Annotated in this window: 54 protein-coding genes and 1 riboswitch (2 of these 55 cut by a window edge); of the genes, 40 read left to right on the top strand and 14 right to left on the bottom strand. The window is 73.7% G+C overall.

The window, feature by feature from the left end; translation table 11 throughout:
* On the bottom strand, window positions 1-867 hold the 5' portion of the coding sequence (locus tag AC1UE5_RS18915; protein ID WP_482926386.1) for an Acg family FMN-binding oxidoreductase. The gene continues 183 nt to the left of window position 1, outside the view; the window shows 867 of its 1,050 coding nt (coding positions 1-867); the start codon lies at window positions 865-867; its stop codon lies off the left edge, out of view.
* Window positions 868-1,183: 316 nt separating this feature from the next.
* Between AC1UE5_RS18915 and aroF the strand changes: the two genes are divergently transcribed.
* Genes aroF through aroA form a run of 3 tightly spaced genes read left to right on the top strand, consistent with a single transcriptional unit; the run spans window position 1,184 to window position 4,623 of the window.
* The gene (aroF, locus tag AC1UE5_RS18910; protein WP_482926384.1) at window positions 1,184-2,212 is read left to right on the top strand and encodes a 3-deoxy-7-phosphoheptulonate synthase; all 1,029 of its coding nucleotides are present in this window, start codon (window positions 1,184-1,186) and stop codon (window positions 2,210-2,212) included.
* A gap of 51 nt (window positions 2,213-2,263) precedes the next feature.
* Complete coding sequence (locus AC1UE5_RS18905) at window positions 2,264-3,322, top strand: prephenate dehydrogenase/arogenate dehydrogenase family protein (RefSeq protein WP_482926382.1); 1,059 nt, start codon at window positions 2,264-2,266, stop codon at window positions 3,320-3,322.
* 17 nt (window positions 3,323-3,339) lie between these two features.
* Window positions 3,340-4,623 (top strand): 3-phosphoshikimate 1-carboxyvinyltransferase, encoded by a 1,284-nt coding sequence (aroA, locus tag AC1UE5_RS18900; RefSeq protein ID WP_482926380.1) that lies wholly within the window; start codon window positions 3,340-3,342, stop codon window positions 4,621-4,623.
* Window positions 4,624-4,740: 117 nt separating this feature from the next.
* On the opposite strand, the gene AC1UE5_RS18895 is transcribed toward aroA, so the two are convergent.
* Window positions 4,741-6,594 (bottom strand): peptidoglycan DD-metalloendopeptidase family protein, encoded by a 1,854-nt coding sequence (locus AC1UE5_RS18895; RefSeq protein WP_482926378.1) that lies wholly within the window; start codon window positions 6,592-6,594, stop codon window positions 4,741-4,743.
* Window positions 6,595-6,608: 14 nt separating this feature from the next.
* A riboswitch (cyclic di-AMP (ydaO/yuaA leader) is annotated at window positions 6,609-6,778 on the bottom strand.
* A gap of 75 nt (window positions 6,779-6,853) precedes the next feature.
* On the opposite strand from AC1UE5_RS18895, the gene cmk reads away from it, so the two are divergent.
* Genes cmk through metK form a run of 4 tightly spaced genes read left to right on the top strand, consistent with a single transcriptional unit; the run spans window position 6,854 to window position 11,599 of the window.
* Entirely contained in the window at window positions 6,854-7,465 is a 612-nt protein-coding gene (gene cmk / locus AC1UE5_RS18890) for a (d)CMP kinase (RefSeq protein WP_482926376.1), read from the top strand.
* A complete protein-coding gene (gene der, locus AC1UE5_RS18885; protein ID WP_482926374.1) occupies window positions 7,462-8,793 on the top strand; it encodes a ribosome biogenesis GTPase Der in 1,332 nt (443 codons plus the stop codon). Before cmk ends, der begins: the two co-directional genes overlap by 4 nt.
* Entirely contained in the window at window positions 8,790-10,370 is a 1,581-nt protein-coding gene (locus tag AC1UE5_RS18880) for a DUF3352 domain-containing protein (protein ID WP_482926372.1), read from the top strand. Before der ends, AC1UE5_RS18880 begins: the two co-directional genes overlap by 4 nt.
* Window positions 10,367-11,599, top strand: coding sequence for a methionine adenosyltransferase (metK, locus tag AC1UE5_RS18875; RefSeq protein ID WP_482926370.1), 1,233 nt, complete (start codon window positions 10,367-10,369; stop codon window positions 11,597-11,599). Before AC1UE5_RS18880 ends, metK begins: the two co-directional genes overlap by 4 nt.
* Window positions 11,600-11,775: 176 nt before the next feature.
* Here the strand turns inward: metK and AC1UE5_RS18870 are convergent, their stop codons facing one another.
* Genes AC1UE5_RS18870 through AC1UE5_RS18855 form a run of 4 tightly spaced genes read right to left on the bottom strand, consistent with a single transcriptional unit; the run spans window position 11,776 to window position 14,017 of the window.
* Window positions 11,776-12,528, bottom strand: coding sequence for a DeoR/GlpR family DNA-binding transcription regulator (locus tag AC1UE5_RS18870; protein WP_482926368.1), 753 nt, complete (start codon window positions 12,526-12,528; stop codon window positions 11,776-11,778).
* On the bottom strand, window positions 12,522-13,118 hold the full coding sequence (locus AC1UE5_RS18865) for an NUDIX domain-containing protein (protein WP_482926366.1): 597 nt from the start codon (window positions 13,116-13,118) through the stop codon (window positions 12,522-12,524). Before AC1UE5_RS18865 ends, AC1UE5_RS18870 begins: the two co-directional genes overlap by 7 nt.
* Window positions 13,115-13,486, bottom strand: coding sequence for a DUF4406 domain-containing protein (locus AC1UE5_RS18860; RefSeq protein WP_482926364.1), 372 nt, complete (start codon window positions 13,484-13,486; stop codon window positions 13,115-13,117). Before AC1UE5_RS18860 ends, AC1UE5_RS18865 begins: the two co-directional genes overlap by 4 nt.
* Window positions 13,487-13,543: 57 nt before the next feature.
* Window positions 13,544-14,017 (bottom strand): hypothetical protein, encoded by a 474-nt coding sequence (locus tag AC1UE5_RS18855; RefSeq protein ID WP_482926362.1) that lies wholly within the window; start codon window positions 14,015-14,017, stop codon window positions 13,544-13,546.
* A 116-nt stretch (window positions 14,018-14,133) separates the two neighbouring features.
* On the opposite strand from AC1UE5_RS18855, the gene AC1UE5_RS18850 reads away from it, so the two are divergent.
* From AC1UE5_RS18850 to AC1UE5_RS18815, 8 genes are read left to right on the top strand one after another with little or no spacing between them, the layout of a single operon-like run.
* Window positions 14,134-14,763 carry an MOSC domain-containing protein gene (locus tag AC1UE5_RS18850; protein WP_482926360.1) on the top strand — a complete coding sequence of 210 codons (630 nt, stop codon included), beginning with the start codon at window positions 14,134-14,136 and terminating at the stop codon, window positions 14,761-14,763.
* Entirely contained in the window at window positions 14,764-16,857 is a 2,094-nt protein-coding gene (priA, locus tag AC1UE5_RS18845) for a replication restart helicase PriA (RefSeq protein WP_482926358.1), read from the top strand.
* Between the two features lie 45 nt (window positions 16,858-16,902).
* A complete protein-coding gene (locus tag AC1UE5_RS18840; protein ID WP_482926357.1) occupies window positions 16,903-17,607 on the top strand; it encodes a response regulator transcription factor in 705 nt (234 codons plus the stop codon).
* Window positions 17,604-18,932: a sensor histidine kinase gene (locus AC1UE5_RS18835; RefSeq protein WP_482926355.1), complete on the top strand. Its 1,329-nt coding sequence runs from the start codon at window positions 17,604-17,606 to the stop codon at window positions 18,930-18,932. Before AC1UE5_RS18840 ends, AC1UE5_RS18835 begins: the two co-directional genes overlap by 4 nt.
* Window positions 18,933-18,977: 45 nt before the next feature.
* On the top strand, window positions 18,978-19,529 hold the full coding sequence (locus tag AC1UE5_RS18830; protein WP_482926353.1) for a hypothetical protein: 552 nt from the start codon (window positions 18,978-18,980) through the stop codon (window positions 19,527-19,529).
* A 29-nt stretch (window positions 19,530-19,558) separates the two neighbouring features.
* The gene (locus tag AC1UE5_RS18825; RefSeq protein WP_482926351.1) at window positions 19,559-20,629 is read left to right on the top strand and encodes a peptidoglycan-binding protein; all 1,071 of its coding nucleotides are present in this window, start codon (window positions 19,559-19,561) and stop codon (window positions 20,627-20,629) included.
* Window positions 20,626-21,300, top strand: a complete 675-nt coding sequence (locus AC1UE5_RS18820; RefSeq protein WP_482926349.1) for an ABC transporter ATP-binding protein — start codon at window positions 20,626-20,628, stop codon at window positions 21,298-21,300. The genes AC1UE5_RS18825 and AC1UE5_RS18820 overlap by 4 nt, the downstream gene beginning before the upstream one ends.
* The gene (locus AC1UE5_RS18815; protein WP_482926347.1) at window positions 21,297-22,478 is read left to right on the top strand and encodes an ABC transporter permease; all 1,182 of its coding nucleotides are present in this window, start codon (window positions 21,297-21,299) and stop codon (window positions 22,476-22,478) included. The genes AC1UE5_RS18820 and AC1UE5_RS18815 overlap by 4 nt, the downstream gene beginning before the upstream one ends.
* On the opposite strand, the gene AC1UE5_RS18810 is transcribed toward AC1UE5_RS18815, so the two are convergent.
* Window positions 22,464-22,793, bottom strand: coding sequence for a hypothetical protein (locus AC1UE5_RS18810; RefSeq protein ID WP_482926345.1), 330 nt, complete (start codon window positions 22,791-22,793; stop codon window positions 22,464-22,466). The two genes, AC1UE5_RS18815 and AC1UE5_RS18810, sit on opposite strands and share 15 nt — an antisense overlap.
* Window positions 22,794-22,829: 36 nt before the next feature.
* Here AC1UE5_RS18810 and def point away from each other — a divergent pair, with 36 nt between their 5' ends.
* From def to ligD, 3 genes are read left to right on the top strand one after another with little or no spacing between them, the layout of a single operon-like run.
* The gene (def, locus tag AC1UE5_RS18805; protein WP_482926343.1) at window positions 22,830-23,426 is read left to right on the top strand and encodes a peptide deformylase; all 597 of its coding nucleotides are present in this window, start codon (window positions 22,830-22,832) and stop codon (window positions 23,424-23,426) included.
* 1 nt (window position 23,427) lies between these two features.
* Window positions 23,428-24,315 (top strand): methionyl-tRNA formyltransferase, encoded by an 888-nt coding sequence (gene fmt / locus AC1UE5_RS18800; RefSeq protein ID WP_482926341.1) that lies wholly within the window; start codon window positions 23,428-23,430, stop codon window positions 24,313-24,315.
* Window positions 24,312-25,187 (top strand): non-homologous end-joining DNA ligase, encoded by an 876-nt coding sequence (gene ligD / locus AC1UE5_RS18795; protein ID WP_482926339.1) that lies wholly within the window; start codon window positions 24,312-24,314, stop codon window positions 25,185-25,187. Before fmt ends, ligD begins: the two co-directional genes overlap by 4 nt.
* Before the next feature lie 68 nt (window positions 25,188-25,255).
* On the opposite strand, the gene AC1UE5_RS18790 is transcribed toward ligD, so the two are convergent.
* On the bottom strand, window positions 25,256-25,783 hold the full coding sequence (locus AC1UE5_RS18790) for a hypothetical protein (RefSeq protein WP_482926337.1): 528 nt from the start codon (window positions 25,781-25,783) through the stop codon (window positions 25,256-25,258).
* A gap of 47 nt (window positions 25,784-25,830) precedes the next feature.
* On the opposite strand from AC1UE5_RS18790, the gene rsmB reads away from it, so the two are divergent.
* The 12 genes from rsmB (at window position 25,831) to AC1UE5_RS18730 (ending at window position 38,812) form a co-directional block, all read left to right on the top strand.
* Entirely contained in the window at window positions 25,831-27,060 is a 1,230-nt protein-coding gene (gene rsmB / locus AC1UE5_RS18785; RefSeq protein ID WP_482926335.1) for a 16S rRNA (cytosine(967)-C(5))-methyltransferase RsmB, read from the top strand.
* A gap of 12 nt (window positions 27,061-27,072) precedes the next feature.
* Entirely contained in the window at window positions 27,073-27,297 is a 225-nt protein-coding gene (locus tag AC1UE5_RS18780; RefSeq protein WP_482926333.1) for a zinc-ribbon domain-containing protein, read from the top strand.
* Complete coding sequence (rpe, locus tag AC1UE5_RS18775; protein ID WP_482926331.1) at window positions 27,285-27,932, top strand: ribulose-phosphate 3-epimerase; 648 nt, start codon at window positions 27,285-27,287, stop codon at window positions 27,930-27,932. Before AC1UE5_RS18780 ends, rpe begins: the two co-directional genes overlap by 13 nt.
* 43 nt (window positions 27,933-27,975) lie before the next feature.
* Entirely contained in the window at window positions 27,976-28,323 is a 348-nt protein-coding gene (locus tag AC1UE5_RS18770) for a response regulator (protein ID WP_482926329.1), read from the top strand.
* A complete protein-coding gene (locus AC1UE5_RS18765) occupies window positions 28,320-30,077 on the top strand; it encodes a sensor histidine kinase (RefSeq protein ID WP_482926327.1) in 1,758 nt (585 codons plus the stop codon). The genes AC1UE5_RS18770 and AC1UE5_RS18765 overlap by 4 nt, the downstream gene beginning before the upstream one ends.
* Window positions 30,068-30,736 carry a response regulator transcription factor gene (locus AC1UE5_RS18760; protein ID WP_482926325.1) on the top strand — a complete coding sequence of 223 codons (669 nt, stop codon included), beginning with the start codon at window positions 30,068-30,070 and terminating at the stop codon, window positions 30,734-30,736. Before AC1UE5_RS18765 ends, AC1UE5_RS18760 begins: the two co-directional genes overlap by 10 nt.
* Before the next feature lie 85 nt (window positions 30,737-30,821).
* On the top strand, window positions 30,822-31,520 hold the full coding sequence (locus tag AC1UE5_RS18755; protein ID WP_482926323.1) for an ABC transporter ATP-binding protein: 699 nt from the start codon (window positions 30,822-30,824) through the stop codon (window positions 31,518-31,520).
* Window positions 31,517-34,072, top strand: a complete 2,556-nt coding sequence (locus AC1UE5_RS18750) for an ABC transporter permease (protein WP_482926321.1) — start codon at window positions 31,517-31,519, stop codon at window positions 34,070-34,072. The genes AC1UE5_RS18755 and AC1UE5_RS18750 overlap by 4 nt, the downstream gene beginning before the upstream one ends.
* A 26-nt stretch (window positions 34,073-34,098) precedes the next feature.
* Entirely contained in the window at window positions 34,099-35,283 is a 1,185-nt protein-coding gene (locus AC1UE5_RS18745; RefSeq protein ID WP_482926319.1) for an AI-2E family transporter, read from the top strand.
* A 55-nt stretch (window positions 35,284-35,338) separates the two neighbouring features.
* Window positions 35,339-35,944 carry an RNA polymerase sigma factor gene (locus tag AC1UE5_RS18740; protein WP_482926317.1) on the top strand — a complete coding sequence of 202 codons (606 nt, stop codon included), beginning with the start codon at window positions 35,339-35,341 and terminating at the stop codon, window positions 35,942-35,944.
* Window positions 35,941-36,861, top strand: coding sequence for a hypothetical protein (locus tag AC1UE5_RS18735; RefSeq protein WP_482926315.1), 921 nt, complete (start codon window positions 35,941-35,943; stop codon window positions 36,859-36,861). Before AC1UE5_RS18740 ends, AC1UE5_RS18735 begins: the two co-directional genes overlap by 4 nt.
* Window positions 36,862-36,961: 100 nt before the next feature.
* Window positions 36,962-38,812, top strand: coding sequence for a protein-arginine deiminase family protein (locus tag AC1UE5_RS18730; protein ID WP_482926313.1), 1,851 nt, complete (start codon window positions 36,962-36,964; stop codon window positions 38,810-38,812).
* Between the two features lie 13 nt (window positions 38,813-38,825).
* On the opposite strand, the gene AC1UE5_RS18725 is transcribed toward AC1UE5_RS18730, so the two are convergent.
* The 3 genes from AC1UE5_RS18725 to AC1UE5_RS18715 form a co-directional block, all read right to left on the bottom strand.
* A complete protein-coding gene (locus AC1UE5_RS18725; protein ID WP_482926311.1) occupies window positions 38,826-40,061 on the bottom strand; it encodes a lipopolysaccharide biosynthesis protein in 1,236 nt (411 codons plus the stop codon).
* Between the two features lie 61 nt (window positions 40,062-40,122).
* Window positions 40,123-40,752 carry a class I SAM-dependent methyltransferase gene (locus AC1UE5_RS18720; RefSeq protein ID WP_482926309.1) on the bottom strand — a complete coding sequence of 210 codons (630 nt, stop codon included), beginning with the start codon at window positions 40,750-40,752 and terminating at the stop codon, window positions 40,123-40,125.
* Window positions 40,749-41,798, bottom strand: a complete 1,050-nt coding sequence (locus AC1UE5_RS18715) for a glycosyltransferase family 2 protein (RefSeq protein WP_482926307.1) — start codon at window positions 41,796-41,798, stop codon at window positions 40,749-40,751. The genes AC1UE5_RS18720 and AC1UE5_RS18715 overlap by 4 nt, the downstream gene beginning before the upstream one ends.
* A 29-nt stretch (window positions 41,799-41,827) precedes the next feature.
* On the opposite strand from AC1UE5_RS18715, the gene AC1UE5_RS18710 reads away from it, so the two are divergent.
* From AC1UE5_RS18710 to AC1UE5_RS18680, 7 genes are read left to right on the top strand one after another with little or no spacing between them, the layout of a single operon-like run.
* A complete protein-coding gene (locus AC1UE5_RS18710; protein WP_482926304.1) occupies window positions 41,828-43,345 on the top strand; it encodes a glycosyltransferase family protein in 1,518 nt (505 codons plus the stop codon).
* 10 nt (window positions 43,346-43,355) lie between these two features.
* Window positions 43,356-45,173 (top strand): glycosyltransferase family 39 protein, encoded by a 1,818-nt coding sequence (locus tag AC1UE5_RS18705; RefSeq protein WP_482926302.1) that lies wholly within the window; start codon window positions 43,356-43,358, stop codon window positions 45,171-45,173.
* A gap of 14 nt (window positions 45,174-45,187) precedes the next feature.
* A complete protein-coding gene (ribD, locus tag AC1UE5_RS18700; RefSeq protein ID WP_482926300.1) occupies window positions 45,188-46,315 on the top strand; it encodes a bifunctional diaminohydroxyphosphoribosylaminopyrimidine deaminase/5-amino-6-(5-phosphoribosylamino)uracil reductase RibD in 1,128 nt (375 codons plus the stop codon).
* A gap of 7 nt (window positions 46,316-46,322) precedes the next feature.
* Window positions 46,323-46,931, top strand: coding sequence for a riboflavin synthase (locus AC1UE5_RS18695; protein ID WP_482926298.1), 609 nt, complete (start codon window positions 46,323-46,325; stop codon window positions 46,929-46,931).
* Window positions 46,928-48,220 (top strand): bifunctional 3,4-dihydroxy-2-butanone-4-phosphate synthase/GTP cyclohydrolase II, encoded by a 1,293-nt coding sequence (locus AC1UE5_RS18690; RefSeq protein WP_482926296.1) that lies wholly within the window; start codon window positions 46,928-46,930, stop codon window positions 48,218-48,220. The genes AC1UE5_RS18695 and AC1UE5_RS18690 overlap by 4 nt, the downstream gene beginning before the upstream one ends.
* Complete coding sequence (gene ribH, locus AC1UE5_RS18685) at window positions 48,217-48,684, top strand: 6,7-dimethyl-8-ribityllumazine synthase (RefSeq protein ID WP_482926294.1); 468 nt, start codon at window positions 48,217-48,219, stop codon at window positions 48,682-48,684. Before AC1UE5_RS18690 ends, ribH begins: the two co-directional genes overlap by 4 nt.
* 10 nt (window positions 48,685-48,694) lie before the next feature.
* On the top strand, window positions 48,695-49,036 hold the full coding sequence (locus AC1UE5_RS18680) for a hypothetical protein (protein ID WP_482926292.1): 342 nt from the start codon (window positions 48,695-48,697) through the stop codon (window positions 49,034-49,036).
* Between the two features lie 268 nt (window positions 49,037-49,304).
* Here AC1UE5_RS18680 and AC1UE5_RS18675 read toward each other — a convergent pair whose 3' ends face one another.
* Window positions 49,305-50,960, bottom strand: a complete 1,656-nt coding sequence (locus AC1UE5_RS18675; protein ID WP_482926290.1) for a hypothetical protein — start codon at window positions 50,958-50,960, stop codon at window positions 49,305-49,307.
* 135 nt (window positions 50,961-51,095) lie between these two features.
* On the opposite strand from AC1UE5_RS18675, the gene AC1UE5_RS18670 reads away from it, so the two are divergent.
* Window positions 51,096-52,361, top strand: coding sequence for a hypothetical protein (locus AC1UE5_RS18670; protein WP_482926288.1), 1,266 nt, complete (start codon window positions 51,096-51,098; stop codon window positions 52,359-52,361).
* Between the two features lie 60 nt (window positions 52,362-52,421).
* On the opposite strand, the gene AC1UE5_RS18665 is transcribed toward AC1UE5_RS18670, so the two are convergent.
* Both AC1UE5_RS18665 and AC1UE5_RS18660 read right to left on the bottom strand, forming a co-directional pair.
* A complete protein-coding gene (locus tag AC1UE5_RS18665; protein ID WP_482926287.1) occupies window positions 52,422-52,847 on the bottom strand; it encodes a YciI family protein in 426 nt (141 codons plus the stop codon).
* A gap of 107 nt (window positions 52,848-52,954) precedes the next feature.
* Window positions 52,955-54,586, bottom strand: a complete 1,632-nt coding sequence (locus AC1UE5_RS18660; RefSeq protein ID WP_482926285.1) for a serine/threonine-protein kinase — start codon at window positions 54,584-54,586, stop codon at window positions 52,955-52,957.
* 54 nt (window positions 54,587-54,640) lie between these two features.
* Here AC1UE5_RS18660 and rpmB point away from each other — a divergent pair, with 54 nt between their 5' ends.
* Window positions 54,641-54,832 carry a 50S ribosomal protein L28 gene (gene rpmB / locus AC1UE5_RS18655; protein ID WP_482926283.1) on the top strand — a complete coding sequence of 64 codons (192 nt, stop codon included), beginning with the start codon at window positions 54,641-54,643 and terminating at the stop codon, window positions 54,830-54,832.
* Between the two features lie 21 nt (window positions 54,833-54,853).
* A protein-coding gene (locus AC1UE5_RS18650; protein ID WP_482926281.1) for a DAK2 domain-containing protein crosses the window boundary here: on the top strand, window positions 54,854-55,186 show its 5' portion. The gene runs 1,341 nt beyond the window's last position; only the first 333 of its 1,674 coding nucleotides appear in the window; its start codon is at window positions 54,854-54,856; its stop codon lies beyond the right edge, outside the window.

The raw sequence follows: 55,186 nt of genomic DNA, 5'->3' as shown, positions 1-55,186 counted from the left end.
CTCGGTGAAGCGGGGCTCCAGCCCGAGCTGCCGCTCGCGGTCGGCGCGCTCGGTCGGCTGGTTCATCGGCTGGAGCGCGAGGTGGAGCACGGTCGCGTCGAGGTGCACGCGCTCCAGCGCGCGGCCACCGCGCAGGCGGTGGCGCGGGTCCGAAGCGTCGGGCACCGAGATGACGCCGTACGCCGCGGCCGTGTGCGTGTGGACGCGGCGCGTGCGCTTCAGCCAGGTCGCGTCGGCGCGGGCACGGGAGACGGGGAGCACCTTGGCCGCCGCGCGCAGCGTCCACGGCAGGTCCTGCGCGGCGAGCGTCAGGCCCTCGGGCCCGACGAGCTTGTAGCTCGCGCGCGACTGCTCCTCGTCCTCGGCGACGGCGTGCGCGGCCTGCACGATCAGGTCGCCGAACGCCGCGCGCTCGTGCTCCTCGACGATCCACGTCAGCCGCACGCCGGGCAGCTCCTCGACGTTGCGTGCCAGCTCGACCAGCGTCTCGGCCCCGACCGGCAGGTCGCCGAACGGCGCACGGTCGGTGCGGCGGCGCGCGATCGCCTCGGCCTCCATCGACGCGACCGTCGGGCCGGGCGTGAGGCGGATCTCCGCGACCAGCTCGGGCCGGGCGGGGTCGGGCAGCAGCTCGACGTCGGCGCGCAGCCCGTGCGCGGGCGCCGCGACCGTGATGTTCTCGATCGCGCAGCCGAGCCCGATCTGCAGCTCGCGGTCGAGCGGGTCCAGCGCGCCGGTGCGCCGCTCGAGGTCGGCGACCACGTCGATCTGCGCGTCGTCGACCTCGAACCACCACGGCTGGCTGTTGTGCGGGTTGGCGGCGCGGGTCGCGGCGGCGACGAGCGCCTGGACGGTGGGGGAGGTCATGGCGGCTCACTGCCGACGCTACCTCCGCGCGGCGCCGCGCGCCATCGGGGATCGTCCGCACGCCTGCTCCGTGCTCCGCCTCACGGCGGCGGCCCTTGCCGGGCGCGGCCGGCGTGTGTCATGCTGGCCGGGTAGCCATGAGCGCCACGCCCGCGACCACGACGCAGCACCTTGCCTTCGCGGGCTATCTCGCCTCCTGGCGATTTCTCTAGGCGTTCGGCCTGCACCTTGGTCGTGCCCTGACGTGGGCGCGATTCGGCCGGACGCCGCTGGACCTCCATCCGCAGTTGTCGTTCGACCGAGAGGACCGAGAGAGATGATGATCGTGATGAAGCCCGAGGCGACGCAGGACGAGATCCGGCACGTCGTCGAGCGGGTCGAGGGTGTCGGGGCGCGGGCCCACGTCAGCGCCGGTGAAGAGGTCACCGTGGTCGGCGCGGTGGGGGACCGAGAGCACGTCCAGCGACTCGGGTTGGAGGCGAGTCCGGGCGTCGACCGGGTCGTGCCGATCCTCAAGCCGTACAAGCTCGCGTCGGCGCAGATCCGCCACGGGGCGCCGTCGGTGCTCGAGATCGGCGGGCGCCGCGTCGGCGGCGACCACTTCGCGCTGATCGCCGGGCCGTGCACGGTCGAGTCGCGCGAGCAGACGCTGGAGACGGCGCGCGTCGTCGCGGCCGCCGGGGCGACGATGTTCCGCGGCGGCGCCTACAAGCCGCGCACGTCGCCGTACGCGTTCAGCGGGCTCGGCGTCGAGGGCCTGCGGCTGCTCGCCGAGGCCAAGGAGGAGACCGGGCTGCCGGTCGTCACCGAGCTGATGGACGTGCGCGACATCGAGCCGCTCGCGGAGGTCGCCGACGTCGTGCAGATCGGCGCGCGGAACATGCAGAACTACACGCTGCTGACCGAGGTCGGCCGGTCCGGGCTGCCGGTGATGATCAAGCGCGGGCTGTCCTCGACGATCGAGGAGCTGCTGATGGCCGCCGAGTACGTCCTCAAGGAGGGCAACGAGAACGTGCTGCTGTGCGAGCGCGGCATCCGCACGTTCGAGACCGCCTACCGGTTCACGCTCGACCTCACCGCGGTGCCGGTGCTGAAGGAGCTGACGCACCTGCCGGTGATCGTCGACCCGTCCCACGCCGCGGGCCGCCGCGCGCTGGTCGAGCCGCTGTCGCTGGCGGCCGCCGCGGTGGGCGCGGACGGGATCATCGTCGAGACGCACCCGAACCCGGAGGAGGCCATCTGCGACGGGCCGCAGCAGATCGTCGCCGACGACTTCGCGCGGTACCTCGGGAAGGTCGAGGCGGCCGCCGCGGTCGCGGGGAAGTCGATCTCGGTGGCTGCTTGATCGTGCCGTTCGGCACGCCGCGCGGCCTCAGGGTCTCCTAGGCTGCGCGGCGTGCGCACAGCGGTCATCGGTGTCGGGCTCATCGGCGGGTCCGTCGGTCTCGCCGCGCGCGAGCGGCTCGACGCCGAGGTCGTCGGGTGGGATCCGTCGCCGGACGCGCTCGCGACCGCACTGCACCGCGGCGCGATCTCCCGGGCGGCGTCCTCGTTCGGCGCCGCAGTCGACGAAGCGCAGCTGGCGATCGTCGCGGCCCCCGTCGGCGTGCTGCCCGCGCTCGTCGCGGACGTCCTCGCCGCCGCGCCGGACGACTGCGTCGTGACCGACGTCGGCTCCACCAAGCGCGCCGTCGTGCTCGACGACGAGCGGTTCTGCGGCGGTCATCCGCTGGCGGGCGCGGAGACGGCCGGCGTCGAGCACGCGCGGTCGGACCTCTTCGACGGCGCCACCTGGTACCTCACGCCGGGGCCGCGCACGTCGGGCGTGCTGTTCGAGCGGCTCCACCGGTTCGTCACGGGGCTGGGCGCGCGGCCGGCCGCGATCGACGCCGAGACGCACGACCGCGTGATGGCCTCGATCTCCCACCTCCCGCACGTCGTCGCCAACGTGATGGTCGCGCAGGCGGCGGGGGCGCTCGGTGGGGAGCAGGTCCCGCCCACGGGGCCGTCGTTCCGCGACGCCACGCGAGTGGCCGGCGCGAACAGCGGCATCTGGACGGACATCTACCTCGGGAACGCGGACGCGCTCGTGGAGCGGATCGACGACACGATCGCCCGGCTCGAGGCGGTGCGCGCCGCGCTGGTCGCGCGCGACGCCGAGGCGATCACCGCCTGGAACGACGGCGCAGCGGCCGACCGGCGCGCGCTGCTCGAGGCGGGCCTGGAGGGCGGTGACGTGCACGAGCTGCGAGCATCGGTGCCGAACCGGCCCGGCGTCATCGCCGAGATCGCCCTCGCGCTCGGGCGGGCCGGCGTCAACATCGTGGACATGGCACTCAGCCCCTCGGCAGACTTCCGGCAGGGACGCGTATCGCTCTGGGTGAGCGGCGCCGATCACGCTGCGCGCGCGGAAGCGCTCATCGCCGAGCTCGACATCCCCGTCGCGCGCGCATGAACGTCCGCTTCTCACCGGTGGAACGGCTCCGCGGGTCCGTCGCGGCGGCGCCCGACAAGTCGATCTCGCACCGCGCCGCGATGTTCGGCGCGATGGCGCAGGACCCGGTGCACGTCACCGGCTACCTGATGGCGGAGGACACGATCTCGACGCTGAACGCGATGCGCGCCCTGGGCGCGCTCGTGGAGGAGCGAGGACCTGGCGAGCTGGTCATCCGCGGCGTCGGGCTGCGCGAGCCCCGCGAGGTGCCGGGCGGCATCGACGTGGGGAACGCGGGCACGCTGATGCGGCTCCTGCCCGGCTGGCTGGCGGCGCAGGAAGGGCGGTCGTGGACGTTCGACGGCGACGCGTCGATCCGCAAGCGCCCGGTGGACCGCGTGGCCGAGCCGCTGCGGCGGATGGGGGCCGTGCTGCATGCGCGCGACGATCGGTTCCCGCCGTTCGAGGTCGTCGGCTCCCGGCTGCACGGGATCACGTACGAGCTGCCGGTCGCGTCCGCGCAGGTCAAGTCCTGCGTGCTGATGGCGGGGATGCTCGCCGAGGGCGCGACCACGGTGCACGAGCCGGTGCCGTCGCGCGACCACACCGAGCGGATGCTCGCGGCGGCGGGCGTGGGCGTGCACCGCAACGGGCGGTTCGTCACGGTCGCCGCGGCGGATGAGCTGGAGCTCGACGCGCTGGTCGTGCCGGGCGATCCCTCGTCGGCCGCGTTCATGATCGCGGCCGGGGTGCTGGTGCCCAGCTCGCGGCTGGTCGTGACCGGCTGCGGCGTGAACTGGACGCGCACGGGCTTCATGCGGATCGTCCAGCGGATGGGCGGCATCGTGGTCGCCGACTTCGAGCCCGAGCCGGGGGAGTCGATCCCGACGTCCGAGCCCGTCACCGACATCGACGTGACCGCGGGGCCGCTGGTCGGGACGACGGTCGAGGCGGACGAGGTGCCGCTGGCGATCGACGAGCTGCCGCTGGTGGCGCTGCTCGGGTGCTTCGCGGAGGGCGAGACGGTCGTGCGGGGCGCGGAGGAGCTGCGCTTCAAGGAGTCCGACCGCATCGCCGCGGTCGTCGACGGTCTGCGCGGGTTGGGCGCGTCGATCGAGGCGACCCCGGACGGCTTCGTGGTGCAGGGCACCGGCGGCCTGCGCGGCGGGGTGATCGAGTCCCACGGCGACCACCGCCTGGCCATGCTCGGCGCGATCGCGGGCATGGCGTCGCTCGAGGGCGTCGAGGTCGTCGGGATGGAGGCCGCCGCGGTCTCCTACCCGCACTTCGAGGCCGACGTGGCCTCGCTCCTGTCGACCTGACCCCACCCGCGTCCGGGCGCGTCCCGGCGCGGCGGGTGGGCGGCGCGCCACGCGGGCACGACGTCACCCGCCGCGCTCGTCCCGGCGCCGGGGTGACGTCGATCCCGCGCGGGGCGGCTACGCCGCCGCGGGTGCGGCGTCCGTCGCCGGAATCGCGGCGTCCGGCGCCGTCGGCGCCGAGCCATCCGTCGCGGGCGCGGTGTCCGTCTCCGGCAGGGCGGCCGCCGCGGGCTCGGGCGCGGGCGCGGCCTGCTCCACCGGGGCGGGCGCTTCCGCCGGCGCCGTCTCCGCCACCGGGGCGGGCGCGGGCGCGGCCGGCACTGCCGCCTCGACCGGCTGCGTTGCGGGCTCCGCCGCCGGCGCGGGCGCGGCGGGCGTTGCCGCCTCGACCGCCTCCGTTGCGGGGTCCGGCGCGGGAGCTGCGGGCGCGGCGGGCGCCGCCGCCTCGACCGCCGTCGTCTCCGCCACGGGCGCCGGCTCCGGCGCGGGCGCGACCTCCGCCACGGCGGCCTCGTTCGGCGCCGCCGCGGCAGTCTCGACGGGCGCCGGTGTCGTCGTCTCGGCCGGCGCGGCGGTCGTCGTCTCCGCGACCGGTGCGGCCGGCGGCTGCGCCGTCGTGGTCTGCGCCGCCGTTACGGCAGCGGGCGCCGCCTCGTACTGCGTCGCGGCGATCTGCGCGGCGGGCGCGGCGGTCGCCCCACCGCTCACGCGCGCCGCGGACGCCTTGCGGGCCACGGCGCCGGCGGTGGCGTTCGACGACGTCGCGGTGCTCTTCCCGAGCGCGGCCTGCTGCTCGGTGGACAGCTGCGCGGTGCCGTCGAGGTACGGCTTCGGGTCGGTCGCCTTGCCGGACTCGTCGCGGACCTCGAAGTGCAGGTGCGGACCCGAGCAGCGGCCGGTGCAGCCGACGCTGCCGATGACCTGCCCCGCGCGGACGGTCTCGCCGGCGGACGTCTTGATCTCGCTGAGGTGGGCGTAGCACGACGTCTTGCCGCTGTCGTGCTCGATGCAGACGAGGTTGCCGTAGCCGCCGCTGTCGGCGCCCGCCTTGGTGACGGTGCCGCACGACGCGGCGCGCACGGCGGTGCCGGTCGGTGCGGCGATGTCCTGACCGGAGTGCGCGTGCGTGCCGCGGTCCTCGCCGTACGACCCGGTCACCGTGCCGCTCACCGGTGTCGTCGTCGAGCACCCGCCGCCGCTCGCGACCGACGGCGCGGTCGTCTCCGGCTCGGGTGTCGCGGCGTCGCCCTGCTCGAGGTCCTCCTCCAGCGCGGCGCTGTCGCTCGGCGAGGCGTCGCCCCGCGCGCTGCCGCTCCCGCCGCGCGACGCCGTCTCGTCCTGCACCGCGTCGTCGCCGGTGGTGGACACGGTCCGCACCGCGGCGCCCGGCCCGTCGTCCTGCGCGCTGACGGTCGACGCGGGCGCCTCGCGCTCGATCGCGTCCCGCACGACCGCGGGCGCGTCCTTGGCCTTCATGAAGACGACCTTGGCGTTGAAGATCGCGGACCACGTGCGCGCGTCGACGATGCCGGTCACCGACAGGCCGTGCTGCGCCTGGAAGCGCTTGACCGCGCGCTCGGTGATCGGGCCGAAGATGCCGTCGTCGTCGACCCCGAGACGGCGCTGCACCTGCGCGACCGAGTCGCCCGTGGAGCCGAACCGCAGGAGCTCCGCGGACGCCCGCCCGGACGACGCGTCGCTCGTGGCGGGTGGAGGATCGGCCTGCCCGTTCGGGGCGCTCTGGTTGTCCTGCGCCACCGCCATCGACACCATCGGCGCTGCCGGAGCGGCGGCCACCGCGCCGGTGAGCGCGACCGTCGTTGCCTTGCGTCGCCGCCGGGCGCGCGCACTCAGGGCGGCCAGCCGCCGACCCTGGTGCGCACGCTCGCGCGAGCGCTCCCAGTGCGCGGGATCGGCGAGATCGCGCTCGCCTGGGAAGCCCTTGAACAGGCCATCGTCCTCGTGCCGCATCGACGCGGTCCTCCTACGTCTCTCGATTCGGGCGCCTACGAGGTGAGCTGACGGGCTCGCGCGTCGAGTCGCGCTACGCGGCACCCTGGCCGCGATTCGCCCCAGGCGGCCGGGAGACGGCCGCCGAGTGGTTCCCCCGCCCCGGACGCCCCAGAGGGCAGGCCGGGCTCGGCATGACTTGCGCGAGCCAGGATGACATAACCGGCCGACGACCACTCCACCCGCGGCGGCGAAGGCCCACCACTACCCTCTCGACACCATGCTTGTCGCCATCGACGGCCCCGCTGGCGCGGGCAAGTCCACGGTCGCGCGCGCCGTCGCCGACGCGCTCGGCTTCACGTACCTCGACACGGGGGCGATGTACCGCGCGGTCGCGCTCGCCGCCCTGCGCGGCCACGGCCTCCCGCATCTCGCCGAGGTCGGCTTCGCCGCCGACGGGCACGTGCTGCTCGAGGGCGAGGACGTCGAGTCGCTGATCCGCACGCCCGAGGTCTCCGAGCAGGCGTCCAAGGTCGCCGCCGACCCGCAGGTGCGCCAGGCGCTCGTCGAGCAGCAGCGCCGGCTGATCGCGCAGGCCGACTGGGTGGCGGAGGGGCGCGACATCGGCACGGTCGTCGCGCCGGACGCCGAGGTCAAGGTCTTCCTCACCGCATCCGCCGAGGAGCGCGCGCACCGCCGCGCCGCGCAGCTCGGCGCCGACCCGGCCGTCGTCCTGGTCGAGCAGCGCATCCGCGACGAGCGCGACTCGACGCGCGAGGACTCGCCGCTGCGGCCCGCGGACGACGCCGTTGAGGTCGACACCACCGGGCTGGGCATCGACGAGGTCGTCCAGCGCATCGTCGCGCTGGCGGAAGGGGCGCGGACGGCATGAGGAAGGTCGCGATCGTCGGCTACCCGAACGTCGGCAAGTCGTCGCTGGTCAACCGCCTGACGAACACGCGCGAGGCCGTGGTGCACGAGCGCCCCGGCGTCACGCGCGACCGCAACGAGCTGCCGTGCGAGTGGAACGGCCGCCGTTTCACGCTGATCGACACGGGCGGCGTCGACTTCTCCGACGAGGACCCCATGGCCGGCTCGATCCGCGAGCAGGCCCAGGCCGCGCTCAACGACGCGGACGTCGCGGTCTTCATCGTCGACGCCAAGGCCGGGCTGCGGCCGGGCGACGACGAGCTGGCCGACCTGCTGCGTCGCTGGCCGAAGCCGGTCATCGTCGGCGCGAACAAGATCGACGGCCCGAAGGACCTGCTGCTCGCGCACGAGTTCCACGCGCTCGGCCTCGGGGAGCCTGTCGCGGTCTCCGCCGCGCAGGGTCTCGGCACGGGCGACCTGCTCGACGAGATCACGAAGGTGCTGCCGGAAGGCGACCTGCCGGAGGACGAGGACATCGTCCGCCTCGCGGTCATCGGCCGGCCGAACGTCGGCAAGTCCTCGCTCGTCAACAAGATCCTCGGCCAGCAGCGCGTGATCGTCTCCGACGTCGCGGGCACGACCCGCGACGCGATCGACCTGCCGTTCGAGTACGACGGGCGCCGGATCATCCTCGTCGACACCGCGGGCATGCGGCGCCAGGCGAAGGTGAGCGAGTCGGTCGAGTACTACACGGCGCTGCGCTCGCAGCGCGCGGCCGAGCGCGCCGACGTCGCGCTCGTCGTGTGCGACGCGCAGGATGGCGTCACCTCGCAGGACATGCGCATCGCCGAGCTCGCGATGAAGGCCGGCTGCGCCACGGCGCTGATCCTCAACAAGTGGGATCTGCAGGACGAGGAGGCGGGCGTCGGCTCGGACATCGAGCACGAGCGCGCACGCGTGCACCAGAAGCTGCGCCTGCGCCCGAAGGTGCTGACCGTGAGCGCGCAGACGGGCCGTCAGGTGCAACGCGTCCTCCAGGAGGCCGTCGCGCTGGCGGACAGGATGCGCACGCGCATCCCGACGTCGGACCTCAACCGCTTCCTCAGCGAGACCGTCCAGGCGCGCCAGCCGCCGGCCAAGCAGAACCACCGCCTGAAGCTGCTGTACATGGCCCAGATCGAGACTCGTCCGCCGCGGTTCGCCATCCAGGTGAACTCTCGCACCAGAGTTACGCGGGATTACGCGTACTTCATCGAGAATCGCCTGAGAGAGCGTTACGGCTTTGCGGGCGTGCCCCTGATCATCGACTTCAACGAGCGCAAGCAGCGACGCAGCGAGCGCGCGGCGTGACGCCAGCGGTGCTGCGGCGCCGCCCCGCCTTCGTCGCCCTCGCCGCACTGGCCCTCGCGGCCGCCACGGCGCTGTTCGTGTCGCTGTTCGCCTCGAGCGGCGACGATGGGCCCCCGTCGACCGACGCGGCGAAGTTCGCCCCCCGCGGCACCCTCGTCTGGGCGAACATCAGCACGAACACCGACCGCGACGCCGTCGCGCGCGCGTCAGAGGTGCTGGGGCGGTTCGGGTCGTGGGAGGCGCTGCGCGACGGGATCCTGCAACGCCTGTCGGGATCCAACGACCCGGTGTCGGTTGACGACGTCTCGGGCTGGCTGGGGGACGAGGCGGCGTTCGCGCTCGTCGACACCGGCGGCAGCACGGCGGGCTCGCTCGTCGTCGTCGCGGTCGATGACGAGGAGAAGGCGCGCGACTTCCTTGACGAAGGCTCCACGAAGAAGGCACAGAGCACGTTCAACGGGACGCAGATCGACACCTACGGTTCGGTCTCAGTGGCGATCACCGACGGACACCTGCTCATCGGCCAGGAGGCCACCGTGCGCGGCGCGCTCGAACGCGCCGCCGGCAAGGGCGACGACCTCACGGAGGACCCCGTGTACCGGCGCGCGACCGCCGGGCAACCGGACGACCGCGTCGCAGAGGCGTACGCGACGGCGGACGGGCTGCGGCGCGTCCTCGTGCCCCACGGCGGCGTCGTCGGGACGCTCGCGACGCTGCTTCAGCAGGACGGGCTCGAGGGCGTAGGGCTGGCCCTCGTGCCCGAGGAGGGGCGCGTGCGCGTCCGCGTCAGATCCGCACTGAGACCCGGCACCACGACGCCGCGGCCGTTCACCCCGGCGCTGCTCGACGCGGTGCCCGCGGACGCCATGGCCTACCTCGGCTCACGTGGGTTCGGTGACGCGCTCGGCAACCTGCTGCTGTCTGCGGTGGGCGGGACGCAGGCGGACGGGCTCGGGAACGTGCTGACGCGGTTGCGAGACGCGCTCGGCAAGGAGACCAGCGGGGCGCTCCAGCGTGACCTGCTCGGGGTGCTCGACGGGGAGGTCGCCGTGGTCGCGCTCAAGGGGGCGCCCGGGGCGCAGCTGGCGCTCGTCGCGGAGGTCGACGACGCGACGCGGACGGGCGGCGCGCTGCGGCGCCTGCAGGAGCCGCTGGCGAAGCTCCTCACGGTCGAGGGCGAGGCGGCGCCGACGTGGCGGACGCAGGAGCTCGGGGACCGCGTGACGGCGACGACGCTGGCGTTCCCGAACGGCGTCACGCTGAGCTACGCCATCGTCCGCGGCAGGCTCATCGTGGCCACCGGCGTCGACGCGCTCCGGAAGGTGGCGCGAACGGAGGGTGGGCTGGCCGAGAGCGAACGCCTCGGCGAAATGGGCGAAAGTCGACCGGGAGTGGTGACATCGCTAGGCTTGCTCGACTTCAGCCAGCTCCTCGAGCTCGGCGAGCAGACCGGCCTCAACGAGAGCCGCGCCTACCTGGCCGCCCGTGACGACCTTCGGAAGATCCGCTCGGTCGGGGTCCGCTCGCACGGTGACGAGGGGGAGACGACAGCGGAGATCCTCCTTTCGATCCCATGACCCAGCAGCTTTCCGACAACGAGTACCTGTTCACCTCTGAGTCCGTGACCGAGGGTCACCCGGACAAGGTCGCGGACCAGATCTCCGACGGCGTGCTCGACGCCGTGCTCAAGGACGATCCGTACGGCCGCGTCGCCTGCGAGACCCTGGTGAACACGGGCCTCGTCGTCGTCTCTGGCGAGATCTCGACCTCGACCTACGTCGACATCCAGGAGATCGCGCGCGAGACGATCCGCAAGATCGGCTACGTCGACGCGGACCTGGGCTTCAGCGCCGACTCCTGCGCCGTCATCAACGCGCTCGACAAGCAGTCCCCGGACATCGCCCAGGGCGTCGACCAGGCGTTCGAGACCCGCACCGACCCGTCCGACGACGATGCTCTCGACATCGCCGGCGCGGGCGACCAGGGGATGATGTTCGGCTACGCGTCGAACGAGACCGAGGAGCTCATGCCGCTCCCGATCTCCCTCGCCCACAAGCTGGCCAAGCGGCTGGCCGACGTGCGCAAGGCCGAGGTCGTCAACTACCTGCGCCCTGACGGCAAGACGCAGGTCTCGGTCCGCTACCGCGACGGCAAGCCGGTGGAGATCGAGAAGCTCCTCATCTCCACGCAGCACAAGGAGGGCGCCGAGAACCTGATCCCGGACGACCTCTGGGAGCACGTGGTCGAGCCGATCCTCCCGAAGGAGCTCTACGACGAGAAGAAGCTCCGCAAGAACTTCCTCGTCAACCCGACGGGCCGGTTCGTCATCGGCGGCCCGGTGGGCGACGCGGGCCTGACCGGCCGCAAGATCATCGTCGACACGTACGGCGGCATGGCCCGCCACGGCGGTGGCGCGTTCTCCGGCAAGGACCCGTCGAAGGTCGACCGCTCGGCCGCGTACGCCGCGCGCTACGTCGCCAAGAACCTCGTCGCCGCCGGCCTGGCCGACCGCGCTGAGGTCCAGGTCGCGTACGCCATCGGCGTCGCGCACCCGGTCTCGGTCATGGTCGAGACGTTCGGCACCGAGAAGATCGGCCGCGCGAGGATCGCCGAGCTCGTCAACGAGCACTTCGACCTCCGCCCGGGCGCCTTCCGCGAGGAGCTCAAGCTCCACCGCCCGATCTACCAGAAGACCGCTGCCTACGGCCACTTCGGCCGTGAGGACCACGACTTCACGTGGGAGCGGACGGACAAGGCCGCCACGCTGCGTGCCGCCGCGGGCCTGGAGGCCGGCGCCGCGGCGTAGCCCGCCGCCTGACGCCCGCGCCGCCGCCCGCCGCGCGGCGCGGTGCACCTGCTTGACGACGACGGCCCGCTCTCGGAGCGGGCCGTCGTCGTTCTGTGGGCGATGCGGTGGCGCCGAGACAGACGCGGGGGTGCGGTGGCGCCGGTCCGGCGCGGCGACGTCGCAGCGCGGTGGGGTCAGCGGACGACGTGGAGCCCGAGGTCGGTGAAGGGGGAGAGGGCGTCCTCCGGGGTGTCGGGTTCGGTGGCGAGGTGGGTCAGGGCGGTGGCCGGCGCGATCGTGAAGGGCGCGACCGTGCCGAGCTTCTCGCGCGAGCACAGGCCGACGACGCGGTCCGCGCGCGCGACCATCACGCGGCGCACCTCGGCCTCCTCGAAGTAGCCCTCGCTGATCCCGTGCTCGGCGTGCAGCGACCACACGCCGAGGAAGCAGACGTCCGCGGTGATCCGGCGGAGCGCCTCGACGGTCTGGCCGCCGACGCACACCATCGCGCGCGAGTCGAGCGTGCCGCCGACGAGGATCACCTCGATGCCCGGGCGGCCACCGAGGGCCGTGGCGACCGGGGGCGCGTGCGTGACGAACGTGCCGGTGAAGCCCGGCGGGATGGCGTCGACCAGGTGCAGCGCCGTCGAGCCCCCGTCGAGCAGCACGACCTGCCCCGGCTCGAGCAGCGACGCCGCCGCGCGCGCGGTCGCGATCTTCCCCGGCACCGCCTGCTCGGCGCGCCCCTCGTACGTGACCGGCACCCCCGACCGCGCGATCGCGCCCCCGTGCACCCGCTGCAGCGACCGGTCGTCCGCGAGCTCGTCGAGGTCGCGGCGGATCGTGTACGCCGACACCCCGAGCAGCTGCTGCAGCTCCGCCGCGACGACGCGCCCCTCCGCCGCGAGGATCTCGAGGATGCGGCGCTGGCGCTCCTCCTTCAACATGGCTGAGCGGGGGCGAGGACGCCGGCGCGGTCGGCCCACTGCAGGAGCATCACCGTCTTGCCGTCGACGATCTCGCCGCGCTCGACCATCGCGAGCGCCTCGGGCAGCGTGGGTTCGAGGAGCTCGATCCGCTCCCCCTCCGCGGCCACGCCGGCCTCGGCGACCGTGCGGGCGGCGGCGGAGTAGGGCGCGGCGAAGAAGGTCACGCGCTCGGTGACCGAGCCGGGCGACATGAAGACCTCGAACAGGCGCTCGACCTCACCGATCTCGACGCCCGTCTCCTCGGCGGTCTCGCGGCGGATCGCGGCCTCGGCGTCCTCGTCGTCGAGGAGGCCCGCGGGCGTCTCGATCAGCATCCCGTCCGGGTGGCCGTTGACGAAGGCCGGCATCCGGAACTGGCGGGTCAGCAGGACGGTGCCGCGCGCGGGGTCGTAGAGGAGGATCGTCGCGCCGTTCCCGCGGTCGTACGCCTCGCGCGACTGCCGCGTCCACGCGCCGTCGCGGCCGCGGAAGTCGAACGTCACCTTCCGCAGCGTGTACCAGTCGTCGGAGAGGACCTCGGTCGCGACGTTGCGGACGTCCGGGTTCACGACGCCACCGCCGGAAGCTCGTCGGCGGCGCGGAACACGCGGCCGCCCGCGCCCGTCACCAGCTCCACCATCTCGTCCGCGCCCGCCGACGGCCCGCCGATCCGCAACACCGCGTCGCAGCGCACCGCGAGGCGCCGCGCGACGGGGTGGAAGATCCGGTCGAACGTCGGGTCGCCGTGCGCGCCGCCCGCCGTCTCGATCAGCGGGAGCGCGAGCGCCTCGCCCGTGACCGGCAGGTGGCCGGCGTCGAAGACCGCCAGCGCGGCCGCGTTCATCGCGTCGACGTTGGCCTGCAGCTTCGCCGGGTCGTCGCCGGTTCCCGACCGGTACGGCCCGGCGACGAGCACCATGAGCGGAGTTGCGTTCATGCGCGTATGGTGCACAAACGCGCAGAGAAGCGCAACCAACCGCGCAGAAGCGGGCGCTCACGCGTGGTGCGCGTCGAGCCACTCCGTGATGCGGAGCACCGCGGTCCGGCGGCGGCGGAAGTACGTCGCGCGGCTGATGTGCAGGCCCCAGTGGACGCTCTCGTGCGCGCGCCCCTCGAAGTACGACCGCTGCACGATCAGCCGCAGGAGCTCCTCGTCGTCGTCCTCGCCGAACGCCTGCGCGACCGCGTCCTCCAGCAGCGCGCGCACGGCGATGGCGCGCTCGGCGGGCGGGAGGTCGACGGGCGCGAGCGCGTTGCCCGCGAGGCGCGACGGCCGGTTGAAGTCCCGCAGCGCGTCCTGGACGTCGTCGAGCCGCACGGCCGGGGCGGGCGTGGGCGCCGGCGTGAAGATCAACTGCGCGCCGGTCGGACGTGTCGCGGTGCGGCGGTGGTCGTCGGCGAGCGGGAGGCGGCCCACGAACCAGACGGCGGCGGGGGCGGTGGGGGCGGCGGGAGAGAGCGTCAGCATGGCGATGATCCTGCGCTCGCCGCGACACCCCGACAACAGGGCACGACCCTGAACCGAACCCTGGTGTTGCGGGCGCCGCGAGGCCCGCCGGAGCGGGTGCGACACTGGATCGCCTCATGGCCTCGGTCCTCAGCGTCAACGTCGGCACCCCCAAGGACGTCAACACCGGCAGGCGCATCGTGCGCACCGCGATCTGGAAGACCCCGGTCGAGGGGCGCGTCGCCGCGCGCGGCGTCAACCTCGAGGGCGACGACCAGGCCGACCGGCGCGTGCACGGCGGGCCGCACAAGGCGGTGTACGCCTACGCGATCGAGGACACGCGGTGGTGGGAGCAGGAGCTCGGCCGCGAGCTCGGCCCCGGCGCGTTCGGCGAGAACCTCACCCTGAGCGGCGTCGACTGCACGAACGCGCGCGTGGGGGAGCGGTGGCAGATCGGCTCGGCGCTGTTCGAGGTCGTGCAGCCGCGGCTGCCCTGCTTCAAGCTCGGCGTGCGCCTCGACGACCCCCGCATGCTCAAGCGGTTCGCGCAGGCGAGCCGGCCCGGCGCGTACCTGACGATCGTCACCGAGGGCGACGTCGGCGCGGGCGACGCGGTCACGATCGCCGCACGCCCCGAGCACGATGGGACCATGCGGCTCATCAGCGACGCGCTCCTGCTCGACGAGGGCCTGCGCGCGAAGGCGGCGGAGACCCCCGGGCTGATCCCGGATCTCCAGCGCTGGCTGGCCGAGACGCCCGTGGCCTGAGTGGGCGCGCGGATCGCGAAGGTCGAGCCGCTGACGACGGCGCGCGCGCTGCGTGGGCCGTTCGACTACTGGCTGCCCGACGGCGCGGGGAAGGGCTCGCTCCTCGCCGTCCCGTTCGGACACCGCGACGTGACCGGCGTCGTGGTCGACGTCGCGGACACGAGCGAGGTCGCGCCCGACAAGCTCGTCCACCCGCGCCGCGTGCTGCCGGAGGACCTCCCGCCCGACCTCGTCGACCTCGCGCGCTGGATGGCCGCCGAGTACGCCTCGACGTTCGCCCGCGCGCTCCAGCTCGTCCTCCCGCCCAGCGGCGCCCGCGCGAAGACCGCGCTGTGGGCCGAGCGGACCGCCGCGGGCGACGCGGCGCTGCGGGGCGAGGCGGACGGTCGTGCGCCGACCGAGACCCAACGCGCGCTGCTCGAGAGCCTGCCGCGCTGGACCGGCGCGGACACCGCGGCGCTGCGGCGCATGGAACAGCGGGGGTGGGTCAGCGTCGGGTCGCGACCGCGCCGGAGGGTGGTCGACCACGCGCAGGTCGGCGCGCGCGGCGCCCGGCCGACCCTGACGGACGCCCAGCGCGCGGCGCTCACGGAGATCGAGGCGGCGCTCGCCCGTGGCGAGGTCGAGCAGCTCCTCCTGCACGGCGTCACGGGCAGCGGCAAGACGGAGGTCTACCTCGGCGCGGTCGAGGCGGCGCTGCTCGCGGGCCAGGGCGCGATCGTGCTCGTCCCCGAGATCGCGCTCACGCCGCAGATCGTCAGCCGCTTCGTCGCGCGGTTCGGCGACACGGTCGCGGTGCTGCACTCCAAGCTCTCCAAGGGCGAGCGCTACGACGAGTGGCAGCGGCTCAGGACCGGCGAGGCGCGCGTCGCGGTCGGCCCCCGCTCCGCCGTGTTCGCCCCCATCGAGGAGCTCGGGCTCATCATCGTCGACGAGGAGCACGACCCCAGCTACAAGCACGAGGGCGACCCGCGCTACGACGCGCGGCACGTCGCGACCAGGCGCGGAGCCGTGGTCGTGGCGGGCTCGGCGACGCCGCGGCCGGAGTCCGCCCACGCGCTGCGGACGCTCAAGCTCCCCGACCGCGTCGACGGCGCGCACCTCCCGCCGGTCACGCTCCTCGACATGCGCGGCGTGAGCAGCGCGCTGCACCCCGACACCGTCGACGCGCTCCACACCTCGGACAAGTCGATCGTGCTGCTGAACCGGCGCGGGTGGTCGAACTTCCTCACCTGCGGCTCGTGCAGCCACGTGTGGATGTGCCCGGAGTGCGACGTCTCGCTCGTCCTGCACCGCGCGCAGGGGTTCCTGGCCTGCCACCACTGCGGCCACCGCGCGCGCATCCCCACGAAGTGCACCGAGTGCGGGAGCGTGAGCGTCGCCCGCCACGGCGCCGGCACCGAGCGGCTGGAGCACGAGCTGCACGAGGCGGGGCTCACCGTCTTCCGCCTCGACGCCGACGTGCAGCGCCCGCAGGAGATCCTCGCGCGGTTCGAGCAGGCGCCGCGCGCCGTCCTCGTCGGCACGCAGATGGTCGCCAAGGGCCACGACTTCCCCGACGTGACGCTCGGCGTCGTGCTCGACGCGGACGCGACCCTGCGGTTCCCCGACTTCCGCGCCGAGGAGCGCACGTTCGCCCTCGTCGCCCAGCTCGCCGGCCGGGCCGGGCGGGGCAGCGCGGCGGGCCGCGTGCTCGTGCAGGCGATGGACCCGCACGCGGAGGTGCTGATCCACGCCGCGCACCACGACGCGGAGAGCTTCCTCGACGGCGAGCTGCAGCGGCGGAAGGCCCTTCGCTACCCGCCGTTCTCCACGCTCGTCCGCATCACGACCGCGAGCGTCGGGCTCGCGGACGCGCAGCGCGCCGCGGACGCGATCGCCGCCGGCATCCGGTTCGACCTGCCGCCCGGCTCCATGCTGGGCCCCGCGCCGCTGTTCCGCCTGCGCGGCAAGGAGCGGTTCGTGCTGCTGCTGAAGGTGCCGGTCGAGCAGCGCGCGCAGACGGTGGCGGTGATCGCGGCGGCCGTCGAGGCGGTCGCGAAGGACCGCGCGCACAAGGACGTCGCGTTCTCGGTCGACGTCGACCCGCAGTAGCGATTCAGCCAACGTTCAGATTCGTCGAAGAGACTCGGCCGCATCATGCGCGTGCTGGTGGTGGACGACGAGCCTGCGGTGCGCGACGCGCTCGGCCGGGCGCTCGCCGTGGAGGGGCTGGAGGCCAGGCCGGTCCACGACGGGACGCAGGCGCTGACCGCGCACGCGTCCGAGCCGGCCGACCTCATCCTGCTGGACGTCCTCATGCCCGGGATCGACGGGCTGGAGGTGTGCCGGCGGCTGCGCCGGGTGGGCGACCGGACGCCGGTCCTGATGCTCACCGCGCGGGACGAGGTGAGCGACCGGGTCGCGGGTCTGGAGGCCGGCGCCGACGACTACCTCGTCAAGCCGTTCGCGGTCGAGGAGCTGCTGGCCCGCATCCGCGCGCTGCTGCGCCGCTCGGCCTGGGAGGGCGGCGAGGACGAGCCCGAGGACGCCCCGCTGCCCGAGCTGCTGCGCTTCGACGACCTCACGCTCGACCCGGTCGCGTACGAGGTCCACCGCGGCCGCCGGCTGATCGAGCTCACCCGCACCGAGTACCTGCTGCTGGAGCTGTTCCTCCGCCACCCGCGCCAGGTCCTCACCCGCGCCCAGATCTTCGACCGCGTCTGGGGCTACGACTTCGGCCCCGCCTCCAACTCGCTGGAGGTCTACGTCGGCTACCTGCGCCGCAAGACCGAGGCGGAGGGGGAGCCGCGGCTCCTCCACACCGTGCGCGGCGTCGGCTACGTCCTGAGGAGCGCCCAATGAGGCACCGCACCGTCCTGCTCACCGGCGCCGGCGTCGCGACGGCGATCGTCCTCGCGGCCGTCGGGACGTGGCTGATCGTCCGCGATCAGCTCCGCGGCCAGGTCGACCGGGCGCTGGCTGCCCAGGTCGGCCAGGTGCGCGCCGTCGACCCGCGCGGGGACGTGCTGGCGATCGGCACCCGCGAGGCCCGCCCGCTGGGGCCGGCGGTGAAGGTGCTGCGGCGCGAGCCGGCCGCGCCGGGCGGACCCGGGTCCGGCGACGCGGTCTTTCGCGCGGCCGTGCCCCCGGATCCGCTCGGCGGCGCGACCGCGTCGGTGCAGGTCGTCACCGCCGGCGGCGGCGAGCTGCCGCCGATCGGCGGCTCGCTCCTGCCGGTCACCGACGCGGTCCGCGCGGTGGCGAGCGGCCGGCGCGGCGACTACTTCGAGGACGCGCACGTCGGCGACACGCACGTCCGCGTCCTGGTCGCGCAGGCGCCCGGCGGCGGCACGGCGCTGATGCTCATGCGGCCGCTGAACGAGGTCGACAGCACCCTGCGCTCGCTCGCGTTCCTGCTCGCCGTCATCGGCCTGCTCGGGGTCGGCGGGGCGATCGGCCTCGCGCTCGTGGTCGCGGGGGCGTTCGAGACCGTGCTCGCGAAGCTGCGCCGCTCCCAGGACGCCCAGCGCCAGCTCGTCGCCGACGCCTCGCACGAGCTGCGCACCCCGCTCACCAGCGTCCGCACGAACGTCGAGCTGCTCGGCCGCCACCCGGCGCTCCCGCCCGAGGAGCAGGCGCGCGCGATCGCCTCGGCGCGCGACCAGCTGGAGGAGCTGACCGTCCTCGTCGGTGACCTGATCGACACCGCCCGCGACGGCCCGGTGCCGGACGCCGAGCTGGAGGAGCTGCGCCTCGACGTGCTCGTGGAGGAGGCGGTGGAGCGGGCGCGCCGCATCGCGCCCGACCGCGTCTTCAGCCTCCACCGCGAGCCCGTGCTGGTCACCGGCTCGCGCCGCCGGCTCCACCGAGCCGTGACGAACCTCCTGGACAACGCGATCAAGTTCGGGCCGCCAGGACGTGAGGTGGAGGTCAGCGTGGACCACTCGGGGGTCGCGGTGCGCGATCACGGCCCCGGGTTCGACGCGGCCGACCTGCCGCACGTCTTCGACCGCTTCTACCGCGCCGACGGCGCCCGCGGCGTGCCCGGCTCGGGGCTGGGCCTCGCGATCGTCCGCCACGCGGCCGAGGCCCACGGCGGAGCCGTCCTCGCGGAGAACGCGGCGGGCGGCGGCGCGCGGCTGACGCTCGCCCTGAGCGGCGGCGTCGCCGCTTCAGCGACCTCCTAGCCCGCGTTCAGCCGCTTCTCAGCCGCGCGGCGTGAGCTGCGCGGCATGAGACGAGCACTGACGGTCCTCACGGTCTGCGCGGCGGCGGCGACGTTCGCGGCGTGCGGCGACGACGGCGACGACGGCTCCACCGCGAACGCGAGCGGCGGCGGCACCAACTCGAGCGAGGAGGTCAGCCCCCAGGACGCGGCGCTCGACTTCGCCCGCTGCATGCGCGAGAACGGCGTCGACATGCCCGACCCGCAGGTCACCGAGGACGGCGGCATGATCATGATCCGGCCCGGGAAGGGCGCGAAGCTCGACGAGGGCGAGGGGCCGAACCCGACGCGCGAGAAGGCGCAGAAGGCGTGCGAGAAGCACCTCAAGGCGATGCGCCGCGAGGTCACGCCCGAGAAGCGCGAGGAGATGGAGGACAAGATGCTCGCGCTCGCCAAGTGCATGCGCGGCGAGGGCGTCGACTTCCCCGACCCGCAGCCGGGCCGCGGCCTGAACATCGACCGCAAGATGGCCCAGCAGCCCGGCTTCCAGCAGGCGCACGAGAAGTGCCACGAGCAGGTCGGCCTGCCGTCGCCGGGCTCCCCGGAGGGTGACCAGTGACGACGGCGGCGCAGCGGGTCCCGCCGGACATGGCCACCGGCCCCCGCAACCGCGCCCGTACGGCCGTCGTCCTCGCGGTGGGCGTCACCGCCGGCGCGGCGCTGTGGGGCCTCGCGACCCAGGGCGACGGGAGCGATCCGGCGCCCCAGGCGGAGGTCGCGACCGGCGTGGCGGCGGTCGAGACGCGCGAGCTGGTCGACCGCGAGGACGTCGACGGGACGCTCGGCTTCGCGGGCAAGCGCACGGTCGCCGCGACCACCGGCGGCACGCTCACGCGGGTCGCGGAGGAGGGGCGCACGGTGACGCGCGGGCACTCGCTCTTCGCGATCGACGACACGAGCACCGCGTACGTGATGTACGGCGAGACGCCGGCGTGGCGCGCGCTGTCGACGAGCGTCACCGACGGCCCGGACGTCGAGCAGCTCGAGCGCAACCTGCGCCGTCTGGGCTACGACCCCGACCACGACATGACGCTCGACGAGGACTTCGACTGGGCGACCGCCGCCGCCGTCCGGCGCTGGCAGGACGCGCGCGGCGTCACGGAGACCGGGACGGTGCCGCTCGGCGACGTCGTCTTCGTGGACGGCCCGGTGCGGGTCGGCTCGCACGAGGCCGAGGCCGGCGACGCGGTCGGCCGCGGGCGGCCGGTGACGAGCCTGTCGACGCGGGCCCGGATCGTCACCGCGCGGCTCCCGGCCGGCCGGCAGAGCCTGGTCGAGCGTGGGGACACCGTGACCGTCACGCTGCCCGACGGCTCCGAGGTCGGCGGCCGCGTGAGCGAGGTCGGCCGGGTCGCGTCCGTGCAGGGCGAGGGTGAGGAGGCGACGGTCAAGCTCGAGATCGCCCTGCGCGGCAAGGAGGCCGACGCGCTGGAGCTGGACGGCGCGCCGGTCGCCGTCGGCGTCGCGCAGAGCGAGGCCGAGCGGGCGCTGGCCGTCCCCGTCGAGGCGCTGCTCGCGACGGGCCAGGGCCGGTACGCCGTGGAGCTCGCGGGCTCCAAGAAGCTCGTGCCGGTCGAGCTCGGCGGGTTCGCGGACGGCTGGGCGGCGGTCTCCGGCGCCGGCCTGCGCGACGGCACCAAGGTCACGGTGCCGCGATGACCGCGCTCGCCCCGTCGCGGACCCCCGTCCTCTCCCTCCGCGGCGTCGGCAAGACGTACGCGGGCGGCGTGCACGCGCTCGACGGCGTCGACCTCGACGTGGACGACGGCGAGCAGGTCGCGATCGTCGGGCGCTCGGGCTCGGGCAAGTCGACGCTCCTGCACGTCACGGGGACGCTGGAGCGGCCGTCGACCGGGACGGTGACGATCGCCGGCCACGACGTGGACAGCCTCAGCGACGCCGAGCTGGCCGGCCTGCGGGCGCGCACGATCGGGTTCGTGTTCCAGCAGTTCTTCCTGCTCGACGGGATGACGGCGCTGGAGAACGTGGCGGAGGGCCTGCTCTACGCCGGCATCCCGCGCGCCGACCGGCTCGCGGCGGCGGAGGAGGCGCTCGAGCGCGTGGAGCTCGGCCACCGGATGCACCACCGGCCCAACGAGCTGTCGGGCGGCGAGCGCCAGCGCGTCGCGGTGGCGCGGGCGGTCGTCCACCGGCCGCGCATCCTGTTCGCCGACGAGCCGACGGGCAACCTCGACACGGCCACCGGGGCGCAGGTCCTCGAGCTCCTCCGCGGCCTCGGCACGACGCTGCTCGTCATCACCCACGACCGCGAGGTCGCGGCGGCGCTGCCGCGGCGGGTGGAGCTGCGCGACGGGCGGCTGGTCGCATGATCGCGTCGAAGGTGCTGCCCGCGGACCTCCCGCGACTGGCCGCCGTCGGCCTGCGGACGCGCCGCCTGCGGGCCGTGCTCTCCGCGCTCGGGGTGGCGATCGGCATCGCGTCGCTGGTGGCGATCCTCGGGCTCAGCGCGTCCTCACGGGCGGAGCTGCTCGACCGGCTCGACCGGCTCGGCACGAACCTCCTGCAGGTCACGCCCGGCCAGACGATGTTCGGCGACCAGGCGACGCTGCCCGACCAGGCGCGCGGGATGCTCGCGCGGGTGGACGGGGTGGAGAACGTCGCCACGGTGACGCGCACCGACGCGATCGTGCGGCGCACGGACAAGATCCCCGCGGAGGAGACCGGCGGCATCTCGGTCGGCGCGGCCGACACGAACCTCCTCGGCGGCCTTGAGGCGCGGGTCGCGCGCGGGCGCTTCCTCGACGCGGCGACGTCGCAGGGCCAGGCGGTCGTGCTCGGGGCGGTGGCGGCGGAGCGGCTCGGGATCTCCCGGCTCGGCGTGCGCGTGACGATCGGCGGGCGCTGGTGGACGGTGATCGGCATCCTCGCGCCGATCGAGCTCGCCCCCGACCTGGACCGCAGCGTGCTCGTCGGCCGGCCCGCGGCGGAGCGGCTGCTCGACGCGGGCAAGGACGCGAGCGTGGTCTACCTGCGCGCCGATCCGGACCGCGTCGAGGCGGTGGCCGCGGTGCTGCCGACCGCCGCGAACCCGGAGGCGAGCGACGAGGTCGAGGTCAGCCGGCCGTCGGACGCGCTGGAGGCCAAGGCGGCCGCGGACGACGCGCTCACCGGCCTGCTCGTCGGGCTCGGCGCGGTCGCCCTGCTCGTCGGCGGGATCGGGATCGCCAACACGATGGTCATCGGGGTGATCGAGCGGCGGCCGGAGATCGGGCTGCGCCGCGCGCTCGGGGCGACCCGGCGGCACGTGCGGGTGCAGTTCCTCGGCGAGGCGGTGCTGCTCGCGGGCGGCGGCGGCCTGGCGGGCGTCGCGATCGGCGCGGCGGTGACCGGCGTGTACGCCGAGGCGCAGGGGTGGCGCGCGGTGGTGCCGCCCGAGGCGGTCGTGCTCGGGCTCGCCGCGGCGCTGGCGATCGGCGCGGTCGCGGGGCTCTACCCGGCGGCGCGGGCCGCACGGCTCAGCCCGACCGAGGCGCTACGAACCGCGTAGGCGGCGCTTCCAGCGGTGCGCGCGGCGCTTGGCCGCGTGCTCGAGGTGGCCGAGCGTGCCCTTGTGGGAGGGCAGCTCGGTCGCCTCTTCCGCGTCGATCGTCAGCGTCACCTTGCGGTTGGTGATCTCCGCGACCTCGGGCGCGTCGACGAAGCGGCGGCCGTCGTCGGTCTTCACGACGATGCCGTCGAAGATGTGCTCGCGCGCGTTGTCGAGCACCTGCGCGACCGTGCCGAGCGTGACGCCGTCGCTCGTCACCACCGGCGTCCCGCGCGGCAGGACCTTGTAGCCGATCCGGTGCTCGTCCTCGTCCATGCCTCGAACCCTACGGGTGCATAGACTCGGAACCGCATGAGCGAGGAGCAGCTCGACACCGAGGTGGAGCCGGTCGAGGAGCGGCCGGTCCTGGATCCCGAACGGGCCGCGCGGCGCCAGGCGGCGCTCCGGCACATCCGCCAGTACGGCGATCCGGTGCTGAAGACGCGCGCCCAGCCGGTGGCCGTCTTCGACGACGCGCTGCGCCGGCAGATCGAGACGATGGGCCAGCTGATGGAGGACTCGATCGGGATCGGGCTCGCCGCGCCGCAGGTCGGCATCACGCAGCGGCTCTTCGTGTACCGGGTCGAGCCCGACTCGCCGCTGCAGGTGATCGTCAACCCCGAGGTCGAATGGTCCTCGCGCGACAAGGAGTGGATGGAGGAGGGCTGCCTGTCGCTGCCCGACGTCCACGTCGAGGTCGAGCGGCCGGTGCACATCCGCCTGCGCGCGCAGGACGCGTACGGGGACGAGATCCTCGTCGAGGCGAGCGGGCTGGAGGCCCGGGTCATCCAGCACGAGTCCGACCACCTGGACGGCGTGCTGATCCTCGACCGCACGACCCGCGAGCAGCGCAAGGACGCGATGCGGGCGCTGCGCGAGGCCGAGCAGCAGCGGTCGGCCCCGGTCTAGCGTGCGCACGGTCTACCTCGGCACCTCCGCGTTCGCCGCGGCGATCCTGCGGCGCCTGGCGGCGAGCGACCACCGGCCCGTGCTGGTGGTGACGCGGCCCGACGCGCCGAAGGGCCGCGGGCGCAGGCTCGCGCCGCCGCCGGTGAAGGACGTCGCGGAGGAGCTGGGGATCGAGGTCTTCCAGCCGGCGAACGTCAACGACGACGAGAGCGTCGAGCGCATCGCCGCGGCGGAGCCCGACGCGGTCCTGCTGTGCGCGTTCGGGGCGCTCATCAAGGAGCCGCTGCTGTCGCGCTTCGGCGCGATCCTCAACGTCCACCCGTCGCTGCTGCCGCGGTGGCGCGGCGCGGCGCCGGTCGAGCGGGCGATCATGGCGGGCGACGACGCGACGGGCGTGGCGATCATGGCGCTGACCGCCGGGCTCGACGACGGGCCGGTCGCCGTGTGCGGGCGCGAGGTGATCCGGCCCGACGACACGTACGCGACGCTGGTGGAGCGGCTCGAGCCGCTCGCGGCGGACCTGCTCCTGAGTGTCCTCGACGAGCAGCCGCCGTTCGAGGAACAGCCGTCCGAGGGCGTGACGTACGCGGAGAAGATCACCGCGGAGGACCGCACGCTCGACCCGGCGCGGCCCGCGAGCGAGCTGGCGCGCGTCGTGCGGGCGCTGACGCCCCACATCGGCGCGCGGATCGCGCTCCCGGATGGCACGATGCTCGGCGTGCGCGACGTGGCCGTGAAGATGGACGGGCCCGCGACGGGGGAGTGGAGCGGCGAGGACGGCTGCCTGCTCGTCGGCACCCCGGACGGCGCGCTGGAGCTGCGCGAGGTCCAGCCGCCCGGCAAGCGCTTCATGCCCGCCGCGGACTACCTGCGGGGCCGGCCCCTGTGAGGCCGGAGGAGATCTCCAAGCCCGACAAGCCGCTCTTCCCGGACGGCACGACGAAGCTCGACCTCGCCCGCCACTACGACCGGGTGGCCCCGTTCATGCTGCCCCACGTCCACGGGCGGCCGCTCAACCTCGAGCGCTATCCGGACGGGATCGAGGGCAAGCAGCTGTTCACGCAGCAGGCGCCCAAGCACTTCCCCGACTTCGTGGAGCGCGTGCGCGTGCCGAAGAAGGGCGGCTTCGTCGACCACGTCGTCGTGGCGAACCGCGAGACGCTCGTCTACCTCGCCGGCCAGGCGTGCATCGCGCTCCACGCGTGGATGTCGCGGCGTGACCGGCTGGAGCGGCCCGACCGGCTCGTGCTCGACCTCGACCCGTCGGTGGACGACTTCGCCGCGGTGCGGCGGGCGGCGCTGGAGGCGGGCGACCTGTTCCGCGAGTGCGGGCTGGTGCCGCACGCGCTGGTGACGGGCTCGCGCGGGGTGCACGTCGTGGCGCCGCTCAAGCGGACGTCCACGCACGAGACGGTGGCCGAGGTAGGGCTGAAGATCGCCGCGGTGCTGGAGGAGCGCGACCCCGACGCGCTCACCACCGAGTTCCGCGTCGCGAACCGCGGCGACCGCATCTACCTCGACGCGGGGCGTGTGCGGTGGGGCCACACCGCGGTCGCGCCCTACAGCGTGCGGGCGAAGGACGGCGCGCCGGTGGCGACGCCGATCGCGTGGGAGGAGCTGCGCGACGACGCGCTCCGCCCGGACGCGTGGACGGTGCACACCCTCGCGGAGCGTCTGGAGACCGTCGGCGACCCCTGGGCCGACATCGCGGCGTCAGCCCGCGGCCTCTCTGAAGCGCGCCGCGCCCTCGGCCTCACCTGAGGTCATGCGCCTTCTCGACCCATATGGTCGAAAAGGCGCATGACCCGAGCGCGGGGTGCAGAGGAACGCTACGCGGCCGCGGCCGCTGCGGCGGCCCACTGCTCGTCGAGCGCGGGCGGGCGCAGCTCCGCCGCCTGCCACGAGCGCTCCAGATAGCCCAGCCGCGTCGCCTCCAGCGTCCGCTGCGCCGCGACACCCAGGCCGACGAGCCCGGTCAGCGCCACGTGCGCCTGCCGGACGGCCCGGTGGGCGTGCTGCATCTGCGTGACGAGCCACGGCGTCGCGAAGCACCGTTCGATCGCGGTCGCGCCGTGGATCGCGAGCATCAGCGCGTGCTCGGTCGACGGCGGCGCCGCCACCCGCGGCAGCCACGACGGGCCCGCCTCCTGCACCAGCACGAACAGCGCGTCGCGGACGCCCGCGAGCAGATGATCGGAGGCCGCGTACGCCGCCAGCCCGAAGCCGTCGTGGGCGGCCCACAGCCGCTGCTCGCTGCGCGGGTCGATCCCCGCTTCGAGCAGGGACTCGCACGCCGTACGGCCCTGCTCGACGATCACGTAGGCGAGCGCCTGATCGTCGTTCCACCACTCCCGCATGACGGTGATGAAGCTACCCGTGGCCGCGGCGTTCGTACCCTGGCCCGGTGCCCGCGTCGCCCGCCCGCCAGCTCGCCTTCCAGGTCGTCCGGCGTGTGTTCGAGGACGGCGCGTACGCCGACCAGGCGTTCCACGCGCAGGCGCGCGACCTGGCCCCGCGGGACCGCGCGTTCGCCCGCCAGCTGGCGTACGGGACCGTCCAACGCCGCCGCGCGCTGGACCACGTCATCACCCGCCACACCGCCAACCGCAAGCTCGATCCGCCCGTCCGCGCGGCGCTGCAGCTCGGCGCGTTCCAGCTCCTCTTCCTCGATGGCGTGCCGGCGCGCGCGGCGGTCGCGGAGTCGGTCGAGCTGGTCAAGCGCCACCCCGGGCAGGGGCTCGTCAACGCGGTCCTGCGCAAGGTGGCGCAGGAGGGGCGCGCCGCGCTGGACGGCGCGCCGGTCGAGGTCGTCGAGTCGTACCCGGGCTGGCTCGCGAAGCTGTGGCGCGAGGCGTACGGCGACGAGACCGCGACCGCGCTGATGCGCCGGATGAACGAGCCGGCCGAGCTGGCGTTGCGTCCCAACACGCTGCGGACCACGGCGCAGCAGCTCGCGGAGGCGCTGGGTGACCAGGCGCGCGTGGCCGACGACGGCGCGGTGATCGTCGACGGCCCGTTCGACGCCCACGGCCACCCGCTCTTCGCGGCGGGCCACTTCATGCCGCAGTCGCGCTCCTCCCAGGCCGTCGCCCGCCTCCTCGACCCCCAACCGCAAGAGCGCGTGCTCGACCTCTGCGCCGCGCCCGGCAACAAGTCGTCGCACCTCGCCGCGCTGATGGAGAACCGCGGCGAGATCGTGTCCGTCGAGCACCACGCGGGCCGGGCCGAGCAGCTGCGCCAGACGTGCGCGCGGATGGGCACGACGATCGTGCACGTCCGCGAGGGTGACGCGGGGGAGCTGCGCCCCGACGACGCCGCGGCGTTCGACCGCGTCCTCGCCGACCCGCCGTGCAGCGGCCTCGGCACGCTCCAGGCCCGCCCCGACCTGCGCTGGCGGATGAACCCCGACCGCATCGCGGGCCTCGTCGCCGAGCAGCAGCGCATCCTGGCGGCCGCCGCGGCCGCGGTGAAGCCGGGCGGCGTGCTCGTCTGGTCGACCTGCACGCTCGACCCCGCGGAGAACGAGGGCGTGCTCGCCGGGCTGGCGGACTTCGACGTGGAGCAGGCCACGACGCTCTTCCCGCACGAGACGCGTTCGGCGGGCTTCCAGCTGACCCGCCTGCGCCGGAAGTAGTCTGCTGCGTTCATGACCGAGAAGGTGGAGCTGGGGATGGAATGCCCCCACTGCCACGAGCCGTGGCTGCGCCCGACGTCCCTGCCGGGCCGCTACCGCTGCGTGAACTGCCTCCACCGGTACGAGCTGCGCTCGGTCTGCCCGGGGTGCGGGGAGCACTCGACGATCGTGCGCATGAGCACGACCGCCATCGTCCGCTGCGTCCACTGCGGGGAGTCCATGCTGTGCGAGGTGTAGCCCCGTCGATCCTCAGCGCGGACTTCGCGCGGCTGGCGGCGCAGGTCCGCGAGGTGATGGACGCCGGCGCCAAGATCATCCACTGCGACGTCATGGACGGGCACTTCGTCCCGCCGATCACGTTCGGGCCGATGGTCGTCAGCCACCTGCGCGACGCGCTGCCCGAGGACGCGATCCTCGACGTCCACCTGATGATCGAGCGGCCCGAGCGGCAGGTGCCGGACTTCGTCAAGGCCGGCGCGGACAACATCACGTTCCACGTCGAGGCGACGCCGCACGTCGACTACACGGTGAACCTGATCCGCGAGGGCGGCGCGACCGCCGGCGTGGCGATCAACCCGGGCACGCCGACGAGCGCGATCGCCTTCGCGCCCGACCTCGCGCTGTGCATGACGGTCAACCCGGGCTGGGGCGGCCAGCCGTTCATCCCGCGCTCGATCGAGCGCGTAGCCGCGCTGCGCGCCGCGCTCGGGCCCGACGTCGACATCGAGGTCGACGGCGGCATCGACGCCAAGACCGCCGGGCCCTGCGCCGAAGCGGGCGCGGGCGTCTTCGTGGCGGGCTCCGCGATCTTCGGCAAGGACGACCCGGCCGCCGCGTTCCACGAGATCTCCGCCGCAGCGGGGTGTGGGTAGCCGTACGGGCGTTCGGCTCTGAGCGGACGATGATGTCCGTGCCATGCCGACCACCGTCCTGATCGTCGACGACCACCCGAGCTTCCGGGCCACCGCCCGGATGCTGCTCGAGTGCGACTCGGGCTGGACGGTCGCGGGAGAGGCGGCCACCGGCGCCGAGGCGTTGGTGCTGGCGCAGGAGCTGCAGCCGGACCTCGTCCTGCTCGACGTCAACCTCCCCGACACCGACGGCTTCGCGGTCGCGGCGGCGCTGGAGGGCATCGCGGTCGTGCTCGTCTCGAGCCGCGACGCGAACGACTACGGCCCGCGGGTCGCCGCCAGCGGGGCGCTGGCGTTCCTCACGAAGGCGGACCTGTCCGGCGACGCGCTGCGCGAGGTGCTCGCGCGATGATCGGCCTCAAGCGCGCGCTGATCCTGCTCGCGGCGGTCGGCGTCGTCCTCACCGTGCTGGGCGCGCTGATCGCGCTCAACAGCGACCACGTCGACGGCCGCGGCTTCCTGGCCGGCTACGGCATCGCGATCATGGCCAGCTACATCGGCGTCGGCCTGTACGCCTGGTGGCGCCGCCCGCGGAACCGCATCGGCGTGCTCATGACCGCCGCGGGGTTCTCCGCGTTCTTCCTGCCGCTCACCGGGTCGAACTCGGGGCTCTTCTTCACGCTCGGCAGCGCGCTGGCGTCGATCGGCTACATCATCGTCGCCCACCTCGTCCTGGCGTTCCCCACCGGCCGGCTGGAGACGCCGGGGCAGCGGCGGCTCATCGCGGCCAGCTACGCGCTCGGCGTCTTCGCGCCGCTGCTGTTCCTCCTGTTCAAACGGGAGTGCGACTGCGACAACCCGAGCACGCCGGAGAGCGCGTTCCTGATCGTCGACTCGCCGGACTTCATCGCCGTGCTCGACCCGGTCGTCGGCCTCCTCGGCGTCCTGCTCACCGGCCTGATGGTGCGCATCCTCGTGCGGCGCTGGCGCGACGCCGCGCCCCACGCCCGCCGGGCGCTCGCGCCGGTGCTGTGGACCGGAACCATGCTCGTCGTGACGCTGCTGCTCACGCTCGCGTTCGACACGATCGGGACGCCGGCGGACGACGCGGAGAGCGCCGTGGACCTGATCGGCATCACGACCGTGACGGCGGTCCCGTTCGCGTACCTGCTCGGGCTCGCGCGCAGCCGCTCGTGGCGGGCGGAGGCGATGACCGACGTCGTCGCCGGCCTGGGCACGCCGCGCTCGGAGCTGCGGGGCGTGCTGGCCGACGCGCTCGGCGACCCGTCGCTGGAGGTCGCGTACTGGCTGCCCGAGCGCGGCGGCTACGTCGACCACGACGGCCTGCCGATCCTGCTCCCCGCCGCCGACGACCCGCTGCGCGCAGCGACCGACGTGCGGCGCGAGGAGCGGCACGTGGGCGCGCTCATCCACGACGCGGTGCTCGCGACCGAGGAGCCCGAGCTGGTCAGCGCGGTCGCCAACGCGGCGGCGCTGGCGCTCGACAACGAGCGGCTCGACGCGGAGCTGCGCGCGCGGGTGGAGGAGCTGCGCCAGTCGCGCCAGCGGCTGCTCGAGGTCGGCCTGTCCGAGCGGCGGCGGCTGGAGCGCGACCTGCACGACGGCGCCCAGCAGCGGCTCGTCTCGCTCTCGCTCCAGCTCGGCCTGGTGACCCAGCAGCTCGACCGCGGCGGCACCGACGCGGCCCGTGAGCTGCTCGAGGGCGCCCGCGGCGAGGCCCGCGCGGCGCTGGAGGACCTGCGCGAGCTGGCCCGCGGCATCCACCCGGCGGTGCTGACCGACCGCGGCCTCGGCCCGGCGCTCGAAGCGCTGGCCGACCGCGCGCCCGTCCCGGTCGACGTCGACGGCGTGCCCGAGGAGCGGTTCCCGTGGGCGGTCGAGGCCGCCGCCTACTTCGTGGTCTCCGAGTCGCTCGCCAACGTCGCCAAGTACGCGCAGGCGTCGCACGCGCGCGTGCACGTCGCGCAGGAGCACGGCTGGGCGCTCGTGGAGGTCGCCGACGACGGCGTCGGCGGCGCCGATCCGGCCGGTGGGAGCGGCCTGCGCGGGCTCGCCGACCGTCTGGCCGCCCTGGATGGGAGACTCGAGATCGAGAGCGCCCCCGGGCGCGGTACGACCGTTCGAGCGAGGATCCCATGCCGGTAGACGACGCCAAGCAGCTGCGAGTGGCCCTGGCCGACGACCAGATGCTGCTGCGTGCCGGCATCGCCCGCCTGCTGGAGGACGCGGGGATGGAGATCGTCGCCCAGTCCGCCGACGCGGAGGACCTGCTGCGCAAGGTCGGGGCGCACCAGCCGGACGTGGCCGTGGTCGACGTGCGGATGCCGCCGACCCACACCGACGAGGGGCTGCGGGCGGCGGCGGAGATCCGCGCCAAGCACCCGGGCGTCGGCGTGCTCGTCCTGTCGCAGTACGTCGAGGAGGCGTACGCGCTGGAGCTGTTCGCCGAGGGTGCGGACGGGCTCGGCTACCTGCTGAAGGACCGCGTCGCCGACCTCGACCGGTTCGTCGAGAGCGTTCGGCGCGTGGGGGAGGGCGGGAGCGCGCTCGACCCCGAGGTCGTCGGCCGGCTGCTCGGCCGGCGTCGCCGGGAGGACCCGCTGGAGCCGCTGTCCCCGCGCGAGCGCGAGGTGCTGGGCCTGATGGCCGAGGGTCGCTCGAACTCGGGCATCGCCGAGCACCTGGTCGTCACCGAGCGCGCGGTCGAGAAGCACGTGACCTCGATCTTCACCAAGCTCAACCTCACGCCCGCGTCGGAGGACCACCGGCGCGTGCTCGCGGTCCTCACGTACCTGCGCTCCTAGGGGCATCCCTAGGAGCCCGTCCGGCCCACCCTGGGGGATAACCGTATTGCCGCCGCGGCGTCGGGCAGGGAGGCTACGCGGCGACATGAGCACGACGATCGCCTCCTGCACCGACCTCACGCGCCGCTACGGCGAGGGCGCCGCCGCCGTCGACGCCCTCCGTGGCGTCTCCGTCGCCTTCCCGCGCGGCGAGTTCGCCACGATCATGGGGCCATCGGGCTCCGGCAAGTCGACGCTCATGCACCTCATGGCGGGGCTCGACAACCCGACGAGCGGGTCGGTGGTGATCGATGACGTCGAGCTCTCGCGCCTGGACGACGGCAAGCTCACGCAGCTGCGCCGGGACAAGATCGGGTTCATCTTCCAGGCGTTCAACCTGCTGCCGGTCCTGACGGCGGAGGAGAACATCGTGCTGCCGCTGTCGATCGCGGGCCGCAAGCCGGATCCGGAGTGGCTCGAGACGCTGATCGGCGCGGTGGGGCTGGGCGACCGCCGCACGCACCGCCCGAGCGAGATGTCCGGCGGCCAGCAGCAGCGCGTCGCGGTCGCCCGCGCGCTGGTCACGCGGCCCGCGGTGGTGTTCGCGGACGAACCGACCGGCAACCTCGACTCGCACGCCTCCGCCGACGTCCTCGGCCTGCTGCGCCGCGCGGTCGACGACTTCGGCCAGACGGTCATCATGGTCACCCACGACCCCGAGGCCGCCGCGGTGTCGGACCGGATCGTCGAGCTGGCCGACGGCGCGATCGTCGACGACCGTCCGGTGGAGCGGGCCGCGGCATGACCCGCCTGACGCTCCGCTCGCTGGCGTCGCGCAAGCTCCGCACCGCGCTGACGGCGATGGCCGTCGTGCTCGGGGTCGCGATGATCAGCGGCACCTACATCCTCACGGACACGATCGACCGCGCCTTCGGGGACATCTTCCAGCAGGCGGCCGAGGGCGTCGACGTCTCCGTCACGCCGCGCCAGGCGGTCGACTCGCCCAACGCGCAGCAGGAGACGCCGATGGACGCGGCGCTCCTCGAACGCGTGCAGGCCGTGCCGGGCGTGACGGCCGCGCGCGGCGACATCTTCCGCAACGTCACCGTGCTCGACGCGGACGGCGACCCGGTCTCCACCGGCGGCGTCCCGACCTTCGCGGCGTCCGTCGCCGACGACCGGTTCGAGGCGTTCCGCGCCGTCGAGGGGCGGCTCCCGCGCAGCGACGGCGAGGCGGCGGTCGACAAGGACACGTTCGAGGACCAGGACTACGAGCTCGGCCAGCCGATCCGCGTGCTGGGCGACAAGGGGATCGTCTCGCTGCGGCTGGTCGGCGTGGCCAAGTACGGGTCGGTCGACTCGCTGGCGGGCGCGACGGTCGTGCTCACCACGCTGAACCGGGCCCAGCAGCTCACCGCGACCGAGGGGAAGTTCGACGACATCGTCGCGGCGGGCGACGGCTCGCTGTCGGCGGAGGCGCTGCGCGACCGGGTCAAGCAGGCGCTCGCGGGCGAGAAGGTCGACGTCCGCACCGGCCAGGAGAACGCCGACCAGGAGACGAGCGACACCCAGGAGGACCTGGGCTTCCTGCGCACCGCGCTGCTCATCTTCGGCGGCATCGCGGTGTTCGTCGGCGCGTTCGTCATCTCCAACACGTTCTCGATCACCGTCGCCCAGCGGACGGGAGAGCTGGCGCTGCTGCGGACCCTCGGCGCGTCGCGGCGGCAGGTACTGCGCAGCGTGATGCTCGAGGCGCTGCTGCTCGGCACGATCGCGGCGCTGCTGGGCCTGCTCGGCGGGCTGCTGGTCGCACCGGGCATCGTGGCGGCGTTCAGCGCGACCGGGTTCGACCTGCCCACGAGCGACACCGTCCTCGTCGGCCGGACGGTCGTGATCTCGCTCGTCGTCGGCATCGGCGTGACGCTGGCCGCGTCGGTCGCCCCGGCGCTGCGGGCGACCCGCGTGCCGCCGATGGCCGCGATGCGGGCGGGCGTCGGCCTGCCGCAGCGCTCCGGGCGGCTGCGCGTGGTGTTCGCGGCGATCCTGTCGGCGCTCGGCCTCGCCGGCGCGCTGCTGGGGTTGTTCGGCGGCGCGGAGGGTGGCGACGCGGCGGGCCTGCTGGGCGCCGGCGCGGGGCTCATCTTCCTCGGCGTCGCGCTCTTCTCGCCGCAGCTCGTGCGGCCGCTGGCGCGGGTCGTCGGCGCGCCGTTCCAGCGCCGCGGCGTCCCGGGGCGGCTGGCGCGCGAGAACGCGACCCGCCAGCCCGGGCGCACCGCGGCGACTGCGGCGGCGCTGATGGTCGGGCTCGCGCTGGTCACGTTCGTGTCGATCTTCGCGGCGGGCTTCCGCGCGTCGATCGACGAGATCGTGGATCGCCAGTTCGCGGGCGACCTGACCGTGCGCAACAAGGACGGCTTCTCCCCGATCCCCTCCGCCACGCGCGATGCGGTGGCGAAGGTGAACGGCGTCGAGAGCGCGACCGGCGTCCGGTTCGGCATGTCGCTCGTCGACGGCGACGAGACGATCACGTTCGGCGTCGACCCGCGCGACCTGACGAAGGGCTACAAGGTCGAGTGGGAGGAGGGCGACGACTCCACGCTCGCCGGCATGGGCGCGGGCGAGACGGTCGTGGCGGCGCCGTGGGCTGAGGACCACGGGGTGAAGGTGGGCGACACGCTCAACGTCATCACCACGACCGGCGAGCAGCAACGGCTCGAGGTCATCGGCTCGATCGACGAGGACGAGACCGGCCTGCTCGGCGGCGGCATCCTCGTCGCGAACGACCAGATGGCCGCCCACTGGAACGAGCGGCAGGACGCGTTCATCTTCCTGACCTTCGCGGGCGGGGCGGACGCCGGAGCCGCGCGGGCGGAGGTCGACCGCATCCTCGACCAGGACTTCCCCGTGGCGGAGTCGCAGGACCGCGAGGAGGTCAAGGACGCCCAGGCCGGCCAGATCAACCAGATCCTGGCGCTGTTCTACGCGCTGCTGGCGCTGTCGATCATCGTGTCGCTGTTCGGCGTGGTGAACACGCTGACGCTGTCGATCCACGAGCGGACGCGGGAGCTCGGGATGCTCCGCGCGATCGGCACGTCGCGGTCGCAGGTGCGCCGGACGGTCAGGTACGAGGCGGCGATCACGGCGATGATCGGGGCGGTGCTCGGGCTCGTGCTCGGCACGTTCTTCGCCTGGCTCGTGACGCAGCCGCTGATCGACGAGGGCTTCGCGTTCGAGCTGCCGGTCGGGACGATGGTCGTGCTGTTCGTCCTCGCGGGGCTGGCCGGCGTGGTGTCGGCGATCCTCCCCGCGCGGCGCGCCGCACGGGTGGACATCCTGCGGGCGCTCGCCTACGAGTGAGCGCCTGCGGGTAGTCGCCTGCACATATGGCAGGGACGTCCTCGGAGGAGCAGCAGCAGGCGCGCTTCACGGCCACGCCGTCGACCGCCCGGGTGGCGACCGGGCGGTCCGGCGTGTCCGACCGGCCGATCCGGGTGCCGCGGCTGCTGGTCGCGACGTCGGAGATCTCGTGGCGGCTGCTCGTCTGCGTCGCCGCGGGCGCCGTGGTCGTCTACGCGTTCACGCGGGTCGGGTTCGTCGCGTTCCCCGTCCTGATCGCGCTGCTGCTGTCGACGCTGCTCGTGCCGCCGGCGCGGTGGCTGGAGCGGCGCGGTCTGCCGCGCGCGCTGGCGACGACGCTCGTGTTCGTGGCGGGCATCGCGGTGTTCGCGGGCGTCGTGACGTTCATCGCGACGGCGGTCGCGCACGAGTCCGAGGAGCTGTCGCGCCAGGTGTCGTCGGGCGCCGACGAGCTCGGCCGGCAGGTCGCGAGCGTCACCGGGCTGGACGAGGCGGAGGTGCAGAAGCAGATCAACACGATCGACGACCGCATCCGCGAGAACTCCGACGCGATCCGCAACGGCGTCGTGTCGGGCGCGGCGGCGGCCGGGCAGCTCCTCGCCGGCCTCGTTCTGACGCTGGTCGTGCTGTTCTTCTTCGTCAAGGACGGGCCGCGGCTGTGGGACTGGCTCTGCCGCCTGTTCCCGCCCGCCCGGCGTCGCGCGCTCGACGACCTGGCCGAGCAGTCCTGGCAGGCGCTCAGCGCGTACGTGAAGGGCGTCTTCTTCGTCGCGCTCGTCGACGCGGTCGGCATCGGGCTGGGGCTGGTGCTGCTCGGGGTGCCGCTCGCGCTGCCGCTCGCGGTGCTGACGTTCGTCCTGGCCTTCGTGCCGATCGTCGGCGCGGTCGTCGCGGGCGCGGCGGCGATCCTCGTCGCGCTGGTGGCGCAGGGTGCGGGGACGGCGATCGCGGTGCTCGCGATCGTCCTGCTCGTGCAGCAGCTCGAGGGCAACGTGCTCTACCCGCTGATCGTCGGCCGCACCGTCGCGCTCCACCCGCTCGTCGTGCTCCTCTCGGTCGCGATCGGCGGCGCGCTCTACGGCATCGTCGGCGCGGCGCTCGCGGTCCCGATCGCGCTGATCGCGATGTCGGTCATCCGCGTCGTCCAGCGCCACTCGTCGCACGGCGAGGTCGCCGTGGGGCCGCCGCCGGTGCAGAACCCGCCCGCGTAGCCCGTTCGGCCGACAGGGGTGAAACGAGCCGGCGGGGGAGCGGCATGATGCCGCGATGCTCCAGCTCCTCTCGATCCCCGCGGCCGCCGTGCGCGCGCGTTCGCGCGGGCGGAGCGACGCGGAGCTGCTGCGCGAGGTGGGAGAGCGGCCGGAGGCGATCGGCGAGGTGTACGCGCGGTGGGCGCCGAAGCTGCACGCGCGGCTCGTGGCGCAGACCGGGGACCCGGTGCTGGCGGGCGAGGTGGTGGCGGAGACGTTCGCGCAGGCGCTGCTGCACGCCGGGCGGTTCCGGGACCCGGGGGACGGGTCCGCCGGGCCGTGGCTGCACGGAATCGCGACGAACCTGCTGCACCGCGCGTGGCGGCGCAACGCCGTCGACGCGCGGGCGCGGCGGCGGCTCGGGGTGGCCGAGCGGGTCGTGGCGGAGGATCACGCCGACGCGGCCGTCGAGCGCGCGAGCGCGGACTCGCGGCGGGCGGCGCTGGGCGCGGCGCTCGCGATGCTCCGCCCCGACCACCGCGCCGCGGTGGAGCTGCGCGTGGTCGAGGGCCTGGACTACGACGAGATCGCCGAACGGTTGGGCATCAAGGCCGCGACGGCGCGGGTGCACGTGTTCCGCGGGCTCGCCGCGCTGCGCCGGGCGATGGAGGACGACGCGTGAGCGCACCCCCACTGCCGCCCGAGCTGGAGCGCTTCGGGGACGAGCTCGTCGCCGCAGCCGCGCGTCGCGCGCCGGCCCGCGCGCGTGCCGCCCGCCGGCTGCGGGTCGTCTTCGCCACGCTCGTCGCCGCGCTGGGCGCGACCTCGCTCGCCGCCGCGACCGGCCTCGTTCCCACGCCGTGGGACGACGCGCCGCGCGCGGTCGTCTACACCGTCACCGCGGACGGCGGGCGGGGGGAGAGCGTGACCTGCCGCGAGCGCGACGGCGCCGCTCGCTGCCGCACCGACGTCCCGACCCCGCCGGTGGCGCAGCTCGCCGCGACGTTGGCGGAGCGTGGCGCGACGACCGGCCGCATCGACCTCGTCCGGCTGTGCGGGCGGGGGGCGGGAGCCGGCGCGGCCGGCGGTGGCTGTCGCACGCTTCCCTCCCGCGAGGCGGGGCGGGCGGTCGGCGACGGGGAGCTGCTGTGGGTGACGACCGTCGGGCTCAGGCCGGCCGCGCGCGGCGAGCGGGTCACGCTCTTCACGCCCGAGGCCTCGCGGGGCGCGCGCGACAGCCGCGCGACCCTCACGCTCGAGGGCGGGCCGCTCGGCGCGGAGCCGGTCACCTGCCTGGCCAACCCGCCGCAGGCGCGCATCTGCCAGCTGGTGCGCGAGCACACCACGCGCGGGGTGCTCGACACCGACGCGCTGCTCGCGGCGGCGGGCGCCACCGCGTACACGTACGAGAGCGGCCGCCTGTGCCCGCTCACCGGCAACCGCGCGTGCCGCGCGATCCGGCCCGAGACCGCCCGCGCGCTCGCCGCCGACCCCGCGCGGCTGGAGCGGCGCGGGCTCGCGGTGGTCTACACGCGGCAGGTCACCGCGCGCGGGTTCGCCAGCGTCCCGGCGCGCCCGCAGAAGCCTCGCCGCCGCTGACGATCGACGTCTTTGACCCGCATACCGGGTCATATCCGTCGATCGTTCCGGGGGACACGAGGCGCGTAACGCCGGCGGCGGCGCGCGGCATCACGGTGCGATGTCCCTTCGCACCCTCACCGCCGTCGCGCTCGCCGCGCCGGCGCTCCTCCTCACCGCCGCCCCGGCGGCAGCCCTCGATCTCCGCGCCGACGCCGACCGCGACGGCGCGCTGACCGCCGCCGACGACGCGCCCGGCCTGCCCGGCGCGCTCCTCCTCGCCAACCTGGACGACGACGGCGGGCGCTGCGCCGCCGACCTCAACCGGCGCCTGCGGGCACGCCTGCGGCTCGACGACCTGGGCGTCTGCAGCGACGCGTCCGACGCGAGCGTCAATGGCGCGCAGGACGAGCGCGACCTCGCCCGCGTCGAGCTGCTCCCCGATCCCGCCGCGACCGCCCCGGCGACCGTGTCCGTCGAGGGTCCCGGCCGCGTCTTCGCCCCGCGCGGCACGTGGCAGCCGGCGACCACCCTCACCGTCGACGAGCTCCGCGCCGGCACACAGCTCGCCGTCGAGGGCACCGACATCGCGCGGGATCCGGCGACGACGACGGTGAAGATCACGGTCGGCGACGCGAGCGTCACGCTCCGCCTCGCCCCGCTCATCGTCCCCGACGCGACCCGCACGGCCGAGACGCTGCTCGCCGACGTGCCCGAGTCGAAGGCCGAGATCCGCGCGGAGGCACGCCGCAACCGCGCGTTGTCGATCACGTACGCGCGCAAGGTGCTCGCGGACAAGCGCAAGGGCAGGACGGTCCCGCCCACGATGCGGGGCTTCGTCAAGAGCGAGCGCACGATCCGCCGCCACTACGACGAGATCTACCGCCGGCAGGTGCGGTTCGCCGAGGGCCAGCGGAGCTTCCTCACGGGGCTCGAGCGCGCGGTCGGCCGCGACGTGCGCCAGCAGGACTGGGTCGACCCGTGGGTGCAGGACGCGTTCGAGCCCGCCTACCAGGCGGTCCCCGTGGCGGGCGGCGGCGCGCAGGTCATGCGCGTCGCGATCATGTCCGGGACGCTGGTCGAGCGCGGGGAGATCGCGCCGACGAACTTCCACGCGCGGCGCTTCGCCGGCATCCTGCGCAACCTCCGCGGGGCCGACAGCGCCGTGGTCCACCACCGGGACGCGCCGGGCGCGCCGAGCGGCCTGGTCGACGCGTGGCTGGCGACGGGCACCATGGAGGCGACCCCGCCGGTGCCCGGCGCGCCCAACGGCAGGCTGATCGTCGGCGGCCGCTCGAAGGACGGCGTGGAGGGCGCGACGCGGCAGCTCGTCGACGCCCAGGGCGGCGCGCAGCCGTTGATCGAGCTGTACACCGGCTGGCTCGACATCGGCCACACGGACGAGATGCTGGCGTTCGTGAACGCGAGCACGCCCCGCGGATGGGCGGTGGTCGTCGCCGACCCGGAGGCCGCGCTCGCCACGCTCCGCAAGGTGCCCGGCCGGACGCCGGTGCTGAAGGGCCTGAAGGAGCTCGACGGCACGAGCGCGCAGGTGACGGCGAAGGAGGTGCTCGACGGCCCGATCGCCCGAGCGAGCCGCTTCGCCGCGGAGAACATCGAGACGCAGCTTGCGACCCTCCGCCGCGAGCTCGGCCTGACCGACGCCGACATCGTCCGCGTCCCGGTGCTCTACACGTGGGAGTCGGGCAAGCGCTACGTGAAGGCGTTCACCGGCAACACGGTCAACGGCGTCGCGCCGGCCGGCCGTACGTTCCTCGCGGTCGACCCGCACGGGCCGGTGACGAGGAGCGGCGACCTCTACCGCGCCGCGACGACGACCGCCCTCGCGAAGGTCGGCGTCACGACCCGCTTCGTCGACACCTGGCCGCTCCCGCACCTCGGCACGGGCGAGCTGCACTGCATGACCAACGCGCTCCGCGACCTCGGCGACGCGCGCTGGTGGACGCGATGACGCCGGCGAGCTCCTACCGGCGGTAGATCAGCGCGAGCAGCGCGCAGAGGACCGCGGTCGAGCCCGCGTACGCCACCTCGACGCGGACGAGCTCGTCGTCCACGAAGGGGAGCGCGATGAACGCGACGAGGAGCGCGGCGGCGAAGAGCCAGGCACCCGCGGCCGCGCGCTGGTGGCCGCGGGCGAGCGCCGCCTGGTTGAGCGTGCCGGCGGCGAGGTGGAAGCCCATGCCGAGCGCGACGACCGCCAGGCCGACGCGGCCGTAGTCGTAGTCGGCGCCGAACACGAGGTCCATCACCCACGGGCCGATCGCCAGCAGGCCCAGCGCGCACGCGCCCGCGAAGGCGGCGATGGCGAGCACCGTGACGCGGATCGCGCGATCGAACTCCGACCGGTCCGACGTCGCGTTCAGCGACGCGAGGTGGGGGAGGAGCGACGTCTGGATCGCCTGGAAGAGCTGGAGCGGCGCCCGCGCGATCAGCAGCGCGTTGAACACGAAGCCCGCCAGCGCCGCGTTCGACGACGTCGCGTCCGCCACCAGCACCGGTGCGTTGATGATCGTCTGCTCGGCGAGCATCACGAGGAAGACCGCGACGGCGAACTGCCCGCCCTCGCGCAGCGAGCCCGACGCGACGGCGGACGAGGACTCGGCGGCGTCCTCGGCGTCGACGAGGTCGGCGTCCGCCGGCGTGGCCTCGGCCCGCACCGTCCGCGACAGCGCCGCGGGGACGACGACCAGCGACAGCAGCGGCGCGGCCAGGATGCCCAGAGCCACAGCCGATTGACCCGACAGCAGCCCCACCGCGACGAGCAGCGGGAAGAGCACCCGCACCGACGACTCCACCAGCACGAGCCCGCCGTAGAGCGCGAACTGCTGGTTGCCCGCGAGCCACCCGCGGGCGAAGTACGACGCGGCGTAGGCGAGCACGCTGCCCACCAGCACCCAGTACAGCGTCGCGGAGCCGTCGAAGACGTCGTTCTCCAGCGGGTCCTTCAGGGCCAGAGCCACGACGAGGAACACCGCCGCGAAGGCGCCCTGGATCAGCAGCGGGGTGCGGAGCGAGTACGCGTCCGAACCCCGCGCCCGCCGCTCGGCGATCGACCGCGACAGCAGCTGCTCGATCGGCCGGTAGATCACCGACGCGACGACGAACACCACCGACCACAGGAGCGAGATGCCCTTGTAGTCGACCTCGTCGAGCACGTGGCTGGCCACCGCGAAGAACGCGAACGTGACCAGCCCGGTCACGGCGATCCCTACGGACAGGACACGCGCGCCCCGCCCGTAGGAGGAAGAGGACGAGGCGGGCTTAGCGCCCAACGCGGACGAGGAGCATCGTCCACGGGAACGGCGACCGGGCCTCGACGACCTCGCCGTGCTGCGAGAGCAGCTTGACGAAGCTCCGCTTGGACCAGTGGTTCACGTGGCCCGGGGTGTTGCCGAGGTCCTTCAGGTAGGCGCCGCGCGCCATGTTCAGCCCGCGCCACAGCGGCTCGCGGGGCACGCTCACCAGCAGCCACTTCGACGCGACCCGGGCCATCTCGGCCACGGTGTGCTCGGGATCCGGCACGTGCTCGAGCACCTCGATCGCCGTGGCGACCTCGAACTCGTCGTCCTCGAACGGCATGTTCTCGGCCTTGAGGATCTTGTACTCGAGGTTCGGCGCCTGGCGGTTCTCCCACTCGGCGTGCAGCTGCGGGTCGTCGAGGTCGATGCCGACGACGCGGCCGTCGATGCGCTGGGCCCACTTGTGCGTCAGCACGGCCTCGCCGCAGCCGACGTCGAGCAGCGTGCCCGGCGAGGCCTGGACGAACAGCTCCTCCAGCGTCCGCTCGAAGTTCGCCATGAGCCGGCGGACGACGGGGTTCGTGGAGCCGTACTTGTCGTACGTGTTGCCGGTGACCGTGCCTTCACGGTCGACGGTGACGGTGGGGGTCATACCTCGAGTGCCTCGTGCTCCTCGGTGCGCTGGCCCGCGCGCGCTCCGGTCGTGGGCGGATGCTCGCTGCCCTGGCCGGGCTCGTAGTGCGACGGCGGGATGTCGAGCTCGAGCTCGATGCGGCGCACGCGCTCGAAGACGCGCTGGAGCATGGTGGAGTTCGCGCTCAGCAGGTCGCCCAGGATCCCGAGCGCCGCGAGCAGCATCCCCGCGTTGAAGAGGACGGCCCCGAGGATCAGCGACTGCACGTGGCCCGCGCCGTCGTCCTCGACGACGTAGAAGTAGAGGAAGCGCGCCCAGATGACCATCGCGGCCAGCAGCACGATCACCGCGGCGCTCATGAACACCTTCAGCGGCTCGTAGCGCGTGTAGATGCGGAAGATCGAGAGGCCGTTGCGGCGGACGTACGACCACATCGACGGGAAGAGCCGCGACTCGCGCGTCTTCTCGTTCGTCCGGATCGGGACGTGGCCGACGGCGATGAACTGCTTGCCCGCCTGGATGATCGTCTCGAGCGTGTACGTGAACTTCGAGACGACGATCAGCTGCATCGCGGCCTCGCGGTTGTACGAGCGGAAGCCGGACGTCGTGTCGGGCACGGTCGTCTCGGACGCCTGCCGCACGACCCACGAGCCGAGCCGCTGCAGCGACTTCTTCAGGGGCGAGAAGTGCTCGATCCCCATGACCTCGCGGTCGCCGACGACCATGTCGGCCTCGCCCGCGACGATCGGCGCGGTGAGCTTGCCGATGTCGGCGCCGTTGTACTGGTTGTCGGCGTCGGTGTTGACGATGACGTCGGCGTCGAGCTTGAGGCACGCGTCGAGGCCGGCCTGGAACGCGTACGCCAGGCCCTTGTTGGTGGTGAGGCGAACGATGTGATCGACGCCGTTGGCCTTGGCCACCTCGACCGTGCGGTCCGTCGACCCGTCATCGATGACGAGCCACTCGACCTTGTCGAACCCGGGGAGCTCCCGGGGAAGGTCGGCGAGGGTGGCCGGGAGCGTCTGCTCCTCGTTCAGGCAGGGGATCTGGATGATGAGCTTCATCGGGCGCCGCCTCTAGCCTACTTGCCTCCATGGAGAGCGCGACCCTCACCCGGCCGCGGGCGCTGCCCGCTGCCGTCAGCTCGTGGCCGTGGCCGGCGATCGGCTTCGGTCTTCTCTGCCTGGCCGCGCTCGCCGGCTTCCTCGTCTACCCGACGTACCCGAACTACGACTCGTACTACTCGATGCTCTGGGGGCGCGAGCTCCTGGAGGGCCAGCTCCCGATCTACGAGGCCTACCGCGCGCCGACGCCGCACCCGGCCGCGACGCTCGTCGGGGCGATCATCTCGCCGCTCGGCCACCACGCCGAGCGCGTGTGGATCTTCCTCTGCGTCGTCTCGTTCGTGGCGATGGTCGTCGGCGTCTACCGGCTCACCCGGTTCGCGTTCACGCCGCTCGTCGGCCTGGTCGCCGGCCTGCTGATCTGCACGCGGTTCGACTTCCCCTTCTACGCCGCCCGCGGCTACATCGACATCGCCTACATGGCGTTCGTCGTGTGGGCGGCGGTGCTGGAGGCCAAGTCGCCCAAGCGCGGCCTGACGGTCTTCGTCCTGCTGGGGATCGCGGGCACGCTGCGCCCCGAGGCGTGGGTGATGGCCGGCCTGTACTGGCTGTGGGTGTCGTGGAAGGCGACGTGGACCGAGCGCGTCAAGTACGCCGCCTACGCCGCGATCGGCCCGGCCGTGTGGGTGGGGACCGACTGGATCGTCACGGGGCAGCCGCTCTACTCGCTCACCTACACGAGCAACTTCGCCGAGGAGCTCGGGCGCAACAAGAGCGGCGGCGACCTGCCGTCGGCGATCTGGGCGTTCCTCGTCAAGCTCGACAAGTTCCCGGTGCTGCTCGGCGGCATCATCGGCCTCGCCATCGCCGCCTACCTCGTGCCGAAGCGGATCGTGTGGCCGTTCACGCTGCTGGCCGTCGGCATCGGCACGTTCTTCCTCGTCGGCCTGGGCGGCTTCAGCGTCATCGACCGCTATCTGCTCGTCGCGTCGCTGATGGTCATGGTCTTCGCCGCCGTGGCGATCGCGGGCTGGACGATGCTGGAGCCGGGGACCGTGCTGCGGCGCGTCTGGGCGGGCGCCGCGCTGCTGCTCGTCCTGTACGGGGCGATCTTCACCGCGACGCGCGTGAACCTCTCACGGCTCGACAACGAGCTGCGCTTCCGCGGCGACGCCCACGCGGCGCTGCACGACGTGCTGAACGCGCCGGCGGTGGAGAAGGCGCTGGCCGACGGCTGCGGCCCGGTCGTCGTGCCGAACCACAAGCTGATCCCGGACGTGCGCTGGATCGAGGACCTGCCCGACGGCCAGGTGCTCGCGTACAGCGAGGCCATCCGGGAGCCCAAGAACCCGGCCGAGGCGGCGCAGATCGCGCGGGTCGACCGGCGCATCCGCGCAGGCGGCGTGCAGATCATCCCGCACGAGCGGGTGGCGCTCTTCCGGCACGCGCTGGTGAGCGACGCCGACGACCCCGTTACGGTCCTTCCGTTGCCGGGCTACGAACGCGTCGCCGTGTCGGAGTACTACGCCGCCTATGTCCGCTGCTAGCGGACCTCCCGTGATCGACCCGCCGCGGAGCGTCCCCGCGGCCCCGACGGCCCCGCGTCAGAACGGCGGCGGCCGCCGCTTCGTGCGCCGCCGCGTCGACGCGGTGACCCGCCGCGCCGAGCACCGCTGGCCGTGGTGGCTGGCGCTCGGGCTGCTGCTCGTCGGCACGCTGCTGCTCCGCACGTGGGGCGCCGACCACGGCATGCCGTACGCCTACAACTCGGACGAGAACTCGCACTTCGTCCCGCGGGCGATCGGGATCTACGGGCACGAGTGGAACCCGGACTACTTCGTCAACCCGCCGGCGTTCACGTACGTCCTGCACATCGTCTTCACCGTCTGGTTCGGCGGCCGCGAGGGCGTCTCGACGATGTTCGCGACCGACCCGACCGAGGTGTGGGTCGTCGCCCGCACCACCGCGGCCGTGCTCGGCGTGATCTCGGTCTGGCTGCTCTACCTGGCAGGGGCCAAGCTCTTCGACCGGCGTGTGGGGCTGCTCGGCGCGGCCGTGTTCAGCGTCGCGTTCCTGCCCGTCTTCTACGCCCACATGGCGCTCAACGACGTGCCCACGCTGGCGCCGCTGTGCCTGGCGCTGTGGGGCGTCGCGGGCATCGTGCGCGACGCGCGGCTGCGCGACTACGTCCTCGCCGGCGTCGGGCTCGGCCTGGCGTGCGCGACGAAGTACACCGCCGGCATCGTGCTGCTGCCCATCCTCGCCGCGGCGGTGCTGCACTTCACCGCGCCGGGCGCGCGGTGGCAGGCGGTGCGCGGGCTGGTCGTGAGCGGCGTGGCGGCGCTCGTCGCGTTCGTCGTCGCCAATCCCTACGCGGTGCTCGACTTCGCGGCGTTCTGGGACGGCATCACGCACCAGTCGTCGGCAACGAGCGGGGAGGACCAGGGCAAGCTCGGCCTCAAGCACGAGAACGGCTGGCTCTACTACCTGTGGTCGTTCACCTGGGGCCTGGGCTGGGTGCCGCTCGTCGCGGCGATCGCGGCGCTGCCGCTGCTGTGGCGCAGCGAGAGGCGACTGCTGTGGGTGCTCGCGCTCGCGCCGATCTTCTACGTCGTCTTCATGGGCACGCAGTCGCGGTTCTTCGGCCGCTGGCTGCTGCCAATCTTCCCCTTCGTCTGCCTGCTGGCCGCGTACGCGGCGATCGACCTGGCCGATCGCGCCGGCCGCCGCGTGCCCGCGCTCAAGCCGACGCTGCTCGCGATCGGCGCCGTCGCGCTGTGCGGGCAGGGGCTCGTCTACTCGCTCCACATCGGCCAGGTGCTGTCGCGCGAGGACACGCGCAACCTCGCCCGCGAGTGGATGGTCGACCACCTGCCGCCGCGCACGAAGATCGTTGTGGAGCCGATCGCGCCGGACGCGTGGGCGCAGGACATCGGCAACCCGTCGCGGCTGGTGTCGAACGGCAACCGCTGGGTGAAGTACCCGGCCTCGCGCTCGCGCATCAACCCGGAGAACCCCGACGGCCCGCTGCTGCCCGCGCCCGGGCAGGTCGTGCACGTCGAGGACTACGAGCGCGTGCTCGTGCCCGAGCTGATCGACGACTTCGCCGAGCAGGGCTTCTGCTGGGTCATCACCGGCTCGACCCAGCGCGGCCGCGCGGAGGCCGAGCCGGAGGAGGCGCCCGAGGCGCTGAAGTTCTACGCCCGGCTGGAGCGCGAGTCGCGGCTGGCCTACGAGGTCTCGCCGTACCGCCAGGGCAAGGGCCCGGTCGAGTTCAACTTCGACTGGAGCTTCGACTACTACCCGCTGGCCTACCACCGGCCCGGGCCGCTGATCAGCATCTACCGGCTCAACACGGGCCGCTGCGCTTCGTAGACTCCCGAGGGGCCATGGCCCTCCGCACCGATACCGACCGCGAGCATCTCGCGCGGGCCATCGAGCTGGCGGCTCGCGGCGTCGGGCGCACCTCGCCCAACCCGGTCGTGGGCGCCGTCATCGTCCGCGACGGCGAGGTCCTCGGCGAGGGCTGGCACGAGGAGTACGGCGGGCCGCACGCGGAGGTCAACGCGATCGCGGCGGCCGGCGCGGCCGGGCACGACCCGCGCGGCGCGACGATCTACGTGACGCTCGAGCCGTGCTGCCACACCGGCAAGCAGCCGCCGTGCACCGACGCGATCCTGGCGGCCGGCATCTCGCGCGTCGTGGTCGGCTCCGACGACCCCACCGAGAAGGCGTCCGGCCGCGGGCTGGGCATCCTGCGCGACGAGGGCGTCGAGGTGGAGGTCGCCGACGGCGAGCTCGCGGCGCGCGCCCGGCTCCTCAACCAGGCCTTCCGCAAGCACGCGCGCACCGGCCGGCCGTGGGTGCTCTTCAAGTCCGCGATGACGCTCGACGGCAAGGTCGCGACCGGCACCGGCGACTCCAAGTGGATCTCCGGCGAGGACTCGCGCGCGGTCGCGCACCGCTGGCGCGCGTCGGTCGACGCCGTCGTGGTCGGGGTCGGCACCGCCCTGGCCGACGACCCGCAGCTCACCGCGCGCATCCCCGACGTCGCGCGCCAGCCGCGCCGCGTCGTGTTCGACTCCACCGCGCGCCTGCCGCTCGACTCCAAGCTCGTGACGATGGCGCCGGAGATCCCGCTGACCGTCGTCGTCTCCCGCGCCGCGCCGCGCTCGGCCACCGACTCGCTCGAGATGGCCGGCGCCGAGGTGATCGTCGCGACGGGGGAGAACGAGCAGGCCCGCGTGCGCTCCGCGCTCGATCAGCTCGGCGCGAGCGGCGTGACGTCGATCCTGCTGGAGGGCGGCCCGCACCTGGCGGGCGCGTTCTTCGACGCTGGGGAGATCGACGAGGCCCGGTTCTTCATCGCCCCGCTGCTGCTCGGCGGCCGCACCGCGCGCGACCCGCTCGAGGGCGAGGGCGTGGAACGCATCGAGGACGCGCTGCGCGCCCTCACGCTGGACTGCCAGACGTCCGGCGACGACATCTTGATCAGCGCCCGCCTGAGGGAGTGGTAACCGACCCATGTTCACCGGACTGGTGCAGGACCTCGGCAAGGTCGCCGAGGTGCGCGAGACGGCCGACGGCGTGCGCATCGCCATCGAGTCGCCGCTCGGCGCAGAGCTGAAGGAGGGCGACTCGATCGCCGTCAACGGCGTCTGCCTGACGGCGGTCGGCATCTGCTCGATCGGCGACGACCACCGGTTCGGCGCGGACGTGATGCACGAGACGCTCCGCCGCTCCTCGCTGGGCGGGCTCGCGGCCGGCTCGCCGGTCAACCTCGAGCTCGCGATGGCGGTCGGGGACCGGCTCGGCGGCCACATCGTGCAGGGCCACGTCGACGGCGTCGGGGTGGTCTCGGAGGTCCGCGAGGACGGGTTCGCGCGGGTCGTGACGGTCGAGGCGGGACCGGACGTGCTGAAGTACGTGGTGGAGAAGGGATCGATCGCCGTGGACGGCGTGTCCCTGACCGTCGCCCGCATCGACGACACCTCCTTCGACGTCTCGCTCATCCCCGAGACGCTGGAGCGCACGACGCTCGGCAAGGCGGAGGTGGGCGACACGGTCAACCTGGAAGTGGACGTGCTCGCGAAGCACGTGGAGAAGCTGATCGGAGCCCGGATCGCATCATGACCCCGCCAACTGGCACGAAGACGCCCTTCGCGACCATCGAGGAGGCCATCGAGGACATCCGCGCCGGCAAGATGGTCGTGGTCTGCGACGACGAGGACCGCGAGAACGAGGGCGACCTCACGATGGCGGCGCAGTTCGCCACGCCCGAGGCGATCAACTTCATGGCGAAGGAGGGGCGCGGCCTGATCTGCCTCTCGCTGACGCCGGAGCGGTGCGAGGAGCTCGGCCTCGAGCTGATGGCAGCCAAGAACGAGTCGTCGTTCGAGACGCCGTTCACGGTGTCGATCGAGGCGCGCGAGGGCGTGACGACCGGCATCTCGGCGGCGGATCGCTCGCGCACGATCCAGGTGGCGATCGACCCGGGCAGCGCGCCGCGCGACCTCGTCCAGCCGGGCCACATCTTCCCGCTGAAGGCCAAGCCGGGCGGCGTGCTGGAGCGGACGGGGCAGACCGAGGCGGCCGTCGACCTGGCGCGGCTGGCCGGGCTCATCCCCGCCGGGGTCATCTGCGAGGTCATGAACGACGACGGGACGATGGCCCGCGTCGACGACCTCGTCCCGTACTGCGAGAGGCACGGCCTGAAGATGGTCACGGTCGCCGACCTGATCGCCTACCGCCGCAAGCACGACAAGCTCGTCGAGCGCGTGGTGGACATCTCGCTGCCGACGGGCTTCGGCGACTTCACCGCCGTCGGCTACCGCTCGCTGGTGGACGACAAGCACCACGTCGCGCTCGTCAAGGGCGAGGTGGACGGCAAGGAGGACGTGCTCGTCCGCGTCCACTCCGAGTGCCTGACCGGCGACGTGTTCCACTCGCTGCGCTGCGACTGCGGCGAGCAGCTCGAGTCCGCGCTGGCGATGATCGAGAACGAGGGCCAGGGTGTCCTGCTCTACCTGTCGCAGGAGGGGCGCGGGATCGGGCTCCTCAACAAGCTGAAGGCCTACAAGCTGCAGGAGGAGGGCTACGACACCGTCGACGCCAACCTCAAGCTGGGCCTGCCGGCGGACCTGCGCGACTACGGCATCGGGGCGCAGATCCTGGTCGACCTCGGGCTGTCGTCGATCCGGATCCTCACGAACAACCCGAAGAAGATCCGCGGCATGGAGGGCTATGGGCTGTCCGTGACCGCGCAGATCCCGATCGAGCACACACCGAACCCCCACAACGAGGGGTACATGCGGACGAAGAAGGAGCGGATGGGCCACATCCTCCACCACCAGGGGCTCAACCTCGACGAGGAGCTGCGCCACGAAGAAGCCGAGCACGACCGGGCGGAGGGGCGCGCGTGAGCCGCTACGCGATCGTGGTCGGCGAGTTCTACGCGGACCTGGCCGAGCGGCTGGTGGGCGGCGCCCGCGAGGCGTTCGCGGAGGCCGGCGTGGGGGAGGTCGACGTGTTCGGCGTGCCCGGCGCGTACGAGCTGCCGCTGGCCGCGCAGTACGCCGCGGCGACCGGCCGGTACGAGGGCGTGGCCTGCCTCGGCGCGGTGATCCGCGGCGAGACCGACCACTACGACTACGTCTGCGCGGAGACCGCCCGCGGGATCATGGAGGTGCAGCTCAAGACGGGCGTGCCGTGCGCGTTCGGCGTGCTCACCGTCGACAACATGGACCAGGCGCTCGCGCGCACGGGCGGCGGCAAGCGCGACCAGGGCCGGCACGCGGCCGAGGCCGTGCTGCGGCTCGCGGTGATCAAGCGGGAGCTCGGCGTGGGCGCCGGCTCTGGCGCGTCCGCGGTCGCCGATCCGAGCTAGCCTTCCCGCCATGGGAGTCGTGCTGGGGGCAGCGTCGCAGGAGATGGTCGTCCTCGCGATGGTGCTGCTGTTCGTCGTGCACCTCGGCGGCATCGCGGTGCTCGTCGCGATGATGGGCCGGGACGTGCTCGACATGTTCCGCGCCTCGCCGTACTCGGACGGCGACGACGGCGGCGAGCCGCCCGCGGGCGACCCGGTCGTCCCCGGCCCGCCCTCCGGCGGCGGCCTCCCGCTCCCGGACGCCGCGCAGGCCCCCAAGCGCCTGCGCGAGCCCGGCCGTCTCGGCGACCAGTACCCCAAGCCCACCCGCCGCCCGGACCACGCGCCCGAGCGGACCCCCGCCCGCCGCTAGGCCGGGGGCCGGGCTTCCTCGCCCGCTCCGCGCGCCCGTCCAGCCGCGCCGAGCGCCCGCCCACCGCCCCGGCCACGGACCCGCCCCCGGACGCGTCGCTCCCTGCCGGCCCGCGCCGCTCCCGCCCGGCCCGCGCCACTTGCGTGTGGCCACCGCTCGCGGTGTGGCACTACCGGCCGGTGCGGTCGCGCGGACGCAGACAGCGTGCGCGCTCGTCGCGCGCCATCGTTCCGCGGCGCGCACTGCTGGATGACCTGTTCGGAGGCGGCTACTGACTCTGAGCACCCTCGGGTTCCACGAGCCCGGCCAGCTCGAGCACATGCGTTGGCGCGCCGGGTCGGTGATCACGGAAGGCACGAACGAGCTCTTCGACCAGCTGGCGCGCCTCGCCGTCGAGGCTCTCAGCGGCAGCTGCTGCAGCGGGATCACCAGCGGCAGCCCAACCAGCGATCTTGCCGAGGGCGATCGGGTCGCGGCCGCTCGGCACGTTGAGCAACGTCGGGTCGAACTCGCCGAAGATCACGAGGCGGCGGTACTGCGCCCAAGCCCCAAACGCCTCGACCACCGCAGAGCCGGCACCACCGTCGCTATTGATACCACTGCGTTGGGCCAGTGCAGCACCCACGAGCGAGTGCACGTCCCACACAAAGTTGACCAGCGTCTCCGGCTGGTCGAGGTCGTCGATGCGTCCCTTCGACAGCCAGATGCCCGACGCACTTGCCATCGTTCCCGCGCCTTCCGGACCACCTGACGGAAGCCCGAGGTGCACGGCGAGCGACGCGTTCGGATCCTGCCACTCCAGAGCATCGACCACAACGTTCGCAAGGAGATGCCGGACGTCACCGAACGCGTTGTCGATCTTGAGCCGCGGGTCGAGGTGGGCGTTGGGGGTGCGCCGCGGCAGCCGGTGCGGCTCCGGGGTCTCCGGCGGAGGGATCGCTTCCCGATGCCAGACGGATTCGCCCGGGCCCATGAGTCGAGCAACGGCGTCATCGAACGGGTCGGCGAACCCCGCCGGATTGTCGGAGGCCGGCCACCACCCGCCCGGGAGTTTCGTTTCACGACGGATGAGTGCCCGGACGATCGCTTCCATCTCATAGAACGCCATCCGCAGCCGGTCGTCGCTGTCGAGTCCGTGATGCTGGATCCTGCCGCGCAGATCGATGAGCCGGCCAACGCTGATCGGCAGCCCTGAAGGGTTCAGGCCACTCTCATCCAGAGCGGCCTCGATCTCCTTCTTGGATGGGCTTCGGTGTTTGCTGAAGCACTCCGCCGCCACCCAGAGCATCGCGTAGGCATCCGCAGTGGGACCTTCGAGCGCTGCGCGACGGTACAGGCGGGCTGCACGCGCCACGTTGGAATGCTCCGACAGCGATGCGTGCCGCAGCTGGTCGATCGCGGCGCGATCCGCGGTGGTCACGTCGAACGGCAGGTACGTGCGTACCGACCCTCGCATGTCGACGGCGCCGACGAATGCGCCCCCGTCGAGGAGCACCGCATCCTCGAACAGTTCCTCTCCGGCTATTCGCTCGTCAAGGACCGACGCGAGAAGGCCAGCGGCTGCGAGGACCCGTCCACGCCAACCGAGGAACGCCGTCTCGAGGTCTTCCGGCACGGGAGCTCGCCGCAGGGAGAAGAGGGCGATGAGCTGTCCGGCCCCGACGTCGTTGCGGCGCATCACCTTGTCGAACACCACCGGAAGCTGGTGACGCTGTCGAAGCTCGGTCTGTTGGGCTCGCACGGGTCCGTGGACGAACTCGACCGTGACGTCGTCGATCGTCGTCGTGTCCGGAAGGCCTGGGACGGCTATCGCCTTGAACGCGAGGCGATAGACGATCTCGTCCGCCGAACCAACCTCCTCTGCACGGTCGCGGGCATCGCGCGGAGTTTCCGCCAGCGGGGGCAGCAGATTGTCAACGGGCATCCCGTGATCGTGTCAAGTGATAAGGGCGGAACGGTCTCGCTTCCCGGGCCGTGGCCGGGACCAGGGCCACCCCCGGGCGAGCACGTTGGTGGTTCCGCCGATGTGGGGCGCGCGCGCCGCGCCTAGCGTCGCCGCATGCTCCTCAGACGGACCCTCATGGCGGGGGCGGCGGCTGCCGTCCTCGCGCTTCCAGCGGCCGCGCAGGCCGACTCGATCGTGTACATCCAGGGCGGCGACGTCTGGTCGATGCGGCCGGACGGCAGCGGCAAGGTGCAGATCACCACGGGTGGGAACTGGCACTCGCCGACGCAGGCTGACGACGGGCGGATCGCCGCCGTGCAGGGCACCGGGCCGATCAAGGTCATGGCGCCCGACGGGCGGCCGCTGCACGACATCGTCACGACCGGCGCGCCCTCGTCGAACGGCGGCACGTTCGGCGCCGCGCCGGTCGCGCTCTCGTTCACCCCCGACGGCTCGCGGATCGCGTACTCGTACATCCAGAGCCCGTGCCCGGTCGCGCCGTGGTCGTGCAACACGACCTCGCAGTCGACGTTCTACACCGACAACGTGCCGGGCAACGCGACGCCGCAGGCGACGTGGGGGAACCAGTTCGGCGTCAGCGACCCCGAGTGGATCACGAACGACCGGGCGCTGGTCTTCGGCGGCTCGGGCTCGCAGGTCAGCATCGACGACCTCGGCGGCGGCGACTACTCGTACAAGACCTGGATGAAGCCGTCCGCCGACCAGGGCGACGGCGAGCTGTCGCGCGACATGAAGCGCCTGGTGACGACGTTCTTCTACGGCAAGGACACCGTGCTGGCGATGTTCGCCGTCAAGGGCGACCCGCGGACGCCCGGCGCCGTGCCGCCGCAGCCGGACGTCATCTGCTCCTCCGGCGCCGACGAGAACATCGCCGATCCGTCGTGGTCGCCCGATGCGAACAGCCTCGCGTTCCAGGCCAGCTCGGGCATCGAGGTCTTCCACTTCACCGGGGGCTACACCGCCCCTGACTGCGGCGGCGGGGTCACGTCGGTCGAGATCGCGCCCGGCGGCCGCTCGCCCGACTGGGGCCCGGCCGACCCGCCGGCCGTGGCATGGCGCCCGCCGGGCCAGCAGCCGCAGCCCGGCCCGGGTCCCGCACCGCAGCCCCAGCCGCAGCCCGAGCCCGGCCCGAAGCCGCGCACGGGCGACGGCGGCAAGGGCACGGCCAAGCGCTGCACGGTGCCCAAGCTCAAGCGCGGCATCGCGCTGAAGACCGCGCAGAAGCAGCTCAAGGCCGCCGGCTGCACGGTGAAGGTGCGGAAGGCGCGCTCCAAGGCCGTCAGGAAGGGGCGCCTCGTGAAGGTCTCCGCCAAGGCGGGGAGCCGCGCGACCTCGGTCACGATCACGGTCGCGAAGTAGCCGGAGCGGGGAGCGCGCGCGGGCCGGTCGATCCCGCCCGCGCGCCGACCCCGCCCGGCGCTACTGCTGCTGCTCCCCGAGCCGCTCGCGCCGCTCGGCCATCGCCTCGCGCAGCTCCGGGGTGAGCTCGTCGCTGAAGTCCGCGACCTCGGCGACCTGGCGGATCTCGATCTGCGACTCGCCGCCCCCGGGGTTCGGGCAGCGCTTGACCCACTCGATCGCTTCGTCCATCGAGCGGACGTCCCACAGCCAGAAGCCCGCGACGAGCTCCTTGCTCTCCGTGAACGGGCCGTCGACGACGCGACGCTCGGCGCCGTCGAACAGGACGCGGTGCCCCTTCTCGCTCGGGAGCAGCCCCTCGCCGGCCAGCATGATGCCGGCGTTCACCAGCTCCTCGTTGTACCTGCCCATCGCCTCGAACATCTCGGTGTCGGGCGCCTGTCCCTCGTTGGCGGGGATGGACTGGACGATGACCATGACGCGCATGTGGAGTTCCTCCTCCGGGTCGGTAGATGCGTTCTACCGGTGCTTCGAACGGGCCGGATCGTTTTCGACACGACCTTCCGGAGCGCGCGTTGTTGGCGCGTCGGCGCTCAGCTCTTGCCGGCGGCCTTGCGCGCGTCCTTGAGCGCCTTCCGCACGACCTCGGGCCGGTCGTCGGGGCTGACCTGCAGGCGCCGCTCGAACAGCTCGATCGCCTCCGCGGGCCGCCCGGTCGCCGCGTACGCGGTGCCGAGGTTGAAGAGCGCGTAGCCGTAGCCCGTGGGATCGGCGCCGTCGCCCTGCGCCTCGAAGCCCCGCACGGCCTGCTCGAGGAGCGGCACGGCCTCCGCGGCGCGGCCCTGCTGGATCAGCTGGTAGCCCTGCGCGTCGAGCTGCGACGGCGACTCGGCGCTCTCGCTGTCCGGGCCCGGGCCCTCCTCGGGCTCGTTGTCCTCCACGGCCCCGCCCTGCTCCTGCGGCGTCTCCTCGGCGGCCGCCGGCGGAGCCTCCTCGGTGGCGGGCGGCGTCGTGGCCTGCGGCTGCTCCTCCTGCGTGGCCGCCGGCTCCTCCTGCTGGCGCTCCTGCGTCTGCGCGCGCTGCGGCGTCGACGAGGGGTCGTCGTCGCCGCCTACGAGGGAGAACACGGCGAACGCCGCCGCCGCGCCGGCGAGCGCCGCCAGGAGCGTCAGGAGGACCTTGCGGCCGTTGCCGCCGCCGCGGCCCTGCTGGTCGCGCGGGGGAGGCGGGGGCGGGAGGTCGGACGCGCCGCGGCCGCGGCCACCAGCGGCGCCCGCGGGCACCCCGGCGGGCGGGGTCGGCGTCAGGCGGCGCGGCGGCGTGGCGGTCGGCTGGGAGGTCGTGGGGGAGCGCGGGACCGCGCGCGTGACGTCGGTCGGCGCCTCCAGCGGCGCGCCCACGCGGCGCGCGACCGCGCCGAGCTCCTCCACGAAGCGCGACGCGGTGAAGTAGCGGTCGTCGGGCTCCTTGGCCATCGCGCGGCGCAGCACGGCGTCGACCTCCTCGCCCAGCCCGGTCGACGGGACCTCGTCCTCGACGTGCTGGCGGGCCTGCGCGGGGACGGTCTCGCCCTGGAAGGGCCGGCGGCCGGTGAGCAGCTCGTACGCGACGACGGCGAGCGCGTAGCGGTCGGACGCCGCGGTCGCCTGCTTGCCCAGGGCCTGCTCGGGCGACAGGTACGCGGCGGTCCCGAGCACCTGGCCCGCCTGCGTCAGGCCCACGTCGTCGGCGGCGCGCGCGATGCCGAAGTCGCCGACCGCGAGCCGGTCGCGCTCGTCGAGCAGCAGGTTGGCGGGCTTGACGTCGCGGTGGACGATGCCCTCGGCGTGCGCGTGGTCGAGCGCGCTGGCCGCCTGCTCGAGCCACTGCGCCGCCGTCGAGCGCGCCACCGGGCGTCCACTGCCCGACGCGCGCAGGCGGTCGGCGACGGTGCCGCCCGTGAGCAGCTCCATGACGATGAACGGCGTGCCCTCGTGCTCGCCGACGTCGTAGATCGTCACGACGTTCGGGTGGTCGCTCACCTTGGCGGCGGTGCGCGCCTCGCGCTCGAACCGCGCGCGGGCGCTGACGTCCGCGGCGACGTGCCCGGCCAGCACCTTGACCGCCACGAGACGGCCGAGGATGGAATCCTCGGCCGACCACACGGAGGCCATGCCTCCGTTGGCGACGTGCCGGACGACGCGGTAGCGCCCCGGCAGCTGGATGCGAGCAGCGTCGAGCGACATTCGGATCCGCGTACCCCGGAGACCCGCAGGCTATCGGCTATCCTGCTCCGCCTCATGGCCAAGGTCTGTCACGTCTGCCGCAAGGGCCCGTCCTTCGGGAACTCCCGCAGCCACTCGATGGTTGCGACCAAGCGGCGCTTCAACCCCAACCTCCAGAAGGTGCGGATCGTCGAGAACGGCGCGCCCAAGCGCGCCTACGTCTGCACCCGCTGCCTCAAGGCCGGCAAGGTCACCAAGGCGCTCTAGCCGGCGGCCTTCTTCCAGGCCGTGGCGTACGACACCAACCTCAGCCGCTTCCGGGCGGTCGTTGCTGCTGCGCTCGCGCACCTGGAGGCCCGCCGCCAAGAGGTCAACGACCTCAACGTGTTCCCCGTCGCCGACGGGGACACGGGCGACAACATGGCGCTCACGCTCCGCGCGGTCCTGGCGGAGCTGGATCGCCTTGTCGCCGAGCAGGAGCAGCAGGAGCGCACGCTCGACGAGATCGGCCGCGAGCAGATCGTCGAGGCCGTCGCGCGCGCCGCGCTGCTCGGCGCCCGCGGCAACAGCGGCGTCATCCTCAGCCAGTTCATCCGCGGCGCGGCCGAGGAGCTCGCCAGC

Source organism: Parviterribacter multiflagellatus (assembly GCF_056863265.1).
The sequence above is the reverse complement of the archived record's forward strand: the minus strand, read 5'-3'. Positions and strand labels throughout refer to the sequence as shown.

Excerpts from the sequence above, each read along its gene's own strand:
- aroF (WP_482926384.1), top strand. The coding sequence starts at position 1,184 with ATGATGATCGTGATGAAGCCCGAGGCGACGCAGGACGAGATCCGGCAC.
- AC1UE5_RS18895 (WP_482926378.1), bottom strand. The coding sequence starts at position 6,594 with ATGCGGCACGAGGACGATGGCCTGTTCAAGGGCTTCCCAGGCGAGCGC.
- cmk (WP_482926376.1), top strand. The coding sequence starts at position 6,854 with ATGCTTGTCGCCATCGACGGCCCCGCTGGCGCGGGCAAGTCCACGGTC.
- der (WP_482926374.1), top strand. The coding sequence starts at position 7,462 with ATGAGGAAGGTCGCGATCGTCGGCTACCCGAACGTCGGCAAGTCGTCG.
- metK (WP_482926370.1), top strand. The coding sequence starts at position 10,367 with ATGACCCAGCAGCTTTCCGACAACGAGTACCTGTTCACCTCTGAGTCC.
- AC1UE5_RS18870 (WP_482926368.1), bottom strand. The coding sequence starts at position 12,528 with ATGTTGAAGGAGGAGCGCCAGCGCCGCATCCTCGAGATCCTCGCGGCG.
- AC1UE5_RS18860 (WP_482926364.1), bottom strand. The coding sequence starts at position 13,486 with ATGAACGCAACTCCGCTCATGGTGCTCGTCGCCGGGCCGTACCGGTCG.
- AC1UE5_RS18855 (WP_482926362.1), bottom strand. The coding sequence starts at position 14,017 with ATGCTGACGCTCTCTCCCGCCGCCCCCACCGCCCCCGCCGCCGTCTGG.
- AC1UE5_RS18850 (WP_482926360.1), top strand. The coding sequence starts at position 14,134 with ATGGCCTCGGTCCTCAGCGTCAACGTCGGCACCCCCAAGGACGTCAAC.
- AC1UE5_RS18840 (WP_482926357.1), top strand. The coding sequence starts at position 16,903 with ATGCGCGTGCTGGTGGTGGACGACGAGCCTGCGGTGCGCGACGCGCTC.
- AC1UE5_RS18835 (WP_482926355.1), top strand. The coding sequence starts at position 17,604 with ATGAGGCACCGCACCGTCCTGCTCACCGGCGCCGGCGTCGCGACGGCG.
- AC1UE5_RS18830 (WP_482926353.1), top strand. The coding sequence starts at position 18,978 with ATGAGACGAGCACTGACGGTCCTCACGGTCTGCGCGGCGGCGGCGACG.
- AC1UE5_RS18825 (WP_482926351.1), top strand. The coding sequence starts at position 19,559 with ATGGCCACCGGCCCCCGCAACCGCGCCCGTACGGCCGTCGTCCTCGCG.
- AC1UE5_RS18820 (WP_482926349.1), top strand. The coding sequence starts at position 20,626 with ATGACCGCGCTCGCCCCGTCGCGGACCCCCGTCCTCTCCCTCCGCGGC.
- AC1UE5_RS18815 (WP_482926347.1), top strand. The coding sequence starts at position 21,297 with ATGATCGCGTCGAAGGTGCTGCCCGCGGACCTCCCGCGACTGGCCGCC.
- AC1UE5_RS18810 (WP_482926345.1), bottom strand. The coding sequence starts at position 22,793 with ATGGACGAGGACGAGCACCGGATCGGCTACAAGGTCCTGCCGCGCGGG.
- def (WP_482926343.1), top strand. The coding sequence starts at position 22,830 with ATGAGCGAGGAGCAGCTCGACACCGAGGTGGAGCCGGTCGAGGAGCGG.
- AC1UE5_RS18790 (WP_482926337.1), bottom strand. The coding sequence starts at position 25,783 with ATGCGGGAGTGGTGGAACGACGATCAGGCGCTCGCCTACGTGATCGTC.
- AC1UE5_RS18780 (WP_482926333.1), top strand. The coding sequence starts at position 27,073 with ATGACCGAGAAGGTGGAGCTGGGGATGGAATGCCCCCACTGCCACGAG.
- AC1UE5_RS18770 (WP_482926329.1), top strand. The coding sequence starts at position 27,976 with ATGCCGACCACCGTCCTGATCGTCGACGACCACCCGAGCTTCCGGGCC.
- AC1UE5_RS18765 (WP_482926327.1), top strand. The coding sequence starts at position 28,320 with ATGATCGGCCTCAAGCGCGCGCTGATCCTGCTCGCGGCGGTCGGCGTC.
- AC1UE5_RS18760 (WP_482926325.1), top strand. The coding sequence starts at position 30,068 with ATGCCGGTAGACGACGCCAAGCAGCTGCGAGTGGCCCTGGCCGACGAC.
- AC1UE5_RS18755 (WP_482926323.1), top strand. The coding sequence starts at position 30,822 with ATGAGCACGACGATCGCCTCCTGCACCGACCTCACGCGCCGCTACGGC.
- AC1UE5_RS18750 (WP_482926321.1), top strand. The coding sequence starts at position 31,517 with ATGACCCGCCTGACGCTCCGCTCGCTGGCGTCGCGCAAGCTCCGCACC.
- AC1UE5_RS18745 (WP_482926319.1), top strand. The coding sequence starts at position 34,099 with ATGGCAGGGACGTCCTCGGAGGAGCAGCAGCAGGCGCGCTTCACGGCC.
- AC1UE5_RS18740 (WP_482926317.1), top strand. The coding sequence starts at position 35,339 with ATGCTCCAGCTCCTCTCGATCCCCGCGGCCGCCGTGCGCGCGCGTTCG.
- AC1UE5_RS18730 (WP_482926313.1), top strand. The coding sequence starts at position 36,962 with ATGTCCCTTCGCACCCTCACCGCCGTCGCGCTCGCCGCGCCGGCGCTC.
- AC1UE5_RS18720 (WP_482926309.1), bottom strand. The coding sequence starts at position 40,752 with ATGACCCCCACCGTCACCGTCGACCGTGAAGGCACGGTCACCGGCAAC.
- AC1UE5_RS18715 (WP_482926307.1), bottom strand. The coding sequence starts at position 41,798 with ATGAAGCTCATCATCCAGATCCCCTGCCTGAACGAGGAGCAGACGCTC.
- AC1UE5_RS18710 (WP_482926304.1), top strand. The coding sequence starts at position 41,828 with ATGGAGAGCGCGACCCTCACCCGGCCGCGGGCGCTGCCCGCTGCCGTC.
- ribD (WP_482926300.1), top strand. The coding sequence starts at position 45,188 with ATGGCCCTCCGCACCGATACCGACCGCGAGCATCTCGCGCGGGCCATC.
- AC1UE5_RS18695 (WP_482926298.1), top strand. The coding sequence starts at position 46,323 with ATGTTCACCGGACTGGTGCAGGACCTCGGCAAGGTCGCCGAGGTGCGC.
- AC1UE5_RS18690 (WP_482926296.1), top strand. The coding sequence starts at position 46,928 with ATGACCCCGCCAACTGGCACGAAGACGCCCTTCGCGACCATCGAGGAG.
- AC1UE5_RS18680 (WP_482926292.1), top strand. The coding sequence starts at position 48,695 with ATGGGAGTCGTGCTGGGGGCAGCGTCGCAGGAGATGGTCGTCCTCGCG.
- AC1UE5_RS18675 (WP_482926290.1), bottom strand. The coding sequence starts at position 50,960 with ATGCCCGTTGACAATCTGCTGCCCCCGCTGGCGGAAACTCCGCGCGAT.
- AC1UE5_RS18670 (WP_482926288.1), top strand. The coding sequence starts at position 51,096 with ATGCTCCTCAGACGGACCCTCATGGCGGGGGCGGCGGCTGCCGTCCTC.
- AC1UE5_RS18665 (WP_482926287.1), bottom strand. The coding sequence starts at position 52,847 with ATGCGCGTCATGGTCATCGTCCAGTCCATCCCCGCCAACGAGGGACAG.
- AC1UE5_RS18660 (WP_482926285.1), bottom strand. The coding sequence starts at position 54,586 with ATGTCGCTCGACGCTGCTCGCATCCAGCTGCCGGGGCGCTACCGCGTC.
- rpmB (WP_482926283.1), top strand. The coding sequence starts at position 54,641 with ATGGCCAAGGTCTGTCACGTCTGCCGCAAGGGCCCGTCCTTCGGGAAC.